The following is a 57,671-nucleotide window of genomic DNA, read 5'->3' on the forward strand; positions in this document are numbered from 1 at the left end:
GATGGAAATCAATATCGCTGAAGAAGTTTGTGATCTTATTTCTTATCGGGGTATTCAATACTTCCGCGCCTACTGTATCCAATGTGATTCTGTCATGATCCCTGTCGATGTCTTAGGCCAATTCGCTCAGGAATAATCTATCCTTCCACTCCTCTCTCATTTCTCTTTTCAATGCGACCTTTTAGGTCATTTTTCTTTTCTATAAGATTCGTTTGAGTTATTCAACTCATTTGAATTCACTGCCCGTTTTGATGCAATTTCCTAATAGATAAAAAAGCTCCTTTCCCCTCGGAAAAGAAGCTCTTTGCCGCATTACAGAAACATGGCGGAATTAAAAGAACATGTGTTCGACAAAAATTCGCAGACCGATCAAGATCAGAATCACGCCGCCCAAAACACGGGCCTTTTCTTTGACCATTGAGCCAAAGCGTTTTCCAGCCGCAGCCCCGATCAGACTTAACCCGAATGTAATCCCGCAAATCAATAGACAGGCTGTAAAAATATTGACGTGAATCACCGCAAAGCTGATACCCACGGCCAGCGCGTCAATACTTGTCGCAACCGCCTGCATCAAAATCGTAGGCAAGGTCAGCGTCTTGCCTGAACATTCCACACATTCCGGTTCATGACTTTCCTGCCAGGCTTCTTTGATCATATTCAGACCAATCACCCCCAATAAGATCAAAGCGATCCAGTGATCAATCGAAGCGATCGCATCGCTGAACATCCGGCCGCAGAAATATCCGATCAGCGGCATGAGTCCCTGAAATAATCCAAAAGCTCCGGAAGTCATCAGCGCTTCCTTGCGATGAAAGTTCTCATAACATAAACCATCGGTGATTGACACCGCAAAAGCATCCATAGCCAACCCCACCGCCAGCATGATCAGCGTTGCCGCATCCATAACATTTGCATCCATCAGTATTCCCTCTTTCTTCCTAAAAAAAGACCCAAGCATAAGCTCGTTAAAGCCTATGCTTGAGTCTTGTTCATTAAGCCAAACCAGGCGGCAAAGCGCCATTGTGTTGATTTGACACGCGGATTCTTTCCACGCAAACTACTCCCTCAAGAAGTATGTTCAATATACCAAAGTTTGGATGAAGATGCAAGTCTTTCCGGCACTTTTTCCGCCAACTTCGACAAGCTGGCGGCATTGTCCCCTTCTTATTTGAAATTGCCAATCCACAGCGGGCTGCCAATGGCCTTCAGATGATCCTGAAATTCATGGGTTCCGTTGAGAACATCGCGCTGATTGACCAGTTCAATCTGATTTTCAATAATCCAGTTTTTAAAGGTTTCACTGGTACACGCCTGCAGCTCTTTGCATCGATGGATGTTGCACGTCGATTCTTCCATGATATGATCGTCACAATAACCAGGATGCCAACCGTACAGAAAGACCTCTTCCGCTTCCGTCCATTGCAGCGACATCATTTTTTCCAGTGGATTGTAATCCTTGAAATCTTCCAGCTTATAACTGGAATTGGTCGCTAAACCGGAAGAATAGTAGCGCAGGTCCTTGTATTGAGGGTCACAAACCATGGGATGACGATGATCCGGAGCACTGGAAAAGATATTGTATGCGATGCCGTATTTTTCCACAATGGCTTTAAATGCCTTTTCCAGAGGCAGATCGCTGTTTTTAACATTGGCAACATCTGGATATTTCCCTAAAATGCTGTAACAAAGCTTCATCTGGGCGTCAAATTCTTTGAACGCCTCTTCATAGGTTGCTTCCTGCATCCGTTCCGGATGCCGATGTCCCCATTTAAACCGGCCTTTTTCATCAACTAAAGAAGGAACTTCTTCAGGCGGCAAAACCGGACTTTCCCACAGGTGGCGATGCCAACCGATGGACAGCCATGGCTTGTCCTTTAACCAATGCAATGCCGCTATCGTATCAGGGGAATCAAACATGACGTCGGCCGAAGAAGCAACGCCGCAGTCAAAGGCACGGTAAGCTCCCATATCATAAGCGGGGGTATAACCTAAATCGTCAACTCTGAAAACCAATCTTTTTCTCATTTCCATTATCCTCATCTTTCTGTGAACATTATACAGAATGGCAAGCCGCCTTCGATTGCAGAAAAAGTTTTTATAACAAAGAAAAAGCTGACATTTAACGCTCAAAAAACAGCGGTTTCATGACAAAAACGTAAAAACAGTCTGCGGATCAGACTGTTTCTATTCTTCATAAGGTAATAAACTTCACTGCAAGCATTTCATTGTCTCTTTATCTGCCGCCTTTGCCCTGGCAGCGGCACAAGCCTGATATAAAAGCGGCTGAATGTCCGGATACGTCAGTTCAGCAGGGAGCTGCGCAAACCAATCCGTCTGAGCGATCTCAAACTCAGGCAGCGGACCTGAAATCCCGCCGATTCCCCAATAAAGCATGCCGCTGTCGCTTTTTTCCTGTTGATGGACAGTATAAATACACAGAGGTTCTAAATGGGCCTCGGTGATGCCGGTTTCTTCCCACAGCTCACGTTCGGCAGCCTGCATGGGTGTTTCCCCCAGTTCAAGGTGCCCGCCCGGTATTTCCCAAGTAGTTCTGAGATGATGCCGCACTAACAGCACCTGATCCGCATTAAACAGAACGATCACAACATATTTTAACGTGACCGCAGCCCCGCAGGGATGAAAGCTGACCTCAACCTTTTCCATATCCGACTCCTTTTTCAGCATCTTAATCGATTTTCTGAGCTGATCCTCCGGAAATTTTTATTTTTCTTCGCTTTTTTTATCTCCAATCGGACAGAATGAAAGCTGCAGCTACATCATCGGCGCAAACAGATTCAGTACCGCCCGGATTAAGCGCACAACCGCCGGCGTCTTGCGGCAGTCCTCCAGCGTGATCTCGCAGCAATCTTTCAGCGTATCGAGATAATCCTGCTTCATCTCTTTGATAATCGAACTCTTATAGGTCAGTACGCCGCATTCAAAATGCAGGTAATAGCTGCGGTAATCCATATTGGTCGTCCCGCACAAGCCGATCTCATCATCACTGACAAACGATTTGGAATGAATAAAACCTGGCGTGTATTCATAAATTTTAACCCCGGCTTTTAACAACGGTTCGTAATTGGCACGGGTGACCATAAAGACCAGTTTTTTATCCGGAACATGCGGCACGGTGATGCGCACATCGACGCCAGCCTTAGCCGCCGTTTCCAAAGCCCGCTGCATTTCATAACCGATGATCAGATAGGGAGTATGGATGTAAACATAATGTCGTGCCTGATTGATGATGTTGAAGTGAATGGTTGCCCCAACTTCTTCCTCATCCGTCGGACTGTCGGAAAACGGCTGGATATAACCGTCGCTGACCGGCTGTTCCTCCGGCTTATAGACGGGCCAGTAATCGTCGTAATTGCTCGGCGGCATCGCCTTGTAAACAAAATTCCAGAACTGCAGAAACATGACGGTCAAGCTCCAGACCGCATCGCCTTTGAGCATCACAGCGGTGTCTTTCCAATGCCCGTATTTCTCATAGGCATTGATATACTCATCTGCCAGGTTGATGCCTCCGACAAACCCGACCTTGCCGTCGATCACACAGATTTTGCGGTGATCACGGTTGTTCATCTGAATCACCAGCTGTGCTTTTAACGGATTAAAGACCGCACAGCGGATGCCCAGCTTTTCCAGGATTTTACGGTAATTCGCCGGCAGCGTATAGACACAGCCTGCATCGTCATACATGACCCGCACATCAACGCCCTGCTTCACCTTTTCAATCAGGATTTCCAGAATTGAATCCCACATGATGCCGTTGTCAATGATAAAGTATTCCAGAAAGATATACCGCTCGGCTTTTTTTAATTCTTCCAGCATGTGCCAGAATTTGATTTCACCGGTCGGACAATAGGTCGCTTCCGTATTCTTATATACCGGATAATAAGCGTTGTTGACAACATAGCGGAACTGTTTGGCAGCCTGTTCATCCTGACCTTCGATCTCCGCCAGAATTTTCTCATTGCGCGGCAGAACCGGATGCGTTCGGGCCGCTTCGATCATCGCTTCCCGCCGCAGAGCTTTCGGCATTTTCCGTCCGCCGAACATCAGATAAAATAATCCGCCGAACAGCGGAAAAACCAAAACCAGAATAATCCAGGCCAGCTTATAGGATGGATTTTCCTGACGGTTGACAATGTAAATGATCAAAAAGAAATTGAGAAAACGAAGCAGATTGCTGACGAGCTTAAACCCCGACAGACTGACCATTACACCAATGATCAGACCTAATTGAAGCAAGATTAAAACCGCCACAATGAAAAGACGGTTCGCCATGATATTCAGCAGTTTTTTCATTAACGTTCCTTCTTTCCCAGCCGCAGATCAGCCCACTGCTCGACGACCCGCACACCGGACAGATCAAGAAAGGACTGAACTTCCTCTATCCGTTTTGCCATCAACTCAAAATGTTCAGGTGCATGTGCATCCATCCCATAAACTGCGGTGCAGCCATACGCTCCGGCAATTTCCCAAAACCGCGCCCAAGGATAAGCGTAGCGCCAGCCTTCACGATACGCCAGCCGGCCATGCTGCATTCCCTTCAGATTGATTTCCAGCGGCACCTGAGTCCGGCTTGCCGCTTCACAGATGATCCGCGCCGCTTCATCGCAGGCTGACGACCAATGATCGCGGCTCAGCATAAAATATTCGGGATGAGCGACATAGTCAGCCAGCCCTTCCTTCAGCGCCATGGCAATTCGTTGGGCATAAAGCAGAACGCTTTCATCCTCAGCCGCATCACAGAAATCAACACCCCCAGGCGTTAGATAATGATTGCCGATGATCAGATAATCTGTTTCCTCACGGCGCTGCTGTAATTCTTGGCGCAGCGATGGAAAATATTCAAATTCAAAGCCTGAAAGAATCATAATCTGATCCTGATATTTTTGCTTCAGGCTGGCGATGGATTCCAGATAGCCTGCTTTCTCCTCAATATTCATCCGATCGCGCTGATCAATTAAGCTCTCAAAGGGACAGTGATCGCTGAATCCCAGGACTTTCAAGCCTGCCTTGATGGCCGCCTGAACATAGGCCTCATCCGTTCCGATGGCATGATGGCATCGGGCAGTATGCGTATGAAGATTAAAATCCGGCATGCTTTCACCCCTCAATACGTCATATTATAACGAAATCTGAACTTATTTGCACGAAAGACTTTCTTAAGATGTCATCTGGAAAAATCCGGTCATGCTTTGCAGCTGGGATTCTAATCATTCCCAGAATCAGATGGATGACGCGCGGTAAAAAAAGAACCGGCTTTACCGCCGGTCACAGTTGATATTCGAAAATACACTTCTGAACGTCGCCATACTGATAAAGATAATGATCTTTCGGTACGTCGACAATGGCCTTCAAGGTCCCGTTCAGTTCTTCCAAAGTCCGACGCGAGGGCCAATTATCCGGATTGCAGGTAATGATCAGTTTATCCATTCCGTATTTCTGCTTGGCCAGCTGAAACAACAGCCGGCAGGCTTTCAGGGCATAATGATGCCCGCGGTACATCGGATATACCGTATATCCAATCTGCCCGGCATAATATAATTCCTCGTTCATGCCCATCCGCAGATCGCAGCGCCCCACAGCGGTATGCTTTCCATGTTCGCGGATTTCAAAAACAACCGACGGCACATCATTGCGTCCGGCCCCCTTTTTGACCTCCATGACCTTAACCAGATCAATTTCCTGATCGGTCAGCACCTCTCTGCGAAACAGCCAATCCATAACCTTCATCGTTATCCGGCAGCCGCTTCGTCCAGCAGCGCCTGAATCTGCGCCCGCGTCAGAGCACCTTCCAGTTTCTTCTGCGCCCCCAGATAAAAGGTTGGGACATAATAATAATCGTATTGATCAGCCAGTTCGGGATTTTCACCTTCATCAATCTTGGTGATCCGAAGGTTCTGATAACGCGGATCGGCAAGCAAAGCGTCAAGATCCTTCAAGGCCTGACGGCAGTAGGGGCAATTCTTCAATATAAACATTGTGATTTCCTGCATGGTTTCACCTTCTTATTATCAGTTTACCAGAATCAGGAAAAAGTGACAATGCCTTTGCCTGGAAGAAGCCTCGACAAGTTTTGGTCTTTTCCGCGATTTCTTTCAATTCTTTTACGAATTGGTGAAGATTGAAAGGGCCCGGCACAGAATATGATAAAATAAGATCAATCATTAAAATCAACGGAATTAAACTAAAGAAAGGAGGCTTTCAAAAAATGAAAAAAACAGGGGTGCTGATTTTATGCCTGCTGATCAGCGGCTGCAGCAAGCGCGTTGAAAATCCTGGACCGCCGCAGATCACCATTTTAGAAGAAGCCGTCATCGAGGTCAATCAGCCGGACTTTTCGGAAGATGTCCTGCGGGCGTATTTTAAAGCCGTGGACAGCCAGGGCAACGAGCTGCCGGATGAAAATGTCGTCTTTCTCAACAATGCCAACAATTCCCTGCTGGGAACATCCTATATTAAAATCAAGGCGGTGGATAAAAATGGGTATTATGACATTAAGACCTTGAAAGTCACAACCGTCGATCAAACATCGCCGACTTACGTACTGCCGGTTCAGCCGCCGGTTTTTCTGGTCGGGGAAACACCTGAACTGACCGTTAAGACGGCTGGGATCCAGCTGCATGATAATTTCAACCGTGAGTCAACGCTGGCTAAAAACTTCCGCTGGCTGATCAATGATGTCGATTACACCACACCGGGTACGTATTCCCTGCCGGCAAGGTTTCAGGATTCCTCCGGCAACGCCGTAGAGTTCACCCTGGAAATCAAGGTCAGCGATGATCCGCTGGAAAAGGTCCGGGCAGGCATGGAACTGATTCTGGAACTGTGTCAGGGTTCCTCAAATTATTTCATACTGGATGCCGCAGATGAAGATCAGCAAATTGAAATTTTAAACTATGCACAGATCATGGATGCTTTCTTTACCGCGCAGGGCCGGCAGAGTATGGAAGCCTCGGCCTTTGGCCAGCGAATTGTCACAAACGGTGATCAGGTCAGCTGGGTCGGCGATCCAACGGTCACCGACTGGCAATACACCAAAACGGAATTTACCTTAACTAATCAGGATGAGGATCAGCTGGTATTTGATGCCGCCTCTTCTTGGCTGGTGGATGGAAATCCAATCGAGGAAACCTCTGAATTCATCTTAAAAAAAGAACAGGGCGTATGGAAGATAGACAGCTTTGTCAATCCTTTGGATGGTCCGGCAGACAGAACAAAGAGGATGCCTTCGCCATCTCCGTCAGTATCCGGGCAAACGACTCCTTCCCCTGCTCCAACGGCTTCGGCCACACCGAAAAACGGATAGAGCTTTGTGCATTGATCCAGCTCATCCAGCGCTTTTATTCTTCCATCCGCTTCGCAGCAGCTTTCTGTCTTCCTCTTCCTGCAGCCAATTGTCAAACGTCCTGCAGGGATGAATGAAACTATGGATGTTAAAAACAGCCCGCAAGAGGATCACCGGTTTGATCTTCTTCAGCGCTGTTTTTTTATTGTTCTGAGCTGGATCGCAGAGGGATATCAGATTTCCCTCAATTCGGCAGACGGCGAAAAGAATAATTTAAATCTCGATTATTCCGCAGGCATATCCAAAATACGTTTTATCTTGACTCCATGTTTCCTGCAATGACGTCGTATGTTTTGAATAGCCTGAGAATAAATATTGTTCAGCCTGTTCGCTGTCGCTGCACGAACTGATGATCGTAAACTTTTCGGCAAAATATTTTATGTTGGAATTCTCTTTCAAAAGCTTCATCATCGGCGGATATAACAGCCAGCTGTAACAAAGAAAAGCCTTGAAATCGAGAGAGGAATAATACTGATGAAAGAAAGTTAAGGCTTCTGAAAAACTGGCCTCCACCGATCTCTTGCACAAATCCGTCCCTTGCTGAACATGACAGTTTATTACAGGTGTTCCGGCAGGCAGTTTAATCTTCTGCGCTTGGGAAAACTGCATATAAGCTTCGCCCAGTGTTTCTTCATCTAAATAAATCATTTCAAAGGACTGAAACTGCAGTGATCCGATCTTAAAAATATTGACGTTCATAAGATGCCGGAACCAGATCACATCGGCTTCTGAAATGCCCGCTTTCTTCGTCTTCTCAAAATATAAATTTGCCCGCAGCGAAACATCTCTGAAAGTATTCAATATAATAGGATCCGGAATCTTGTCAGCTCGATATTCTTCAACCTTTTGCTGCAGCAGATATATAACCACAGAAAGTCTTGTCAAGGGATCCCATTTGCAGAGTGGAAATTCCGGAAGTTCTCCCGCGTAAGCGAATTTGGCTTTTTCCTGAATTGAATTTTCGTTGGCTCGAATTTGTTTATAAACTGCCGCTTCGATATCAGCATTACAATGCAGCTGCTGCAGAATGTGTTCTAATGTCATTAAGGCTTCCTCCACCGGATTTAGAATTTCACGAGTTGTTTTGTCCCGAAGTATTCTCCTACAATCTAAGTCTATTTTTCATTCATTACCGCTCAGCAAAGTCACAAATCTCAATAAAATATCCAGCACTTTTATATTCAAAAAAAGTTATAAAACATAGATTTTCACAGCAAAATCTCTGAATGCAAACCGCTGATCTGCAGCTTAGTATAGCATATTCAGCAGGCCAACAAGGTAAAAAACAGGGCTTTAATCCATAAGGTTCTTATTTGTTTGCAGAAATACCCGCCAATTTAACAAAAAGATCGGAAGTCCGCTGCCTCATCTGCAGCGTTCTTCCGATCTCCTTGTTTTTCATTTCATACAAAGCAATTTAGTCCGCCATCAGGTTATTGCCGGACAACAGCGGGGCCGCCAGAATCAGACAGACAAAGCCGACGATGCCATTGACCAATAACCCCACCAGCTGGGCAAGAAGTCCCGGCAGTCCCAATCCAAACATCAATCCGACAACCGTAATCCCATAAGGAATGACGAGGATCAGGCTCAGGAACATTTTGATCATCTGTTCCATAAAGGGCGTAGAGCGGCTCTTCATTAAGCGCAGACAAACCAGGGAAACGCTGAGAAACAGCCAGCCAAAACCGATCATCATGAAGGCCGCGGAGATCATTTCTTCCCAACCAGCCCCCAGCACCAGCGGACAGAGGACCAATGAGGCAAAGACTACCGCTGCCATATGCAGCATCGACGGCACCATCAGCGCTGCCAGTTTTTTTATTGGCCGATCAGGAATCAAATAGAGATAGAACACCCGCAGATCCTGAGCGATCCGATCTGTCGTCGCACTGGTAAACAGGACGATTAAAATAAAGAACTGATAAAATCCAAAACCCTGACCGTTCATCCAGACAATTCCTAGATAGATCAGAATCATAATTCCTTCCTGCAGCGACAACAAGCGTCGAGTCTTGCGCAGAATCAGAATGTTTTTGGAAACCAGCGCCTGAGCTCCGCTGCCAAAATGAGCTTTGCCCACAGAGACAACCTTCTCATTGATATTGCCTTGAGAGCGATGCGCCCGCGCATTCTGACGCAGTTCGCTGATCCACTCAGCGTCCATAATCGCCTGTTCATAAAAATCACCCTTCACATTCAGAATCAGGAATGTCAATCCGCCGCAGACCACAAACGTAGCCGCAAAGCCGATCAGACACGCCGTCAGATCCTGGCTGACTAAACCGACCAGCGCCATCTTGCACCAGCCGAAGACCGGCACCCAGTTAAACAGCGGATCGGCAACAAAACGGGTGATCGTGCTTTCGATCCCGCCGCCGTCAAAGCCGAAGTTGCGCACTGCAATTAAAGCAATGAAGCTTAACAGAACGGCCAGGAAGCCATATTTAATCCATCGTGCTCGCGGATTGACCATTTCAAGAAAATAAAACCAGGTAAAAAGAGCAAAGGCAAAATAGAACATCAGCAAACTGCTGAGAATCAGCGAAAGGATCAAAGGCACTGTCAGAATGACCGTTGAACTCATCATCATTAAAATATAAACAACGGCGATCAGCGCATAGATCAGACTGCCTTCCACGGTTTCGATCAAAAGATAAGCCAAGGTCTGCCGACGGGTAAACGGGCCGGCAAAGATAAACTGAGCATCATCCCGGGTTACGATCGCGGTACGTTTCTGCAGAATCATAATCGTCATTAAAAACAGCACATAACCGCAGAACAGCATCATCCAGCCCTGCACTGACTGAACATTCATCATCGCTGACATCACTTCCCGATTCGCCACCGCCGAATAGATGGAAAAACCGAAAAAACCGATGATCAGCAAGGTGATGATCGCTGAAGACGGCTTGGAAAACAGCCGCCGGATCTGCGCTTTGAGCTTGACAAAAAACAGATAGCTCAGCGCACTCATCCCTGTTCTCCCTGCGTGCAGTCAAAGAAGATTTCTTTCAGCGATTGCTCGCCCAATTCCTCGCGGCGAACCTGCCGAACAATTTTGCCCTGATGCAGAATATAGGCCTCGTCCCACAAGGACTCGAACATATCAATGATATGGGTTGAAATCAAAATACTCTTACCTTGATCACGCAGCTCTTTCAGCAGCTGCAGCACGGTTTCAATCGCAGCCGGATCCAGCCCAATCATCGGCTCGTCAATCAGAATGGAATCGGGATCTGCCAGCAGCGCCAGCACCATCGACAACTTCTGCGACATGCCCTTCGACAGTTCACGCGCCGTTTTCTTCGTCTTGTCTGCCAATTCCAAACGGTTTAACAACGCCTGCGCCCGTTCTTCCCCCTGCGGAGCTTTATAGGCTCGGCTGATGAAACGGATGTGTTCCTCCATTGTCAGCTGATCATACAGAACCGGCGTTTCCGGAATATAACCGAACCGCCGCTTGGCCTCAATCGACTGATTCGCAAAGCCATCAATCAGAATCTTGCCGTCAAATTTAAGCAGGCCGGCAATGCTTTTAATCGTCGTTGATTTTCCGGCTCCGTTAGGCCCCAGAAGAATCGTAATCCGGCCGTTGGCCGCTGTCAGCGATAAATCATCCACCGCTTTGAACGAACCATATTTTTTTGTGACATGATAGACTTCAATCATTGAAATCTCCCTCCCATTTTATGTTTCTTATTTTATCATATTTTTCTTATTTTATTTATTACAAATCCCTGACATTTTCATATAACCTCCCTTTCGTATGAGCTTACAGCCGGACGCTGGGGACAGGTCAAGTCTTTTATTCAGGATAGGGCTGATTTTTGAGTGGGACACTTCTTCTTTATCCGAGATCTTTAAGCTGTTTCCAGCTGATCAGCTTCAGTACAACTCCCGCGCTGAACTGCAGAGCGATCAAAACCCACAATCCAACTGGCATGGCTTTCTGTGCATAGGCGATCATCATCAGATAGAGCGCAGTCAGAATAAGCAGCAGGTGGGCAAACGTTGTGCACAGAATAATTTGTTTCCTCAGCTGCGGTTGGATTTTTTCCTGCAGCTGTAACTGCCGCTGCAGCAGCTGCATCCGAATTGCATAACCGGAGGCGCTCATCATCGTCATCACAAAGAAAACCAGTCCAATCACATAGATCAGGGCGATGCCCTTGCCCTTTAACCCTGAAATCAATAGTCCGATTAACAACAGACCTAAAATCACGCTGATGTTTTTGAACTGGCGTTTTATCGGGGCATAGGAGGCCAGTTTCGTAGCCGCATCCGTATGAACCGGCGGCTGCTTTTCAGTTGTCCAGAACAACGCGATAGGACTTTGACAGAAGGCCAGATGCCAGCCGGCTTCCTCCATCCATTGCAGGTATTCCTGCTGCTCGGCCTGATCCGCAGGCAGATAATCGAACTCATACTGGCGAAACTGCGGTTCGCCCTGCACCAACACCCAGCACAAACCACTCAGCGCTATTTTTTCAAACAGCCAGCCTTCCTGAGCCAGCTTCTCCAGCCGTAGTTTCTCCTGTTCTTCCTCAAACGCTAATCCCTGTGCTATGATCCATTTCTTTTTCATTCGTTATATTCCTTTCTCCTGCATAATTCTGCGGGCAACTTCAACAATGGTTTCCCGCCGCTTCAGCTCATGCCGCAGCAGTGTGCGGCCTTTCTCAGTTAAGGCATAACGCTTTTTGCCTTCTTCCAGCAGTGTCTGCGATATCAGTTCATTGGTGCACATCTTTTTGAGCAGCGTATACAATGTCCCCGGTCCGATGATTCCCTGAATTCCGGTCATCTGTTCAATGTTCTTCATGATGGCATAGCCATGCAGCGGCTCAATCAAGGCTAACAGAATGTAAAATGCAGCATCGGTCAGCTGTTCTGTTTCAAACGTATCTTGTTTCGGCATACTTTTTCCTCTCAGTCTATAATGGATATATCCATTTAAGATATATCCATTATAGATATATCATTCTGTTCTGTCAATTCCTTTTCCAAACATTTTCTATTCTTTTGCTTTTGCCGTATCCATTCTGACTTCCTAGAAGAGTGGAACAAGAAGACTTCCAGCCTTTGAAACAGACACCTAAGGAAAAGATAAAGAAAAAGCCCGCCGATAAGCAGACTTTCTCATCTTGGGCTGAAATCAATCCAGCCTGTCCCTACGCTTCTTTTCTGGCAGACAGAAACAGGCGTGTTCAATCTTGATTCCCGGCAATCCAGCCGTCAAATGTCGCATCCTTAATCTTACTAGGGCGTCTCACATCGCCGATTTTCCACGTATGCGCAGTCAGACCGTAAAAGCTGTCAGCATCCTGACTTAACGGTGTGACCCCGGTACAGATAATCACAACCGCAGCCGGAATGGTCTGAACGATCCCCTCCTGTTCGATCACGGCGCTGTCCGCTTTTATCTCAAGGCAGCGGGTATTCAGCCGGATTCTTAAATTTTCACAGTGTTTCAGATGTTCATCCAGAGCTAAACCGACAAGCTGATTTTCACTGCGGTGAAGCTGTTCTCCCGGCTCAACCAAGGTCACGGAACATCCGGCTTCACAGTAGGATAATGCCAGTTCACAGCCGACAGCACCGCCGCCCAGAATCAGAACTGATGTTCCTTTCGGCACTTCATGGCAATCCATCTGTGCATATGTCCATCCCCGCTCAATGCCGGGAATCGCCGGAATCCTCGGTTTTCCGCCCAGAGCCAAAATCAGATGATCGGGTTTCATCGCCGCGATGCTTTCTCGGGTTGCCTTCGTGTTCAGCATGACAGTTACCGTCGACTTTTCAATCTGGCTGATCAGATAATCGCGGTACCGCCTTAGATCCGCTTTATGCTGAGCCTGACCCAGGATCGTCAGGGCCCCGCCCAGACGGGATTTTTGTTCCAGTAAGGTAACGTGATGGCCGCGCTTAGCCGCGGTCAGCGCGGCTTTCATCCCTGCCGGACCCCCGCCGATGACGACGACACGCTGAGCCGTTTTAACCGGCCGATCCTCAGACGGCATCCAGCTGTCATTGCGATAATGAGGATTGACAGAGCAGCCATGATCACGCCGATCCGTTGTCCAGTGCATGCAGCTGCCGCAACGCAGACACGGCACAATCTCATCGTCCCGACCCTGCTGCGCTTTGTGGATCCAATCTTCATCGGCCAGAAGCGCCCGGCCCAAAACGACGAGATCCGCATCCCCTTCTTCAAGCACGGAAGCAGCTTCCTGCGGCGTCATGATCGCGCCGACAAGCGCCACGGGAATCGAAAGAGTCTGCTTCACCGAACGGGCCAGCTGACGGTTGACCGCGTGCGGCTCCAGTGCCGAGGTGGCCATATGAATGTTGCCCCGCTTGTCCATATCCAGTCCCGCCGAGATATTCACCATATCCAGATACGGCTCAGCCTGTTTCAGAAACGTCAAAACTTCATCCAGCTCCATGCCGCCCGGTATCCATTCCTTCGCGCTGATCCGCAGATCCACCGGATAGTCCGGCCCCACAGCTTCACGCACGGCTTTCACAATGGCTAACGGAAACCTCATCCGGTTTTCCAGACTGCCGCCAAATTCATCCTGCCGATGATTCAGAGCCGGCGAGAGAAATTGTGCCGGCAGCCAGCCATGCGCAAAATGAAGCATGACCAGATCGAACCCCAGTTCCTTGGCATCCTTGCAGGTTTTCGCAAAAGCGGCAGCGGTCTGATCCATTTCTGCTTTCGTCATGGCTTTGACGCGGTTACCATACGCGTTGACCCCGTCGCTGGATCCCCACAGCACATCCTGCGTCCGGGCTGCGCGGCCTACGCCGCCCATATGCATGACTTCCAATGAAACGGCAGAGCCTCCCTGACGCATAAAGTTCAGCCATTCCCGGGTCTTCTGAACTTGTTCTTTGGAAAAGAGATAACCTGGATCAAACCAGGCGTTGGGCAGATCCACTCCACCGCAGCCCGCAATCAAGATCCCCGCTCCGCAGCGGACACGTTTGACAGTTAAGGCTTCATTCATCGGCGCGGAAATAATTCGGTTGGGAAGCATCAGCGAATTGACTTTTAACGGCTGAAACAGACTAGCAGTATTCATCCTTCCTCACTCCTTTTTTAAAGTATATAAGCAGGAAGTATGCCACTTCGATTCAATTTTGCCGCTGACTTATTTTTTTTGATAGAAAGCAGGAAAATTCACTGAAGATCGGCTGGATTCTCATTGCTGAACGTGCTTAAAGAGGAAACTTTGAATGATTTCGCACAGCGACGGACTTCTTATTTTTATCAGTGTCGAGATTTTTTCGACACTGAATCCCGACTACGATTGAATATCGCTCTCTTGAGCGGCCATAAGAAAACCTGATCTTTCGATCAGGCGTGGGGTTCCGAACGCATCAGTTTATCAAAGATGAAATAAGCCGCAAAATAGAAGGCTGCCAGCATAAAGGAAAACAAGATGGTGAATTTATTAATGTTCGTTAACAACGTCGTCATCAATGTTTTCGGCTGCAGGACATCCCACGTATTCAGCCGCAGAAACCGGCCGATGTACACGCCGTAACCGCATAACAGGCTGATTCCGCTCATCCAGCAGAAATTAAACAGTTTATTTTTCCGCCATTTTACGCTCTGATGGATCAGAGAAGTCGAAAATAACCCGTCGACCAGCGCCAGAAAAATTCCGCCGACGATGTAGATCAATCTCACCCATCCGGACAGACTCTGCAGATAAACGCCGTTGCCGCCAATCAGCTGCGAGCCTTCCAAGTGAATCAGATCCGTAACCATATAACAGGCATTCGGCAGAAACAACAGCCAGCCTAACGCCAGCGCTAAGGAAATCGGACCCCAGTGTCTGCGCCAGCTAGTTAATAAGTAAGCCGGCGCTGCCAGGACAACCGGCATCACCGCCAAGCCCAGGTTCCAGAACAGCCATCGTAAATTAAGTTGAATCCCCGCTTCCCGCAGACCAAGGCCTGCCAGAATATAAATGAGGTGTACGGCCAGGATCAATCCCAAAAGCATCATATTGCGTTTCTGTCTGCGTTTCATTTTGATCACACTCCTGACATTGAACGTATTATACCCAATTTCTATGTGCTTTTCTTTAAGTTTTTCTTACAGCTTGCTGAAAGGTTGTTCACACAAGCGCTTCCGGCAATCAAATCGATGATATCAAGCTGTATTATAAGAAAAAGAAAAGGATCACGCAGATCCTATTTCAGTTTTTCAAACATTTTCTTGTAGATGCCTTTCAGCTCTTTTTTCTGGCTGTCTGTCATATTGCCCTGACTTGGACTGTAAGATTCAACCGTGCTCAGATGATCGCCGACGATCTTTCCGTTTTTCACAACGAAGACCTGCGGCACAAACAGCGCCGGTTTGCCATCATCACCCGTTTGCAGGAAATCCTTTACCGTATCAATAAACTCATTATAGCTTTCCTCGGTATTGCCGTCGTCGGTTCCCATATCGACATAATAGATTGTAAGTCCCAATTCTTTGGCAACCTCATTCATCACCGGAACCGCCTGCGTGCACCAGGCACAGCTCGTATATCCATAATAAAGAATTCCGCTTCCGCCTTCTTTATAGATCCGGTTTGCTTCTTTCAACGTAACCCGTTTGAACTGATGGTCCGCAACATTGAAGCCCTGATATCCGCTCATATCGACATCCACTACTTTGAGATCTTCCAAATAATGCGCTGGTGTATTATCCTTCTGACTGCAGGCGCTCAGTGCCAACAGACAACAGCCTAACAGAACTAAACCCTTCAGAATGTGATTTTTCATAATCTGCCTCCTTGCATAACAGTATTAGTATAAATCAAAAACCGGTATTTGGCTAGAATTCAATCCATGAATCTTCTTCCAGCCCCTGGGGTGTCAGCCGCACAATTCGCTGAGCCGCCTCGGCTATAAAGCGGCGGTCATGGCTGACTGCGATAAGACAGCCGGGAAAACCGGCCAGCTGGGCGCGGATCAAGCCTGCAGACAAAGGCGATAAATTTCGTGTCGGCTCATCCAAAAGCAGCACGTCGTTATGATCGACGACCAGCTTTACCAACAGAATTTTAGCCTTCTGCCCACTGGAAAAAGCTTCCATGGACTGACGCATCTCCTCCGGGGTAAATTTCAGCGAACCCAAATGATTCTGAATCCGCGTGCGAAAAGCCTGATCCTGACCTTCACTTAGATAGTCAACGGGATTCAGCGATAACGGCAGCCGTTCTTCATAATTCTGCGGCATATATCCCACCCGCAAATCCTTCCGGTCTTTCAACTGTTCCCAGATTAACCGCAGCAGTGTGGTTTTTCCGCAGCCGTTGGGACCGATGATCGCGATCTTCTGCGGACCGACTATTTGTAAATGGACATCGTGGGCGCACAGATGTGCTCCCGCCCATAACTGCGGCAAATGAAAATCCAGGATTTGTTTGCGGGAATTTGCGATTCTGACTTCGGGATCAAAAAACAATTCAATTTGTTCTTCCCCTTCAAACTTATGGGTCAGCGGCTTCTCCTCCAACCGCTCTCCTAACGCTTTGACCGAATGCATTTTCCGCTTGAGCATCTTGGCGGCATGAGGCTGTTGGCGGGACACGGAATTGAGGGCATGATCAACGCTTTGATATAAGCGCCGATAACGTTCCATCTGTTGGGCGTGCTCCTGATGTTCTTTCACAGACAGCTGGTTCTGCCGATTTGCCAAAGCCTCACGCTGCAAAACATAATCCCGGTAGCCTAAATGCACAAATGTATGCCGGGCCTGAGTCTTGCGGACGATCTGTTCCAGATGCAGAATCCCGTTAGCGCAATGCTCAAGCAATGTTTCATCATGGGAAACAAATAAAATCGCTGCCCTGCTTTCCAGAATAAACTGTTCCAAGACATCCAGAGTTTCCAAATCGAGATCGTTGGTCGGCTCATCCATCAGAATCAGATCCGGTTCTTTGAGCCGCAGCTTGGCCAGCTGCAGCTTCACTTTTTCCCCACCGCTCAGCTGTTCCATTTTTCTCTCCAACAAAGCCGCGTCAGCGCCCACTTTTCCCAGTTCCAAATACAGTTCACCGATTTTTTCATAATCCGGAATTTCTGAAGGTGTTTCACGCATACAAAAATCCAGACCTGAGCTTTCATACCACCGAACGTCCAATGCCTGCGGCAGATAGCCGATCACGGCTTGGCGGCAGTCAATATGACCTTCCATTACGGTATATTCTGAAATCAAGTCTGGATTCCATATTGCTTTAAACAACGTGCTTTTGCCGTTTCCCTCTTCGCCGATCACCGCAATTTTATCGCCTGCAGTACAGGTAAAGCTTAAATGATCGATTAAAATTCTATCTTTGAGGGTCTTAATTGTAAGTTGATTTACAGTTAACATCCGCACCACCTCCTTAGGAAGCGGTTGCCGGCTTAAAAAGAGAACGACAAAAAACAAGATTTCAGAAATTCAATTTTCTTCGTCTTATTTTCTGTACATCCTCTCACCTCGCATCATCTTGAACTATGATATCAAGCTCATTGGTTTTCGTCAATCTTTGTTACAACAATTTCGTCAAAAAGGCTTTCGATTTTCTCACGCGTTGCCATACCTTTGGAAAATGCCGTCGCAATTCCGCAGCAGTTCGCATACTTAAACGTCGTAATGAGATCGCGGGAACGCAGATAGTTCATAACAAATCCGGCGATCATGCTGTCAGCCGCGCCGACGGAATTGACCACTTCGGCATCAATTGAATTGGCATGATAGACGCCGTCCTGATTGATCAGCAGCGAACCATCTTTGCCCATCATTAAGATCACATTCTCCGCCCCCAGTTCTGCACAGCGGCGGCCCGCATGAATCAGCTGGCTTTGATCGGCAATTACTTCGTCAAACATCGTTTCAAGATCTTCAATATTCGGCCGAACCAGAAACGGCTTGTATTTCAGAAGGCGAAGCAGCAGTTCATGATTGACATCGAGAACAAATTTCACTTCATTCTCAATGCACAGCTGAATCATTTTTTCAGTCAGATCAACGAGATTATCCGGGCAGTTGCCGGACAGCACAAAAATATCGCTGCGGTTCAGACGTTCCACCCGTCTTAACATCATCCGCATATCTTCTTCGGTAATGCTCGGCCCTTTGGCATTCAGCTCGGTTTCCAGCAATTCGCCCTTTACTTTCACATTAATCCGGGTATGTCCCTCAATGAAAGTAAACACGGGTTCGATATACTCATATTTCTGAAGCAGACTGATAAAGAAATCTTTGGTGAAACCGCCGACAAATCCCAAAGCCCGAGAAGGAATCATCAAATTATTGAGTACGATCGAAACATTAATGCCCTTTCCCCCTGCTTCATAGTATTCCAGCGAACTGCGGTTCGTCTTGCCTAATTCTACCTTGTCAAACTCCATATAGTAGTCCAGTGATGGATTCAGCGTACATGTATAAATCATAAAAAAGCCCCTTTCTCTTAAGTTTATTTTAGCACAATCTGAATTGGGAAATTGCAGATTTCCATCAGAAATCCCACGAAAATTTGAATTTATGCGGGAGTTTGGATTTTGACATAAGAAAAGAGTTCCGCCAGGGAATGCGAAACTCTTGACTGTCACAATCCAGCCGCAGGGATTCGGCAGATTGTGTGAGAACAGCCGCTCAGGGATTAGCGCCTGTTCTAAATTATTTTTTAAATTAAGAAGAGGAAAAATATTTAAAGCGTTTCTAAATTCTGCGATCCTCCTTTCTGATTCTCAGTATAGAAAATAGATGTGGTGACAAAATGGCGTTTTTGTGAAGAAATGATGAATTTATCAATTCACTTTCTTTTCCATTTATGAAAATCTTGTCGTGAGTTAGGTTGTTTTCATCAACAGCATGTTTCTACATTCCCTTGATCAAGATCCGCTGCATAACGGAGACCTTAGTTTCCTCCTTCATCAGCAAATCGGACACTGAATTAAAACCGATTTATAACGCAGTCCAGCAGAAAAAAACCTGTTCGAGGGGAGAGAACAGGATTCTTCCAAAGACAGGAGGGGAAGCCTGTCCTTGATCATTATTTTATTGAGTTAAGAAGAGAGAAAAATATTTATGTAAAGGGAATTTCTACTTTATGCTTCGTGGTAAATCCGTTCTTAGATGCCTCCTTTCATGTATGTTTGTATTATAAGGAAACATTATGGGAAGAGTATCGCAAGGACGTGAAGGTTCCGTGAACTTCCTAAAGAGTTTCTTAAGGGATCAGCGCCCCAACCAAAGCCGGATTTTTTCCAGGCAGCGATCCAGGATGATATCATTCCAGATTCCGGCGCCGCCATGATCAGCATTTCTGACTTTAATCCAATCTACCTCATGGTTTTCTTTCAGCAGCGCTTCGACCAGCTCAATACTCTGCGCCATCGGCACACTGCGGTCTTTATCCCCATGAACAATTAGAAACGGCGGCAGCGGAGCTTTGCCGATATAGGTTGTAACGGAGGCCTGCTGAGCCAGCTGCGGATTCTCCTTAACGACCACCCCGCCTAATAGCTGACCGGTAATCGATTGTGCCCCGGCATGATCCTTCGCCGACAGCTGATCCGCCATGCTGAGCAAATTAATAGGCCCGTAAAATTCAATGACGCCCTTCACCGCCGGTAAAAACGCATTGTTGTTTTCCAGCTTCCACGCCCCCGCAGCTTCACTGACCGCGGTTAACGCAGCCAAATGTCCGCCGGAGGAACCGCCCCACAAAATCAATTGATCCGGATCACCATGAACTTCCGAAGCATGGACACGGACATACTGGATCGCCCGCTTGACATCGAGCAGCTGCGCCGGGAATGGCTCGCATTCACTGCCCCGATATTCAATCATCGCCACAATAAATCCATGCTCCGCCACCTTGCCCAGGCTGCAGATATTGGATTCTACATTCTGCCACCGCCAGCCTGAACCTTGGATGAAGAAAAGAATTGGAAAACTTTCAGATTCAATCATTTCCTCAGCGACAAAGGATGGCTGCAAAAAACGGATATGCAGTCCTCGATCAGCTGTTCGGGCATATTCCCGCAGCGGCAAGGCGTGCACGCTTCGCTGACGCGGATCAATTTCAATTTCCGTTCCATGAGGCGCTGTTAAGTCACTGGCTGGGAATTCTTCATAAGTGTAAGATTTAACTTCCATGGTTGTAAACTTGACGGATCTTATTTCGTTTGGTTTCTGATCCGTCGTTTCTCCTTTGCTTTATTATATCGCGATCTTCCCGCAAGCGAAAAGAAAACCCGCCAGGGGAAGGCGGGTTCTCTTCGGCAATCAAGGAGGGGAGCCTTGGTCGCCTGATAATTATTAAGGTTGAGAGGGGAAAAACATCTTGTCCTCAAGGGATTTTCTGTTTGGTCTTATCCTTTGGACAATTGTATTATAAGAAAACATTATGGGAAAAATATGTCATTGAAATGTGAACTTCAACAAATTTTAAAAAATCATCCGAAATCCGAAAATAACTGCCTTCAATGAATCAGCGAACTCCCTTCTTTGGCATATCTCGCCTCCCTGCCGCAATGGACATCTGCATTGAACAGCCAGAAAAAAAACCGCAAGAGGGAAAGTTGCGGTTTCTCATGGGAGAAAGGAATCGGGGGATTTCCTTTCGTACTTATTATGAACAGAGAAGATCAATTTTAAATTAATAAAGAAAGGAAAATTTTAGAAATGAAGAAATGTTTTACGATCTTCTCTGTTTACATGATTAGTATATCCAAATTCTGTGTGCTGTTCATGGAAGCATCGTGAACTTTTTGTGAAATATCATGAGTCAGAAGTTTTGTGCAAATTACGAACAGATACAGGATCAGAGTTTATCAATTCCATAACGAATTAAATAAATCTCCTGCAGCTAATTCGGATGGATCTACATGCATTCCTAAAAATAAACAACTCCTGTGGGGGGAGCAGAAGTTGTTTTGTAGGACACATTTTTTAGAAGAGGGAAATTTTAAATTATGATTCAGGGTTTTTGGAAAGTTCTTTTGCTGCAGCTGTACTGCTGGGAAATGGTACACCTCCTTTCTTGATGATGCTATTATAGGAAATCGTCTTGAACGTCCCGTGCCTTTTTCGTGAAAAGTCCGTGAGGAATCATTAAGGAAAGCGAACGGAAATCCGACCTTTTCGTAAGAATTTGCGATCGCAAAAAAAACTGCACCGGGGAAAGTGCAGCTTCTTTCACCCTTGAAATCAGGGGAGGGATTTCACAGGGTTAAGGTTATTATTTTTAAGAGAAGAGGGAAAACTTATTTTATTTCTATTTTGAGAAGAGGAAAATATAATTACTTCAATGCTGAGCTTGGATGCCTCCTTTCTTGTTGCTTGTATTATAGGAAAAAATTATGGGATTAGAATGGTTTTTCCGTGATCGTTCCGTGATGATTTATTACAACTTTTTAACAAATTTCTGTGGAAATTCTAAAGCTGGCTGTTTCCCTTTTTTGATTCTTTTGACCTCTTCATTAAATAATCTCGATTTATTGTAATCAAGTCGTGTATGTTTCAGTATTTAATTACATCCACCCAGATCATACCATGATCAAGTTTGAATTCTTTTAAGATCAACTGTCTTAAATTTTCAGCCAACAGAGCATGATCTTCCCTCTCAAGATTATTCAAGCGATTGTTTATGATCCGGTCTACCTTTTCTATTAAATCAGAGACCTGCTGAAGCTGCTGCGTATTTTCTTCCTGATCATAAAATTTGTAATAAGCTTGTGCCGCTATTCTTGCTTCATCATTTTTGCAAATTGAACTAATTGGCTGATAGAAGCCAATGCCAAATCCATAAATCTTAAATCCATCTGCCGTAGTCAATATATAACTGGTTCCTTCCTCAATTTTTATAAGTTCCATGATTTCTTTATAACTCATGGTTTGCAGTTCTTCCCATGTCAAATCCAACGATATATCAATGGCAGGCTGATTTTCATCAATTCTGAATGCGTCTATGGAAATTTGCCGAACACTAAATAATGTGTCTTCAGTCAACTCTGCGAATAACTGTTTTATAAAACTTAAACTTGCCTCTCGATCATTTTTATAAAGAAAAGCCTGAAGCTGTTCATCGGAAAGTTCATTAAAATAGTTGTTGATTTCCTCATTGAATATTGAATGCAATTGACTGCATTGCTCAAAAGTAATTCGGTCGTTATCTCCATCCAGAATATAGGCAATCGTAATTATACGATTTTGATTAATATTGGAATCCCAAATCTTAGATGAAATTGTAGAAACTTGAGGTAAAACAATCTGCTGAATCATATTAGGATAAGCCATAAGGCTGTCTAAAGCAAATCCTTCAGCTCGGATTACTTCAACTTGTTTTTTCATTTTTTCTCGGAATTGATTCAAGGTTAAGTTTTTATTTTCAGAAATAAACATTTCTTCAAATTCCGATTGTTTTTGATAGCCTTTCAGCGTATCCGCATTTACATAGATCATTTGATTTTCAGCTCTTGCATTAGCCAGAGGTGCAGCCAAAAAATTGCGGATTTCCTTTTCTTTTATCACACAGCCTGTCATCATCACCAGCGCAGCTGCAATCAAGACTTTTTCCCAGTTCAGTTTAAAATAATTCTGATTCATGATTAATGTTAAACGTTCCTGAATTTGCTTCGGCCTTAATCCAAAACCAGTGGACAATAGTGGGAGCTGTCCTTTGCCACGGGCCTGTTTGATCAACAAACTGCCGTACTGATGTCTTTCTTCCAACGAACAGTTTTTGATTACAGCTTCATCGCAGGCTTGTTCACAATATTGATTCAAATGTATTTCCAGCAAATAAACGACGGGATTAAACCAATAGATAACCCGAGTGATCAGACATAACAACCGCACCCAGCAATCGTTTTGACGAATGTGGATTAATTCATGCGTGAGAATTAGTGACAGTTCCTCAGACTCCCATTTTTGATCGGGTAATATGATTGTTGGACGGATCAGCCCCATAGCGCATGGCGTTGCCGTATGCCGGCAGATCACTAAGCGGAGCTTTCTTTTGAGCTTCAGCTTGATCTGAAGCTGCCGCAGTAATTCCATCGATGACGCCTCTGCTGGTTTTGACCAGCGCTGGATCATCTTCAGGCTCTGGTGATTGCCTATCAGATAGATCGCCAATGCGGTCGCAGCTCCGCCTAACCACAGCAAAGTGATGATCTGATTTCCATTCACATTCAAACGTAGTGAACTGAAGCTAAAGGAACTGGCGGCGACAGAAGAGACTGGCGCATCAGACGATTCTATCCAGATTTCCGCCAAAGGCAGCGTCTTTATTGGCTCCGTAACCACCGGAGAAACAGGCAGTTGAATTTGAACGGGAACCAACAAACCCAGAAGCAAAATAATACAAATCCAATAAGCCGTGCGAGAGGATTGCCGAGAGGAACGACGAAGTGCGAACAAAATTATCAGAGTTAACAAGGAATGCGGCAGACAATGCCGAAATAACAGTTCTGTCAGCCTCATCCATCGGTCTTCCGTTTCGTGTCCAGCCAAGCCTGCATTTGATCTAATTCCTCATCTTTTAACACTTCGCCATCATAAAAAGCATTCATTAGGCTGATCCAGCTGCGCTGAGAATAGCGCTGACGGAAATCCTGACTTTCAAATTGAAGATATTCATCTTCTGTGATCAATGGATAATACGTTCTTTCCTTACCCTTTTTCTCAGTAGACAAATAACCGCGCTCAACCAGTCGGGATAGTAAAGAAGACAGTGTCGGAACCTTCCATTCCTTTGTTTGTCTAAGCTCTTCCATCAGCATGGAGCTTGTCAGCGGCGGTTCTTTTTCCCAAACAACTTTCATGATCTCAAATTCTGCTTCGGGGAGTTTGCGCAGTAATTTCATTATATCCCTTCTTTCTATCCATATTTTACATTTGTCTAAAATAGATGAAATTCAGATGTCAAGATTGTATATAGGATCATCTTGAAAACAGAAAAAAACTGCACCGGGGAAAGTGCAGCTTCTTTCACCCTTGAAATCAGGGGAGGGATTTCACAGGGTTAAGGTTATTATTTTTAAGAGAAGAGGGAAAACTTATTTTATTTCTATTTTGAGAAGAGGAAAATATAATTACTTCAATACTGAGCTTGGATGCCTCCTTTCTTGTTACTTGTATTATAGGAAAAAATTATGGGATAAGAATGGTTTTTCCGTGATCGTTCCGTGATGATTCATTACAACTTTTTAACAAATTTCTGTGGAAATTCTAAAGAACGCCTAGATTCAGAAAAACATCAAAAACAAATCGTTAAAAACAAGAAAAACGCTCCCCTTTTTCAGGAAAGCGTCATTCTGTGTCATCTTGAAGATAGAATAATTATTGCGGCTGCTTGCCGATGTAAGCCAGGATACCGCCGTCAACATACAGGATATGACCGTTGACGAAATCCGAAGCATCTGAAGCCAGGAAGACGGCAGGCCCCATCAGATCTTCCGGCTTGCCCCAACGTGCAGCCGGTGTTTTCGAGATGATGAAGCTGTTGAATGGATGGCCGTCAACGCGCAGCGGAGCTGTCTGCGGTGTTTCAATGTAGCCCGGGCCGATGCCGTTGCACTGGATGTTGTATTCGCCGTATTCCGAAGCGATGTTCTTCGTCAGCATTTTTAAGCCGCCCTTCGCTGCAGCATATGCGGAAACCGTTTCGCGGCCCAGCTCGCTCATCATTGAACAGATGTTAATGATCTTGCCATGACCTTTCTTGATCATTCCCGGAATGACTGCTTTTGATACGATGAACGGACCGTTTAAGTCAATGTCGATGACCTTGCGGAAATCCGCAGCCGCCATTTCCAGCATTGGAACACGCTTGATAATACCGGCATTGTTGACCAGAATGTCAATGACGCCGACTTCTGCTTCAATCTTCTTAACCAGCTCATTGACAGCCGCTTCATCGGTAACGTCGCAGACATAGCCATGAGCGGCGATGCCTTCTTCCTGATAAGCAGCCAAGCCCTTGTCTACTAATTCCTGATTGATATCGTTAAAGACGATCGTTGCGCCGGCAGCTGCAAAGCCGCGGGCGATATTGAAGCCGATGCCGTAAGAAGCGCCGGTGATCAGAGCAACCTTGCCCTGCAGAGAAAAACTGTTCATAAAATTTTCCATATTTTTATTCCTCCTGTTTTTTCGTTGACTTATTTTTTTGATCTTCTGAATCAGCGCAGCTGCGTTGTTTCGATGTTGTCCATATCATCAAAAGCCTTGTTTTCGCCGCCCATGGCCCAGATGAACGCATAGTTGCTTGTACCGCAGCCGCTGTGGATGCTCCAGGACGGAGAAATGACTGCCTGTTCGTTCTGCATGACGATATGCCGGGTTTCCTTGCCTTCGCCCATCATGTGGAAGACGACATTTTCCTGCGGAATATCGAAATAGAAATAAACTTCCATCCGGCGCTCATGCGTATGTGCCGGCATTGTGTTCCAGACACTGCCTTCTTCCAGACGAGTCAGACCCATCGACAGCTGGCAGGTTTCCAGCACATCCGGATGAATAAACTGATTAATCGTTCTGGCATTGGAAGTTTTCAGATCGCCCATCGGACGTTTGTTTGCATCCTGGATTGAAATGAAGGTTGTTTTGCATGGCTTATGCGCCGGGGCGCTGACCATATAGAATTTGGCCGGATGAGCGGCATCATCACTGGCAAAAGTGACCTCTTTTGTTCCCATCGTGATATACAGGCAGTCCTCATGCCCCATTTTGTATGTGACGCCGTCGGCTGTGATTGTACCTGGTTCACCGATGTTGAAGATTCCGATTTCCCGGCGTTCCAGGAAATAATGTGTGCCGAAGTTTTTCCAGCAGTCAATGCCCTTATCAATCGAAACTGTTTCATTGACCGGCATGCAGCCCAAGGTTACCATCCGATCGACATGCGAATAAACCGCTGTGACTTCATCGGCTGCAAACAGATCCGTAATCAGAAACTCATCCCGAATTTCATCCGTGGTATAACGCTTGAAGTCCCGCTGGTTAGCAGAATAACGAATATCCATTGTTACGTCCTCCTTTTTCTTTCTGTCCCTATCATAACGCATTTCCTTCAACTTGTATACAAGTTTCTTCTATTTTTTCTCATCTTTTTCATATCTGGCTAAAACATCCCTGAAAATCATCTTGATTTCATCCCGGACTTCAGCTGGTTCCAGAATTTCCAAATACTTCGCATACTGCATTGCCAGATAGATAATCCCTTCCCGGCTGCCTTTCACCCGTGTGATAAAGTGTTCCTCATCTTTTATGACAATGCTGATTTCCTTGCCAAACTGATCAACAATATCGTCTAAGATGCGCTTATGGCACAGCAGCATGAAATCCAGAACTTCCCCGCCGAACATGTGGATTTTAGTTTTGGCATATTCATACGGATCATCGATCTGTTCCAACCGCATTTCATATCGTTCGCCTTTTAGAATATTCCGGATTTTATCCACACGGTAGTGACTGAAATTCTGATATTTTTCATGACGTGCTACCAAATAAGTTTTCTCATTCTCATAAACCAGATAAACCGGCTGTACGACATACGGATGATCACGGCGGGGTACTAACTGCAGTTTCTCATTATACTGAACATAATCAAAGGTAACCGTACGTTTTTCCTCAATCGCTTCCAATAAAATCTGCAGACTTAAAAAGAAATCTTGATTGTCTTTTTTACGCAGATTATCAACATAAATTCTTTGATGATATTTCTGCCCAACATATTTGCTCTGCGTCATCAGAAGTTTTTTAATCAAAGCATTGGAATGATAGCGCGGAATAAAATTTGATGCATGAACGGCAGAACACAAAAGCATGATTTCTGATTCTTCAAAATCGCGTTCATTCAGATAATATCCCTGACCGTTTTCCTGATACGTACTGATATCATAACCAAAATCAATCAACATTTGAATGTTGGCATACAATGTCCGTCGATCAATCGTGCATTGATCCTGCCGTGACATTTTCTCCAAAATCGCTGAGGCACTTAAGGGATGCTGCGCGTCGCTTTCTGTCTTTAATATTTGTAAAAGACTCAGGATGCTTACTTTTTTATCTGCCATGTTGTTCACCTCTGATTCCATTATAAAGGTGTCAGTTTTTTTGTACATCCTAATCGCTATAATTAACTCAAAACAAGGAGGGATTTCCATGATTCAGTTCATTTTTGCCGCTATTGTCAGGATGAAATCCGGACAATCGGTCTTAAGCTTGGATAACAGACAAATAAAATCAACGAGGTCAGATAGAAATGTCTTTGGAATCAAAGCGAACTAGAATGAAATCCGGATTTCTCTTTATTTGTACTGTTATCCGAAGCTTATTTCACAACCACTCATCATTCAGAAAAAAAGCTGAACTTTCCTCTCAACCTTTGTCCCCAACTCCTCTTGTGCGAACTGGGATAGCAACGCTTCCTTTCCCCGTCAAACCCGGCGATTTAGTGTGGTGTTTGATGCCCTTGAGTGAAAAGGAGCTGAAAACAGTTCCGGAAGGGCATCGAATTAGGCCTTACTGGATCGCACAAGTCAAAAACAATCACGTCATGGGTTTTTATTGTTCTTCCAAACCGATCAAACAATGTGCAGAAAACTCCATTTTTGTGATTTCTGGTGAGGTTACAGGTCTTTGCCGCTCTTATGTAGATTTGCGTCAGCTTCATCCGATTCCGTTTGATTATCTGCTGGAATCAATCTGCTTTATTCCTGAACCAATTCAAAATCAAGCCAACAAATGGATGTTTTTGCAGCATCGTAAAGATTCAAAAAGACAAGATCAGATTTTTCCTGTCACACTGATGCCCTATCCTGGTGATATCCTAAAAAATAAGGGCGTTGTCTTGCGTTGTGATGAGCAATTTTATACTGCTATTAAAATGGCCGCGAATCAAAACCTAACGGGCGGCATTAAAACAAGAAATCAGTATCTTTCCTTAATTCATCAACCCATTCATAGTTATTTCACGGCCAGTTTTAAGGCTGACGAACTTGTCGGTTTGGCTGATTCCAGCACTGTATTCCGATTGGAAAAAAATCATTCGAAGCAGAAAAAACAAGCCAAGGATAAAGAAAAAATGTACCAAATGCAGCCTTCCCGCTTTCGCTGCGGTGAAATATTAAAGGACTTGTATGATCAGGAATATGTTTTTCTCTTTGCCGCCAATTCCCACCATTATGGTTACCCCTTAGATGATTTCATTCCGATCCAGCTGACTTGCCTCAGCAAAAAGCTTTCATCTTCGTTCATGCATTTGCCCTTAGAAGATCTAATGACAGATCTGCAGTCTTTAAGCGAGCATTTGGAAAAAACGCCGTTTATAGCGATTCTGAAGCATCTTCAGAAAAAGCTTTATTCCCAACCTGAGCCATGTCGTTGCCTGCTTCATGGCTAAACTTGATCTCTCCATGAAGTATACCCTGATCCTACATATTGATTCAAAAAGACGAGGCTGGTAAATTTTTTGTCCAGGCTGTTTGTTATACTATGCTCATAAATAAGGAGGCATATCTATGAATTACATTACGATTGTTGGAGTCCATCATTTTTTTGGTACTGAACTCTTTAAGGTGGGTCAGACGCTTTACGGTATAAAAGAGCCGGATAACGTATTTGACAGCGAAGCGATCAAGGTTGTAACGGAAAGTGATATTCCCTGCGGCTACATTGCCAACAGCATTCATACTGTGGCAAAAGGCTGCCATTCAGCAGGACGGATTTATGATACCTTCGATGATCGTTGTTCGATGAAGGTTCTGTTTATCGTGAAAGACGTGGTGATTGCCGAGCTTCTGCCCCAAGAATAAGGCTTTCCTCGGCCAGTCTGTCACGATTCAACGTTCCTTGCACAACGCCGATCCTTCCTGCCCAGTGTTTTAAAACAAACGAAAAAGGCAGAGATCCATTGAAGAATTCTGCCTGTTCGATGAAAGAAAGGTTGTCTAATTTTCTTCTTTCAGCGTTTCAATAATACTTTCCCTGCGGATTTTATGCGTAGCATAATTCATCATCGCCATCACCATCAGGATTAAAATTAAGCTTCCGCCTAAAATCATCATCCAAGGCATATCGAAGGAAAACAGGAAACTGCCTGACATCAGATTGTAATGCAGCAAATGAATCAGAACGACACTGATCGGAATGCCGATCACGGCCGCAGCCAAACCGTAGAAGATACTTTCCAGACGGATCATTCGATTGAATTGTTTTTCCGCCATGCCCACCGACCGCAGCATTGCAAATTCTTTCCGCCGCAGTTCCATATTTGTGGAAATCGTATTGATCACATTGACCAGACAGACTAAACAAATCAAGGTGATAAAACCGTAAACAAAGATGGAAACAACGATCAGCAAGGTTTTTTCATCCTTCTGATTCTGAACCGGACTGTAATAGCTGAAGCTGTGCGTCAAATTCTGTTTTCCAATTTTGTCGATCTGCTTCACCATCGCCTCCTGCCGGCCTTTCTTAGCCCGCAGGTACAGCTTGTCATTGTAGGTTCGCGAACCCTCGGCCTCCGTGAGGATGACTTCTAAATCCGAAGCCGGAATCAGAATGGAAAGCTGCCCGCTGTATTGGATATCCTGGGAATACAAATCCATCTGTGCTGCCAAAGCTAACGGCTTCACGGTCAGGACTTCCCCAGCGTCGCCGATATGCAGGGTGAGTTCATCCGGCAGAGTATTAAAATAAGGAATATCGAAATAACGGCGCTGACCGTTTTCGCTGATTTCTGAGCGGTAACGATTTAATACAATGCCATGCAGCATCTCCTTGGAAGAAGAATGCATCGCTGCGGCTTCAACATGATTTTCAGCCAGAATCTGAGCGTAGGTTTGATCATCCAGTGCAAACAAGATCACAGGATAAGGATCATTGATTGTATCCCAGGCTGAAACCAGCGGCAAGTTTGCAGTGTCCATTACAGCATAGGTGATCGTAATCCGCTGGGCGCTGGCCACTGAATCCAGCTGACGAATCTCTTCAAAGCTGTCTTTCTGCTCAATCAGTGACCGCGATGAATAATCAGTGACCCAGGCATCGGAGAGTTCGTCCTGATAGGTCAAGCCGACGGCCTGAATCATCATCGTTAAGATAGACGATACCGACGTAAACAAGATCAGACTGACCGCCAGCGACAAAATCGTCGACCAAGCCTTACGGCCGCTGCGCTGGATATTTTTTAAAGCCAGTTCACCTTCCAGACCGATAACTTTTCGTACGCCTCGGCCTAACCAAAGATGATGGCGCTTAAGCTTGATGTCCTGGGACTGCCGAATTGCCTGAATCGGCGTCATTCGGGCTGCTCTTAAAGCTGGCAGCCAGCAGGACAATAAAATCATGACTACGGAACAAACGACGGTTAATCCCACAGCAGACAAGGAAATCACCGGTTCCAGCGGAACGTCCGCTGAGATAAAATTCATTGACTGCAGCATCGGATTGACAATTTTTAACGTCACAGCCATTCCGCACCAGCCCGCAAAAAGTCCAATTGGAACTGCGATCAGGGCAATCATGAGACCTTCCTGAACGACGCACCAGAATTTCTGCCGGGCTGTCGCACCGATGCTGGCCAATAACCCAAACTGCCGGCTGCGTTCTGCCAATGAGATCGCAAAGGCGTTGTAAATCAGAAAGATCGATCCGGTAAGAATAATAATCAAGGTTAAAACAGCAGCTGAGGCGACCATGAAAAAGTAGGTATTATCCCAGAAGGGACCACTGAACCGCAGCACATTTTCATTCACAGCGAAATTCGGATACAGCTTGGATTCCAGCTGCGGAAAATTCTTCTGCGGTGCCTGACTGGCGTTTTTAAACTTCAGATAAAAAACGGGATTTTCTAATGCTGTAGTCTCCGCTTGCTTTGTGAAGGCCGTATAGCCCGGCGCCCATCGGTATTCCAGCTCAGACCGTTTCATCACGCCGACGACTGTATAGCTGCGTTCCGTTGTTTTCACGATCATTTCCGATTGTTCGGGATCAAAGGGATTACTTTGATTTAGCGGATGATCCGGGTCTTCACTCAGGATTCGTTCCCCCAGCTGCAGTGTCACAGTCTGACCCAGCTGAAATTCAACGCCGCCGTTATAGCCGACATGTTCCGAAATTAAAAGTTCGTTTTCATTTTCCGGCAGCCGTCCGGTGATCAGCTGAATTCCCAAGTTTGCAAAGCCTTCGTCATCCAAGGCTCTCACAAACCAATAAGGCTTGAATTCATTCTGCCCTCCGGCTAATTCTGCATAACCCAAATCATCAGCCGAAAACAGCTCAGCCACCCGATTATCCGTCTTAATCAGCTCGATTTCCTGCGGACTCAACTCACTGTATGCCAACTCCCAATCGCCGGTTTCAAAGATTGCCTTGCGCTTAAGATAATCGAGAAAGGAAGTCGAAAACACGCTGACCGCCGTGATCATGGCGACAGAAATAATAATTCCCATGCAGGTGAACAGCGTTCGGCGGCGATTCACCCGCAGTGTTTGGCGAGTATATCGACGTAAAATATTCATTTTCGCAGCACCTCATCGGAAACGATCTGCCCATCTTCAATCGTGATGATCCGATCTGCCTGCAGCGCAATATTTTCATCATGCGTGATCACAATGCAGGTTTGATTGCGTTGTTTATTGGAAAAGCGCAGCAGCGTCATAATTTCCTGAGTATTACGGCTGTCCAGATTTCCGGTCGGTTCATCCGCCAGCAGAATCGCGGGATGATGAATCAACGCACGGCCGATAGATACGCGCTGCTGCTGACCGCCGGATAACTGATTCGGCAGCAAATGCCGCTGCTTCGTCAATCCCAGCTGCTTGAGCAATTCATCGACGGTTTCCTTATCGACTTTCCGGCCATCCAGAAGCAAGGGCAGCGTAATGTTTTCCTCCACTGTCAAAACGGGAATCAGATTATAAAACTGATAAATAAGCCCCACCTGACGGCGGCGAAAAACCGCAAGCTTTTCTTCCTTCAGCGCTGTGATTTCCGTTCCGTCGACGATAATCTGACCTTGGTTCGGGCGGTCAACACCGCCTAAAAGATGCATCAGCGTGGACTTCCCGGAGCCGGAAGGCCCGACAATCGCTACGAACTCCCCCTTGTTGACGGTAAAGCTGACATGATCCAGAGCTTTGACCTGCAGCGCGCCGCTGCCGTAGATCCGGCTGCAGTCACGGACATTTAAAATTTCCATCGTTGTTTTCCTCCTGTTGTGTTTACAGTATAACCTCACGGCATGACTGCCTTATGAAATCATGAGTGACAGGTTCGTCATTTTTTCAGACAATCTGATGCACAAAACGAATGACAAACCGCGATCCCCTTCCCGGCTGACTGAACACCTGCAGCGTCCCCGATTGTGCTGTAATGATTTGATAGGACATCGCCAAGCCGATGCCCACGCTGTCCGGCTTCGCGTTTCTGCCGCGGTAAAACCGTTCAAATAAATGCGGCAGGTCGGCAGGATCAATGCCTTCGCCATTATCCTCAATCACAATTTCATCAACGAGGGCGTTGTGCATGCACATGATCCGCACCTGACCTTGCTGGGCATGTTCAGCACAGTTGCGCAGGATATTCCCCAAGGCTTCAGCCGTCCAGTTTTCATCCAATGTCAGCGTGAAATCCGCAGGACAATCCAGTACCGTTTCTACGCCATAGCGCACCATCTCCGCCTCTGCCTGAGAAAGTGACCTATTGATTAAAGAACGCACCGTCGTCGGCTGCGGCATAAACTGAACGGCCCGAGCTTCCAGCTTGGCCATTTTTAACAAAGACTGAATCAGCCAGCGCATCCGCGTCAGCTGAGCGGCGATCAAACGCAGAAATTCCTGCCGCTGCGCCTGTTCCATCTGCGGCTGCTGCATCAGATCGACCATCATCATCATCGAGGTCAGCGGTGTTTTCAGCTGATGGGAAATATCGCTCAATGAATCGGATAACAGCTGCTGCTGAACCTGCAGCTGTTCCGCACTTTCTCTCAGCTGCACCGTAACCTTATAAATTTCACTGTGCAGGATGCTGAGTTCGCCTTCTTCATAATCCTGAGGATTCATCTGATATCGGCCTTCCCGCACCTTGCGCATCTGATCATTCAGCTGCCGCAGCCGATGATATCGCCAGGCAGTAAACAGCCCAAACGCACACAGCAGCATCAGCGCTTCGCTGACGCACAGCACAAGCATTTCAGTGGAAGCCGCTCCGGCGATCAGAAAAAAGGGCAGGCACAACCCCAGACAGCCTGCATAAAACAGAACGATTTCTTTATTTCGCATCATTTATTCCCCCATTTTATAGCCTAATCCGCGGATGGTTCGAATCAGCTGCGGATGCGTCGGATCTTCCTCCAATTTTTCCCGAAGCCGTTTGATATAAACTGTCAGCGTATTGTCATTGACATATTCCCCGCCTAAATCCCAGATCGCTTCAAACAGCTGATCCCGCGTCATCACCTGATTGCGGTGGGTGGCTAGGATCAGCAGCAGCCGATATTCCATTCCGGTAAGGAAAATTTCCTGATTGTTTTTAAATACTCTGGCAGCGATGGTATTGATACTCAGATTTTGATAATTGATCGTGGTTTCCGCCTGTTTTTTTCCAGACCGGCGCAGAACTGAGTTCATGCGGGAAATCAGCTCGCGGACCCGAAAGGGTTTCGTAATGTAGTCGTCTGCTCCTAAATCCAGTCCCATGACAATGTTCACCTCATCGTCGCAGGCAGTCAGAAAAATAACCGGAATTTCTTTTAAGCGGGAATCTTCACGCATCCGCTTGCAGATCTCATACCCGCTGCCATCCGGCAGTGTTACATCCAACAAGACAAGATCAAAGTTTTCCTGTTCGATCAGCTCCAAACCCTGAGCTTTGGTCATTGCTGTCATGACCTGATAGCCTTCCTGACTCAGCGTGTATTGCAGAGCGGTTAAAATCGCATTGTCATCTTCTACGCAGCATATTTTATTCATCTTTATCACCTGGTTTTATTATAACCGATCTCTGCAGTCTGCACATGACGAGTTCGTCACATTGAAACTGACAAATTCATGACAATGACGGGAAGACGATTGTTGTAGACTCAAAATTCAACTATAATTAAAATAACAACGAAGCTGACAAAGCGCGGATTTATGAAAGAAGGGAAACCCATGTCAAAATGGAAGAAAGGTTTAAGCAGCTGGCCATGTTCCGTCCTTTTGATCACCGCCGTGCTGAGTCTGCTGATCTTTTTGCCTCTCACCCGAAATCTCCGTCAGATTCTGATGGCTTCTTCCTCCATCAAGCCGATACATTTCTGGCAGATGGAAATTCAGAATAGCCAAAAGAAAAAACCGAAATTCTTTTTCAGCCATATACCTTTGAGGATCAGACCTTATTTCAGGCCATCAGCGAACGCAGCTGTCTGCTTGTCTCCATTAACGATCAGGCATTTCAGGTCATCCTGCCCAATCAGTCTTTGACTTTGCACGAAAACGATCAGCTGCATTTTCTCTGGTTGGTTGATCCGGAACTGATTTCTCATTTCAAGTTAAAGGTCGCTGCGGATCAAACCTGGATCTACTGTGACGGACAGCTGCAGGAGGTGAAATAAACGATGAATAAGAAACGACTGATTTTCAATATTTCTCTGATTTTGCTTTTGGTCGCTGTACTGTTTCTGTATTTTAGTTTCAGGATTCCAGCCCGGCATTTCAGCAGCGCTGTCCTTAACCAATGGGAAACACGGTTTGCCAGAGGTGGTCAATTTGGCGATGAGCTTACCGCGGCGATTGAAAAAGCGGTGAAGCAGCAGGATCTGCCGCAAGCCTGGCAGTTGAGTCAATACTATGCCTTTGTTTATACCAAACCGGAGATAGAAAAAGATAAGCTGTGCTGGACAGAAATGGATAATGCCGCTACTGCTCAAAAAAAGCGATATTGCGGTCGATTAACGCCATAAGCTTCCATGCTCCTTCAGCCTTATGATGTTTGTTTCAAAACAGGCTGTAGTCTGATCCAGCAGCTAAGTGAATATCAATGAATCCAAGGAGGACTATGATTTGATTACTTTTCAATCCGCGCAAGAAGATGAAATTGAACTGATTTACCAGCTTTATCGACGCTGTGCCAATACAAGCCGAGGCAGTTGGGATGACGAATATCCTACTTTGGAGTTTGTGAAACAGGATTATGCGCAGCAGGGTTTAATGACGCTGAAAAATGAACGCAATGAAATCATTGCTGCCGGAGCGATTACCTCAGCGGAAGAACTGAAGGATCTGACGCGCAGTACGGAGCTGCATCAACTGTTGGAATTAAGCCGGCTTGGCGTTGATCCGAAGTATCAGGGGCAGGGGTATGGCAGACTTTTGCTGCACAATTTAATGGAAGAAGTACGTCGGCGCCATGCCGATGGGATTCAGTTGTTAGCTGCCAGTGCGAATATCCCAGCTTTATCTTTATACCGCCACGCCGGCTTTGAAGAAAGAGGCAGCTTTTTGATGTATGGGATCGATTTTATCCTGCTGGAGAAACGATTTTGAATTTCTGCCAGAATTGACTTTCAATATCAAAAAATTCAAATTGATAAAAGAACGCAAAAAGGAAGCAAACCCATGATCGGATCACCCAGAGGATCCAACGGTTGCTTCCTTTATTTATTTCATTATATTATTCAATGGATTCTACTTTCGGTAGCCATCTTTCATTAGAAAAAGCTGAACTTTTCTGATTTTGAGTTCAGTATCAAGTTCAGCTTCGATCCGTTCTTACTTCTTTAAATTGACTGTTGCTTTGACAATGTTTAACAAAATTTCAACCACTTTGTGCATCTCCTGAATGCTGCAGACCTCATAACGGCCATGACAGTTCGCGCCGCCAGTTCCTAAATTCGGACACGGCAGTCCCATAAACGTCAATCGCGCTCCATCAGTTCCGCCGCGAACCTTTTCCACCCAAGGCTGAAGTCCTGCTTCAGTGATCGCCTGTTTTGCCAGATCCACAATCCATTCCTGATCTTTCAAAATTTCCTTCATGTTGCGATAGGATTCCTTAATCTCAACTTGAACCAGCGGCTGTCCGTACTTCTGATTCATATATTCCCCAGCCGCTTTCATCATCGCCATCTGTGCCTCAAACTGAGCACTGTCATGATTGCGGATGATGTATTCCATAACGGCCTGTTCAACATTGCCCTGCATATTGTTCAGATGGTTAAAGCCTTCTGTTCCTTCGGTATACTCTGGACGGTTAAAGACCGGCAGCATCGCATGGAATTCCATTGCGACATTCAGCGCGTTGATCATTTTATGCTTTGCGCTGCCCGGGTGAATGGAAAAGCCCTGAACTGTAATTTTAGCACTGGCGGCATTGAAGGTTTCATCGCTGATCGCTTCCATCTCCCCGCCGTCAACGGTAAATGCAAAATCCGCATGGAAATTTTCTACATCGAACAAATCGGCGCCCCGTCCGATTTCTTCATCCGGAGTGAAGCCAATCCGAATTTCACCATGCTTGATCTCCGGATGGCTCAATAAAGTTTCCGCCATCGTCAGAATATCCGCAATCCCCGCTTTGTCATCAGCGCCCAATAAAGTATTCCCATCTGTGACAATCAGATCCTGTCCAACATACCGCTGCATGTTCGGAAAATCACTGACCTTTAATGTAATCTGATCGTTGAGCTGAATATCCTTTCCGTCATAGTTGGAAACAATCCGCGGGTTGACGCCTTCTCCGCAGAAATCCGGCGCTGTATCCATATGGGCGATAAAGCCGACCGTCGGCACTTCAAAATCAAGATTGGATGGAATCCTGCCGTATAAATAACCGCGGTCTTCGCGGACTTCCTGAATGCCCATCTGTTCCATCTCGGCTTTCAGCACCTTTAAAAGATCCAGCTGACAGGCAGAGCTGGGAACCGTCGGACTTTCCGGATCGGATACCGTGTTGATTTTCGCATAGCGAATTAAACGTTCTTCTGGGGTCATATTTTATTCCTCTTTTCTTCCCATTGCAGGCTTTCAATCATCATATCAAAGAATTCAGCGTCAAACGACGAATCACCCGGGCTGCAGGCATAAAATCCGGCCTGGACGACGCCCTCGTTCAGCGGCAGCGCAAATTCCCGCAGCCATTTGAACTTCAGACCGTTAAACGAAAATTCGATGCGGAACTCATTCTGCCATCGATGCAGCCGCAGCGTCAACGTATGGATGCCGCTGGAAATCGGCATCCCGGCCCAATCCGAAAATCCGCCGTAAGTGACAGTCGAACAGACGGATGACGTCTGTTCATCGCGATATTCAATTCCCGCCTTGCACCAGTTGGAAAGGTCACCCATGACAAAGAGGCCCAGCTGATCATAAATCTCATGCAGCTGCGCGCGAATTGTAACCGTTAATGTAAAATCCTGACGGATTGGCAGCAAGATCGCATGGCCGCTGAATTTCTCCAGCTGCCGTGATCGGTTAAACCAAAAATCAGTTGCCGGTTCCGTACTCAGGATAATTCGATTTTTACCCGTCGTCCATAACGCCGGGCGGTTGATCCAAGTCATCAACGAAGTATCCAGCCGCTTTTTCATAGTTAGCCTTCCTCACCTGCTTTTATTATATCAAATTCCCCGAAGAATAGAATTTTGAAAGTGAAAATAAGATGAAAAGAAAACAAAATTCAGGCATGACAATTGACTTTTTTATTTAAATGGTTAATATTTAATGCATTAATTATTAAACAATTAAGGATTGGAGACTAGCCATGATCTATGAAGCGGATGAGAATGAACTGATGAATCTTGTACGGAGTGTGAACAATCACATGAACCATGTGCTGAATCAATTTTACTCGCCTTACGGACTCACACGGCCTCAGGCGATTGTTCTTTCTGAGATTGAACGCCATGGTCCGGTTACGGTCAGTCTGCTTGCACAGCGGCTGGGCATGACCACAAGCAATCTCTGCCTGATTGCTCAGCGGCTGGAAAAGAGCGGTTTTTTAAAGCGCAACCGGGATCCGGAGGATCAGCGCAGCGTCATCTTAATCAACACGATGAAAAGCCACGAGCTGATCCACCAGGTTCAGGAAAGTGTCAATGAAATGATCCGGCAGCGGCTGGAATACACCGATCCCGAAAATCTGGATAAGATAATGGAGGGACTGCGGTTATTAAACGCTGTCATGATGAAACAGAATCAGGGGGACAAAGCATGCGATTAGGAATAGATATTGGATCCACAACGATCAAATATGTCGTCCTGGACGATGAAGGACGTTGTATTGATCAGGATTACCAGCGCCACAGCTGTCAGATTACGGAAAAGCTGATCGAGGTGCTGCAGAAGGTATCCGCCAAATACAATCAGCCGGCTATGGCGCTGGCGGTTTCCGGCTCCGCTGCAATGGGCTTGCAGGAAAAATGCAGTCTGCCGTTTGTGCAGGAGGTGTATGCAACGCGGATTGCCGCAACCAAGACCCTCAGCGAAGTCGACTGCATCATCGAACTGGGTGGGGAGGATGCGAAAATCCTGTTTCTCAGCGGGGGTTTAGAAGTCCGGATGAATGGTACCTGCGCCGGCGGCACAGGCGCATTTATCGATCAGATGGCGACGCTGTTGAATCTGAGCGCGGAAGAAATGAACGAGGCGGCCAAACAGGCGGAAAAAATCTATACGATCGCTTCCCGCTGCGGTGTCTTTGCCAAGTCCGATATCCAGCCGCTGATCAATCAGGGCGCAGATAAGGAAGATCTGGCAGCCAGTATTTATCAGGCGGTCGTCAATCAGACGATTCAGGGTCTGGCGCAGGGACGGAAAATCGAAGGTTCCGTTGTGTATTTAGGCGGTCCGCTGACCTTTAACAGCGAACTACGTTCTGCTTTTGACAAGACGCTGAAGCTCACCGGCATCTGCCCGGAAAACAGTCTTTACTACGTCGCGATCGGAACCGCAATGTTAGCAGAACAGCCGGTTTCCTTCGCCGAAGCGATCCAGCAGCTGCAGACGATGGACAGTTCCAGCTTTGTCCGCTCCCTGCCGCCGTTGTTTGCCAGCGAAGAGGAATACCAGCAGTTTTACAACCGGCATCAGCGCAATCAGGTCAGGGTTCATGAACCCAAGGAAATCATTGGCCGCTGTGCTTTAGGCATTGACGCCGGCAGCACAACCGTCAAGATGGTGCTGATCAACCAGCAGGAGGAAATTCTGTATTCGATGTATCAGCCGAACCAGGGCAATGCGCTGCAGCTGGTGCGGGAAGCGTTGATCGAACTGTTTCAGAAAAATCCGCAGATGGAAATTGTCTCCAGCTGCGTTACCGGTTATGGAGAAGATCTGATCCGCAGTGCCTTTGGCGTTGACTTGGGAATTGTTGAAACGATGGCGCATTTCACTGCCAGCCGCAAATATATGCCGGATGTTGATTTCATCATTGACATTGGCGGTCAGGACATCAAATGCTTTAAGATTCACAATGGGACGATTGACAACATTTTCTTAAATGAAGCCTGCTCGAGCGGCTGCGGCAGTTTCCTGCAGACCTTTGCCAACGCGCTGGGCTATGATATTGAGGATTTCTCTCGGCTCGGCCTGTTCGCCAAGCATCCGGTCGATCTGGGCAGCCGCTGTACGGTATTTATGAATTCTTCGGTCAAACAAGCGCAGAAAGACGGCGCTACGATCGATGAAATCTCAGCCGGACTGTCGATCAGCGTTGTTAAAAATGCCTTATACAAAGTCATCCGCACTGCCGATGCGCGGTCTTTGGGCAAGCATATCATCACGCAAGGCGGCACCTTCTACAATGACGCGGTGTTAAGAGCCTTTGAGCAGGAGCTGGATACCGAAGTGATCCGTCCCAACATCGCCGGCCTGATGGGCGCTTACGGCTGTGCGCTGCATGCCCTGCGGCATTGTCCGAACAGCTCTTCCTTATTGACGCTGAAACAGCTGGAAGAATTCCACAATGAGATCCGCTATGTTCAATGCGGTCTGTGCAACAACCATTGCCGGCTGACTGTCAACCAGTTCTCTGATGGCCGCCGCTACATTGGCGGCAACCGCTGCGAACGGCCAGTGACCAAGAAAAGCACCGCCCAGGATTTAAATATCTATGCCGTAAAACGCGAGCTATTGGGCCAATATCAGCCGATCCCGGGTTCACGCGGCAAAATCGGCCTGCCTTTGGCGCTGAACATGATGGAACTGCTTCCGTTCTGGTACACCTTCTTCACTGAATTGGGCTTTGAGGTCGTGACCTCCGGGTTTGCTTCGCTGGAAAAATATCAGAAGGCGCAGAATTCGATTCCTTCCGATACGATCTGCTTCCCAGCCAAGCTTGTCCATGCCGCAATTCAAACCTTGCTTGACCAGCAGATTCCAGCCATTTTCTATCCGTGCATGACCTACAACATGCGGGAGAAAAACGCCGACAACAATTATAACTGTCCGGTTGTCGCCTACTATCCAGAGGTCATTGCCGCCAACATGCAGCAGGTAACGGAATGCGATTTCATCTACGATTATGTCGGCATTCACCGCAAAAATGATTTCCCGATCAAGATTCATAAGATTTTAAACCAGCATTTCCGGCTTGGTCTGCGCGAGGTGATCAAGGCCAGCAAGAAAGCGTATGAGGCTTACGACCAGCACCTAGAAACCATTCGTCAGAAAGGTCAGGAAATCATCACCCAGGCTCAGCTGGACGACCGTGAAATTATCGTTTTAGCCGGCCGGCCCTACCATGCGGATCCTTTAGTTTCCCATGATATTGACAAGCTGATCACCAGCTATGGCGCGGCAGTGATCAGTGAAGATGTCATCAACGAGGAAGTCGGCAAGAAGGAATTGGGAGTCTGGAATCAATGGACTTATCATTCCCGGCTGTATGCGGCGGCGCGGTATGTCGCAAAGCAAAAGAAGATGAATCTGGTGCAGTTGGTTTCCTTCGGCTGTGGCGTCGATGCGATTACGACCGATGAAGTGCGGGAAATTCTTGAAGCTCAAGGCAAGATTTACACCCAGATCAAGATTGATGAAATCACCAACCTGGGCGCGGTCAAAATCCGTCTGCGTTCCCTGTTCGCCGCTTTGAAACAGGAGGAAGAAAATCATGACTGACAATAAAGTTCTGTTTACTAAAGACATGCAGAAAGACTACACGATTCTGATTCCGATGATGGCGCCGATTCACTTTCAGCTGCTGCGCAATGTTCTCGTTCACAGCCGGTATAACGTGGAGCTGCTGGAAAACACCGGAGCTTCCGTCGTTGAACAGGGTCTGAAATACGTTCACAACGACACGTGTTATCCGGCACTGTTAGTCATCGGGCAGATGATCGACGCCTTGAAAAGTGGAAAATATGATGTTCACAAAACCGCTCTGATCATCACGCAGACCGGCGGCGGATGTCGGGCAAGCAACTATATTTATCTGCTGCGCAAAGCTTTGAAAAAAGCGGATCTGGGCTTTGTCCCGGTCATTTCATTAAACCTGTCCGGCCTGGATTCCCAACCCGGCTTCAAGCTGAGTCTGTCGATGCTGCAAAAAATGCTGGGCGCTTTGGTCTATGGCGATCTGTTGATGGATTTAAGCAACCAGGTACGGCCGTATGAAGTAAATCATGGCACTGCCGATCAGCTTTGTCAGCATTGGATTGATGATCTGAGCAAGCAGTTTGACCGGCGGCAGGGCTTGTCGATCGGTGATATGAAGCGCAACATGCGGGATATCGTCATGTCCTATGCCGCGATTGAGCGGGAAAAGAAAGAGCTGGTTAAGGTCGGCATTGTCGGGGAAATTTATATTAAGTATTCACCGCTGGGCAACAACAACCTGGAAAAATTCCTCGCTGAGCAGGAATGTGAAGTTAAGCTTCCGGGCATGATGGGCTTCATGCTGTACTGTATTTACAATGGTGTTGAAGACGTCAAGCTCTATGGCGGCGGATGGGCTAAAAAGCAGCTCATGGGCTTTGTTTATTCCTTAGTGCTGAAGCTGGAGAAGATGACAATTGATGCGATCCGCACCTATTCTGATTTCGAAGTACCCGGATCCTTCCCGGAAATGAAGGAAGGCGCCGAAAAGATTATCGGTTTGGGCGCCAAGATGGGTGAGGGCTGGCTGCTGACCGGCGAAATGGTGGAGCTGAGCAAGTCCGGCTTTAAAAATATTATCTGCACGCAGCCGTTTGGCTGCCTGCCTAACCACATCGTCGGCAAAGGCATGATCCGCAAGATCCGTGAACAGGATCCCGAATGCAATATCGTGGCGATTGACTATGATCCGAGTGCGACTCAGGTCAATCAAGAAAACCGCATCAAACTGATGCTTTCCATCGCCCGGGAAAACATGAAAAAAGCCGCCGGTGAATCGGCAGCTTAAAAGAACTGATTCGTGTTCAAGAACACGGTTTAGAGACCAGAAGCAAGCCAAGCTTCTGGTTTTTTTTGGTACTTTTCGTTTTTTCAGAAAGCTTTCCCCGTTTTACACCCCGGAGATTTCTCTTCCTTTAAAATTCTTTTTCCATGTTGACAAGCGCCGCAAATCGCAAATTTCCCGAGTCCGGCGTTTTAACGCTGAATTTCAGCGCTGATATAAATCGGCCAAAATTGCGACACAAGTATCGATTCCCAGCTCACCGCTGTCCAGAGCCAGATGGAAATTTTCCGCCATCCCCCAGGTTTGTCCTGTGTAAAATTCATAGTAAACCGCCCGGCGTTTATCCTTATCCCGAATCCGCTTGTCAATCGCCACCTCGGTTTCACCATAGACCTCGACAATCCGTTTAGCTCGCTTGTCCTTTTGCGCGTGGATAAAAGCAGTCAGGCAGTCCGCATGGCCTTTTAGAATCACATCCGCGCACCGGCCGACGATAACGCACGATTCCTTTTCCGCCAGATCCAGGATGATCTGACGCTGCAGCTGCCACAGCTGATCCTGGATCGAAGTGCCCATAAACTGACTTTCCGACAAGGCAAAGGCCCAATGACTGCTGTACGGCGAAGCTTCCTGCTGCTTTGCGACCATTTCCGGCGTAAATCCGCTCGCCTCCGCTAATTTTTCAATCAGCTCCTGATCATAACACGGAATCCCCAGCTGGGCTGCCAGCTGTTTCCCTACGGTCCGTCCCCCGCTGCCGAACTGACGGCTGATCGTTACAATTCTGTTGTTTGTCATTTGCAATTTCCTCCTTTTTCGGTTTTAAAGCATTTAAGGTCACGGCGATCACGCCGGCTGAGATCATAAAAGTCAGAGCATCCGAAACCGGCATGGAATACAAGATACCATCCAAGCCAAAGAAAACAGGCAGAAGCAGTGCCAGACCAACGCCGAAGATCAGCTCTCGGATTAATGACAGCAAAGTAGAAATCAACGCTTTTCCCAAGGCCTGAAGATAGATAAACGTTGCTTTGTTCACACAGGCCAACACCATCATGCACAGATAAATCCTAAACGATTTCAAAGCAAACTCCGTATAATAAACACTTTCACTGGCCGCACCGAAGATAGAAATCAGTGTTTTAGGGAAAATTTCGACCAGCACAAGTGCTAAGGCTCCCAACACGACCTGTCCTGCCAAAAGCCGAAGCAGAATCGTCCGGGCCCTGTCCTGTCTTCCCGCACCTCTATTATACCCCACAATTGGAATACAGCCAGCTGCCATTCCAACAGAAATTGAAATTACAATCTGAAAAAACTTCATGACAATCCCTACGACGGCCATTGGAATTTGTGCATACTGCGGCTGACCGAAGATCGGATCCAAGGCTCCATAGCGCTGAATCATATTGTTAATCGCAGCCATAGCCGCAACAAGTGATATCTGCGACAGAAAACTGCAGATGCCTAACGGCAGAAACTGCCGCATTAATCGTCCGCTCAGATGAAAACTTGAACGATTCAGCCTGATCGCTTTCATCCTGCCTAAATAAAGGATCGCCAGCACCGCAGTGATCACCTGACCAATCACCGTCGCAATCGCGGCTCCCCGCATTCCCCAATGAAAGCCGAAGATAAACAGCGGATCCAGAATCAAGTTGACCAGCGCTCCGGCTAATGTAGATATCATTGCGTATTTCGGACTTCCGTCGCTGCGGATTATCGGATTCATAGCCTGACCAAACATGTAAAACGGTACGCCCCAGCAAATCCAGAAAAAATATTCTTGAGCGTAGGCAAAGGTTTCTGCATTGACCCGGCCGCCGAACATCGTCAGGATCGGCGCCTGGAATCCAAAGTAAACGACGGTCAGAAGCAAGCTGACGATCACACTCAGCACGACCGCATTGCCAACAGTGCGGTGAGCGTCTTCCGTTTTCCCGCGTCCCAGGCTGAGGCTGACAAAGGCACAACCGCCATCCCCTATCATCACGGCCAGTGCCAGCGCAACGACGGTCAGCGGAAAGACGACGGTGTTGGCAGCATTGCCGTAAGAGCCCAGATAGCTGGCATTGGCGATGAAAATCTGATCAACAATGTTGTAAAGCGCTGCGACTAACAAAGAGATCACACAGGGAACAGCATATCGGGTCATCAGTTTCCCTATGCTTTCAGTTTCCATAAAGGCGTTAGAACGATTTTCCATTTCATTTCCTCCTTCGACATAAAAAAACGGGCAGCCTTTTGCTGGATTTTAGCGTTCCATGGCTACACGTTTCTTTCAGTCTTCTATTCATAAAACAAAAAAACAACGAGCTGGCAACTGGACTTACGCCTTTCGCGACTCGTTGTGGTGTTATTTTAGCACTTCAAAATAGAAATTTCAAAGTTTTTTTGTCATATAAGCTCTTTTTATTTCTATCGTTTCGCTTCTGCCATCACGCTTTCTGCGCTTTAATTTTCTGGTTCAATTCTTTTAAAAAGCGAATCAGGAAAGGAAAGCAGACAATAAACGTCAGTACATCCGCCAGCGGCTGAGTCAGCTGTACGCCGCGCAGCTGCCAAAACTGCGGAAGAATCCAGATCAAAGGCAGAAAGAATACTCCCTGACGGCAGGCGGAAAGGAACGTGGCTTCAGCCGGCTTGCCGATCGACTGAAACGTCATGTTGGAAATCACACCAAGCGGCTGAATAAACAACGCTAAACACTGAGCCCGCATCGCATAGGTTCCGATTTCCAGCACCTGTGTATCCGCCTTGGTAAACAGCTGAATCACCTGCGGGGCAAAGAGAAAGCCCGCGACGGCCAATAAGCCCATCATCACAAAGCTGACCACAGCCGTAAAGGTAAACGACTGCTTTACCCGCTGATAACAGCCGGCGCCGTAATTAAAGCCCACCACTGGCTGATAACCTTGGCCAAAACCGATCAGAACTGACAGGATCAGCATAAACACTTTACCAACAACGGACATAGCGGCCACCGCAGCATCGCCATATACCGCTGCATTGACATTCAGCATGACTGTTGCAATGCTGGCCAATCCCTGCCGAAAAAACGACGGCAGGCCAGTTTTCAGAATCGCTGTTAAGTCCTGAAGCTTCCAAGAAATATTCCGGAAGCTGAGATGAAGCAGACTCTTGCGCATCAGGAAACAGGATAATAAAATCAAAAAACTGACAATCTGGCTGAGGATCGTCGCAATTGCCGCTCCGGCAATCCCCAGATCAAAGCCGAAGATGAAAAGCGGGTCGAGTACGATATTGAGCAGACCGCCGGTTGTAATGCCAATCATCGCTAACGTCGCCTTGCCCTCTGAACGCAAAACATTATTCAGCACAAAGGAGGACGACATCACAGCCGCACCCAATAAAATATACTGAGCATAGTCGCGGGCATACGGCAGAATTGTCGGCGTCGCCCCCAGTATGGCCATCAAAGGATTAATAAAAAGCAAACCGAATACCGTCAATGCCAAACCGAAGGCAATGGCCGCAAAAAAGCCGGTACTGGCGATCTTCTCAGCTTCATCGTGTTTGCGGGCGCCTAACAGCCGGGAAATTAAACTGCCTGAACCGATGCCCAAGGTAAATCCGACAGCCTGAATCAGAGCCATCAGCGAAAAAACAATCCCCACCGCTCCGGTCGCACTGGTTCCCAGCTGCGAAACGAAAAATGTATCCGCCATGTTGTAGATGGATGTAATCAGCATACTGATAATCGTCGGTACGGCCAGCGTTGTAATCAGCCGAGGAATCGGCTGGGTCGTCATCTTCTCGACCTGAGTCAGCGTCGCTTCCCCACTCATGCGGATTCCCGTCCTTCCGAGGTACTTTCACCGCGCAGATTCTCTGTCATGCGCTGGATATATTGGATAAACTGGGCTTTCTCCTCCGCAGTAAACCCCTGCAGCGCGATCTTTTCCACTTCATCATGGATATCGCTCATTTTTTTATGCTGCTGAATACCGAAATCCGTAATTTGAACTTGAATGCTGCGGCGGTCCTTATCGCTGCGGATCCGCTCGATCATCCCGGCTTGTTCCATTAAATCTAAAATTTTAGATACAGTCGCCGGTTCGATATCGCAAGCTCTCGCCAGTTCTACCTGTGTCCGGGAACTGCGAGTTAAAAGATGCAGAATCTTCGGCTGTCCCATCGAAATGCCTTCCTCTGCCATCCGCGGCCGGATTTGTGAGGTCTGCGCCCGATAAGCCCGTGAAAATAAAATACAAAAAGGTTTATTCACAACAAAGCCCCTTTCATTAGTCACCTAATAGTTAGCTTCCTAATTATAGAATGAACTGCGAACCTTGTCAAATTTCAAAGAGCTGAAAATGAAATTCCATGACTTCTAAAGCAAAGATGATAAACAAAAAGACCGAAGCTCATAATCTGAACTTCGATCCTGATCTCAAATTCTCTTACAAACATTCCATCAGCCGCCGCGTCAGCTGCTGCTTGATCTCCTTATCCGCAAACGCCGCCCGGACACTGTTGAGATTGAGATGAATCAGATCCTCGCGGGTTAATCCCAAATAACGCACTGCCTTGTCATATTCCTGATCCAATGTCGTATCACTGATCGTCATGTTATCTGTGTTTAATGTCACGATTGCCCCGCGCTCCATCAGCGGTTTCAAGGCATGATCGCTGTACGAAAGCTGGTTGCGGCATTGGACGTTGCTCGTCAGACACATCTCCAACGGAATTTTCTTTTCGATCACTTCCTGCAGCACAGCACTGTCTTCCAGGCAATGTCCGCCATGGCCAATCCGGCTGGCGCCCAAATCCAAGGCTGACTTAACCGAAGCCGCCGGACCGCTTTCTCCCGCATGGATCGTGTAAGGAATTCCATATTCCTTCGCTTTTTTAAAGCAATCGGAATAGCCTTCCATCGGTGTGATGCCCTCAGCCCCTGCCAAGTCCACGGCAACAACCCCTTTGCCTTTGAACTCATTAGCTGTCTGGACCGTTTCCAGATTCGCTTCGTGATTCAGCGACGGTTCACCCAGCGTCATCAAACACAAGATCAGACCGACCTTGATCTGCGGATGTTCGCACATCGCGATCCGCATTCCTTTGATAACCGCTTTAACAGCCTGATGCTGCGTCAGGCCTTTCTGCGTATGAAACTGCGGCGCAAACCGCAATTCCGCATATTCCACACCCTGCAAAGCCAATGTTTTCACTAACTCCCGCGTACAGAGCACCAAGGCTTCTTCATCCTGCAGAATCGCAATCGGCAGCTCAAAACGCGCCAAGAATTCATTCAGGCTGTTGTTGTCGCGGCTGACGACGATCTGACTGCGGAATTGTTCCAGGGTACAGGCAGAATCAATCAACTGACGATCTTGTGCCAAAGCATACGCCAGCTTTAACGGCAATGAGCCGTCTAAATGAACGTGCAGATCAATTTTCGGAAATGAATATTCCATCATAAAACCTCCATTCTCTGTATTTTAATTGTCATCATTCCATCCATCCTAAAGCTTTTTCCTTATTTCATTCTGTTCAATTCTTCCCTGTTCACAACAGCGGATCCAACGAAACTAAAATTCAAATGAATAAGGAGAAAAGCCCGGCTTTATTGAAATAAAGGTTACGCTGTTCCGTCTGCTTTGTCAATCAAAACTCTCATTCCGTTCATGAATCCGATTGGTTTCAAACAGTGCGCGGATCTGCTTTGGATCCTGGCTTTGCCCCAACACCCACATCAGTTTCGTTACCGCGGCTTCACTGGTCATATCCTTGCCTTCCAGCACGCCATAACGCAGTGCTTTCTGTCCGACTTCATAAACGCTGAAATCGCTCTGTTCATACAAGCACTGACTGCAGACAACAACCGTGATGCCCGCCTGTGTCATCTGCTGGAGCTTCGCCGTTAAGTCCCTGCGGATAAATGATAAGCCGCCGATACCGAAGGCTTCGATCACCACGCCGGCACATTGCATCTGGATCAGCGCATCAAATAACCGCGGATTCATACCGGGGATCAATTTTATCAGAACAACCTCCTTGCACAGTTGGCTGCGCAGCTGAAAGGGTCCGTCCACCTTAGGCAGCAGCCCTTCCCGGATGTTTAACCCACGGCTGTCAATCCAGCCGACCGGTTTCACATTGACACTTTCAAAAGCCTGAAAATTAGTTGTCCTAACCTTAACCGCCCGTGTTCCCAATAAGATTTGACGGTTAAAGGCTACAAAAACGCCGGAGTGTCCGCTCGCCGCCATCGCCAGTGCGGTTCGGATATTTTCTAACCCGTCGCTTAACGGATCCGTCAGCGGTAACTGCGAACCGGTCAGCACAACGGGAAGCGGTACATTTTCCAACATGAAGCTCAAAGCCGAAGCCGTATATGCCATCGTATCTGTACCATGGGTTAAGATCACGCCTTCCGCCCAGCCTTCGGCAATCAGCTCCGCTACTTTTTCGGCAATCCGCTGCCATTCCTCCGGCTGAATATTGGAACTGTCCAGCGTAAATAAATCCCAGGTTTTGATTTCATATTGATCAATCAAATTTCCTAACAGTTGGCGCAGTCCGCCAGCGTCCAGCTGCGGTGTCAAGCCTTCATCCTGTTGAGCACAGGCAATCGTTCCGCCTGTTGTCAGCCATGCGATTCTCTTCATTGGTTCCTCCCCTGCCGTCTGTTTGGACGGGATGTTTTTTATTTTCAAGCTTTTTGAATTTTGCGTATCTTTCCAGCTTTATTGTTACTTAACCTTATTTTAACGTGGATCTGTTCCTTTATCAACTTCATCCCGCGGATTCGTTTTTTCTTCCCCGTTAAACAAAAATACTGAAAAACAGATCTGAATTTTTTTCAATCCGTTATCATAGAGAAAAAGCAGAAAACCGACACGTCGGCGGTTTCCATTGCAGATAAAAAATAAGGAGAGAAAGGAGCTTCCATATGAATCGGAAACAAGCAGGACTTCTGGGAGGAATTGACTTGATGGTCTGCCTGCTTATTCAAATCGTATAGTTGTGAAGCTTTCACAAACAAATGAACATTCTGTGGCTGATCGGTCTGACTCTGATTGTTTTCCGATTTCCGTCAGGCATTCCTCAGCTGCAAAAAATGAAGCCGAATTCAGTTTCTGTTTGTGATACAATAACAGGGGTGATACTATGGATTACAAAAATAAAGTGATTTATCAAATCTGGCCGCGTTCTTTTCAGGATTCCAACCATGACGGCATCGGTGATCTTCGCGGAATCCTGCAGCGCCTGGATCATCTGCAGGATTTAGGGATTGATATGATCTGGCTGTCGCCGGTCTATTGTTCTCCCAATACGGATTACGGCTATGACATCAGTGATTATTACAGCATTCATCCGGATTTCGGAACGATGGATGATTTTGATGCTTTATTGGCAGAATGCAAAAAACGCGGGATGGGGATCATCATGGATCTGGTGGCAAATCATACCAGTGATCAGCATCCCTGGTTTCAGGCATGCCTGAACGATGTCAACAGCCCTTATCGGGATTGTTACTACTTCCGCGAAGGCATTGGCAGCAAAGAACCGAATAACTGGATCAGTATGTTTGGCGGCAGTGCCTGGACGAAAGATCCGCTGAAACCGCAAAGCTGGTATCTGACGACTTTTACGCCCCATCAATGTGATCTCAACTGGGAGAATCCTCGTGTTCGCGAGGAAGTGGCCAACGTCATGCGCTTCTGGCTGGAAAAAGGCGTCAGCGGCTTCCGCATGGACGTCATCAACACGATTGCCAAGCAGCCAGGACTGCCCAGCTGGCACCCGGAGAAAAAAGGCTATCAGTTTGCGAAAGATTTGATGACCAATCTGCCGAAATCCCACGAATATATTCAGGAATTGATCGGCAAGCTCAGTCAGGATTTTGATTTCATTACGATCGGCGAAGGGATGATGGCCGATAACGATGCCTGCGCTCTATATGCCGGGGAAGACCGCGGCGAGCTCAACATGATGATCATGTTTGATCTGCATCTGCAGGACTGCGGGCCCTTAGGCAAATATGATTTCCGCAAGCTTTACCACTGGACCATTCCCGGCTTCAAGTCGATCATTTTCCGCTGGCAAAGCGACAGTCAGAAACGGAACTACTGGGTTGCCAATTATATGAACAATCACGATCAGCCCCGTTCGATATCCCGTTTCGGCAACGACAGCCGCTACCGCATCGAAAGCGCCAAGGCGTTTGCCTTAATGAATTTGACATTAAGAGGAACGCCGCTGATCTATCAGGGTGAGGAAATCGGCATGACCAACTGCCGTCTGGAAAAGGATGAGTGGCGTGACTATGAGGCAATCAACATTTACAGCACGCTGCAGACGATGATGCATCTGCCGAAATTCATCGCCAAGAAAGTGGTGCAGCGGATGACCCGCGATCATGCCCGAACTCCGGTGCAGTGGGACGAGAGCGATTATGCGGGCTTCAGCGATCATCAGCCCTGGATCAAAGTGAATCCCAACTATAAACAGATCAATCTGAAACAGGATCTTGGCTTAGAAACAAGCATTTGCCGCTGGTATAAACAGGTCATTGCCCTGCGCAAAGCCTATACCGCACTGAATACCGGCATTATGAAGCCTGTTTTAAAAAAATCACAAACAGATCCTCGGCTATGTCCGTAAGGATGACAAGGCAGAATTTCTTGTCTTGATCAATCTCAGCGGTTCGCTTGCCCGGTTTAATCTGAAAACCGAAGGCTCAATCTTGATGGATTCTTATCCTGATCCTCAGCCGCAGCTGCTGCGGCCTTATGAATCCAGAGTGATTCAAATTCGTTAGGCAGTCAGATTAAGTCAGCCATGTCAAGCAAAAAGGCGGAACTTCCGCCTTTTTATCATGGGTTTATCCTTGTATCATAACAGCTTGATCTGGCATTACTTCTTGCGGTGATTTTCAGGAAAGGAGAACTCCTCATCAGGTAATAAAGGCAGTCCTCCAAATTCCGGACGGGTAATATCATCCAGTTCACGAATGCTTTTATTATGCCGCTCCGGATCTTTCTTCCATAAATTCAAATAGATGCAGTCGATGAGAAATAACTGTGAGCAGCGATTGGTGATGGACTTGAAGTTCGTATAAATTATGAATTCCGGACAGCATAACGAATAATCAGACATGCGTTTTAAGGTATTGTCCTGAATTCCGGTGATGGTAATCAGCGTCACGCCCTGCTGCTTGGCAAACCGCGCCAGTTTGTTGGTCACCGTTGATTCTCCGGAAGAAGAAACAAAGAACGCTACATCGTTTTTCTTCATTTTCTTTAATAAAGAGATCACAACGAAATTATCTTCCGAGTTATAAGCTTCAATCCCAATCTCAAGCAGCCGATTTGTAAATAATTTAGCCAGTATATTGGATGACTGCGCTCCAAAACAGAATACTTTTTCAGCTAGATATAAGCGGTCGACAATGATATCAATCGTCTGTACAGGATTATAATCCATGACTTCTTTCAATGTCGCATCATAGCTTCGATACAGTTTTTCATTGGTTTCCACTGTATCTTCCTCCGGACTGACAGAGGAAATATCCATATCATTTAAGCTGCTTTTGATCAGATCATCATATAGATCCTTATAACTTTTATAGCCCAGTTTCTGTGAAAAACGAATAATTGTCGACTGTCCGACTTCGGCCCTTTCCGCCAGTTCATAAGAAGTTAAATCTTTTACACTCTGAAAATTATCGACAAGATAAGCTGCGATCCGATTTTCCGAATGAGTTAACGAAGGCAAGGCTCTTTTTAAATTAACAATAAACATAATTTTTCCTTATTTTGTAAATGAATTGAATTCATCTTACCATTGATACCCTAAATTTGTCAATTCCGCCTTGATTCAAACGAGGGTGCAAAGCGGCTTTTTTCTGATTCCCCTATTGCCTTTCCCAAGCCGTCCATTTTTCTCTCTAAACGCCTCGATCAAGATGCTTTTTATTGAATCACCGAGGCTTAAAAACATAGAATTTAAACGATGAACAGAAAGTCACAGCGGACAAGTTTTCCTGCTTATCCGCCGTTCTTTTTCACTTTTTCTCTGGAAAACGGAGTTCCTCAGCCTTGCTGAATATATTCATCCAGCGGATTGGTCCTCGCTAAATCATAATATTTTGCCAGAATTAAATCGTAGATCAGTTGATCTTTGGCATCTGAATCAGGATTTAGTCCGCAGACCGCTTTGATGGTTTCCTCGATTCCCAGTGTGCGGATTTTTTCATGCAGCTGATCAGTCCGCGGATCCCCTTCATTATGAAAGTAAAACCCATAAGCTGCATTCTGACATATATGGACAGGCAGTATTCCGTATTCAAGCGCATTCAATGCTGCGCCAATAAACCGATCAGTCCGGCGCAGTTTGCGAATCGGATCATTGCCGACACGGATAACCGTATCCTTCATCGTCCGATCGCGATACCATGCCCACAGTCCCAGTTTTGTTTCCCGATCCTGCACTTTAGGCAAGCCATAACGCCGCGCCAGCCCCTGATAGGCCTCCTCTGCCGCATAATAAGCCATTCGGCTGATCTGATCATCATTAGCCGCATCGCAGACATTTTCATAACCATAGTATTGACCAAGATACGCCAACGAACAATGGGACGTGTTGACATTCCATATCTTACAGTGCATAAACCGCAGCGTGTCATCTTCTTCGACGAAAAAACTTGGCAGAACAATTTGATCCGCTTTCCTGATCTGAGCGGTGTTGACCTGCAAGCAGGAAAAGGCATCATTTTGAACACTGCAGAGGTCACGCACTTTTTGTTGAGGGGTTGGAAACGAACTCACACGATAGATAATGGATTCAGCCAGAACGTAATAACGGTCATATTCCTTTTTTTCCTCAGCGGACAGATGTTGTTCAAAAGCTTTTGAAAAATAGTCATACAACCCAATGTAATTCGCGCCGACGACCAGGGCTGTTTGTTTGTGGATATCCTGCTTTATCCGCAAAGCAATCGCGTCTTTGATATCTTGGACGATTGATTCAAAAGCATCGTCAAACGTAGCGGTAAATATTAAATCCGCTTCAGCCAGGGCCTGCAGATATAACGGCCGATCCCGATGAATATGAAAAGCCTGATAACCGCTCACAACACATTCATCAAACCCACTGCCGTCGGCATTTTCAGAAAACGAAAGGTATTGTTTCTGCCGATTCAGCTGATCAATCAGTTCAGCATTGATATCCCCAAATGTGATCAAGTACCCATCCTTATAACAAAACTCACCGTGAAGGCCGCGGCCGCTGCGCCCGGCTCCAATAATTACGACATTTCCTTTTTTCTTCATCTCCGTTTACCTCTGCTTAAAAGATTCCGACGGCTGCACCTAAAATGCAGACTGCGAAAATACCGAATATAATCTTCATGATGCTTGTTTTCTTTCTGATCAGATTTAGACAGAGAATTGCAAGCGACAATTCCAGAATTCCCGGAATAATGCCGTTAAAAATGTCCAGAACATTCAGCTCCGCGCCGCTGAGATTCAAGACCAGATTGATCGGAATGCTGACCTGCTGAGCAACCATGCCGCCGATCATCACCAGGCCGATCGTCGCCGCAGTTTTGGTCAGCAGCTGAATCAATCCGGATTCATAAACCTTGCTGATAAAACCGGTTCCCAGTTTATAACCGATAAATGTCAAATAGTAACGCAGGGCAAAGCCGGGGATATTAAAGAGCAGCGCGAACAGAATTGGGCCTAAAGCGTTGCCCGCAAGGCAATACGGCAAGGCGATTCCTGTCACGATAACACGCCAGGTAACCCAGAAAATCGAATCGCCGATTCCGGAAAGCGGTCCTTGGATACTGGCCTTTACGGCGTCGATTGAAGAAACGTCAAAGTCCTCCTTTTCCGCGGCTTCCTTTTCCATAGCGGCAAAGATTGAATAACATAACGGCGCTACCTGCGGTGTGATGTTGAAAAAGCCTTTCGATTCCCGATCAAGTACCTTGAGCTTTCGCTGCTTCTGCGCAGGATCTTTGTCACTGTCAGGATAAAGCCAGCTGATATAAGGATAGAGCACCCATGCGACAGAAGTTCCCAGCATCCGGCTGTAACACCAGGCGATCGCATAGTTATTGCTTCTCCAAAACATACTGTTGAGCAGTTTCACTTCATCGTTAGACAGTCCTTCTTTTAATTTACTCATCGAAAGAAATCCTCCTCTTCTGTTTCAGGTGTTTCTGTAAGCACTAAGGCTTCAGCGGCCAATTTGCGCTGATCAAAATAGCTGAATACGTCCCGCAAAGCGATAAAGACCGCAATTATTGCCAAAAACAGGATATCCAGATTCAAATATTTCATCAGGAAGAAACCAAAGAGGAAATACAAGGCTGTTTTCTTATCCCATAGCTGCGAAGTCAAAACCGCAAGACCGACGACAGGAAGCATGGCACCCGCAGCATTCACGCCGGTCAGCACAAATTCCGGCAGACTGCCCATGATGGCGGAAACCAAATCGCCGCCAAATAAAACCGCAAGGAAGACAAACACAGCACCGATAGAAAGCTCAATAAACGACAGACAGTGGCTGACGATCGTCCATCCCCGATAATCATCTTTCATTAAAAATTTGTCAATCATCGGGGTGAAGATTTCGCCGATCGCCGGCTCCATGGCAATTGCCAAGGCACACAGGGTAACCGATCGGCGTCGCTACCGCAATCGCTTCATTCACCGATAAATTATTTAATATGGCAAAGGAAACCGCAATCGCGGCCGAAGCTCCGGGATCGGCCGAAGTTGCGCTGCCAACAAAAACAACGCCCATAAAAATCAATTCCAGCTGCGCGCCGATAATGCAGCCCAGCTCAAAATTTCCAAGAATCAAACCGACAAGCGGCCCCAGGAAAATTGGTCGGTCCAGCATCATGTTCGGGGCATGATAGCCGGTCAAGTGGCAGGCCCACATCGCAAAGGCGACTAAAAAGGCTTTTAATAACATGTCATTCCCTCCTCTTTAATGAATAACGATTGTTTTTTTAGGTTGATTGGCTAAGACCTGGCAGTAACAATTCAGATCCTTGGCCATAATCTTCTGAATCACTTCCAGCTCCTGCGGATCCACTGACAGATTTGAGGTCAGCATTTTCTTATTGACGCCGTTAGGATTCGCCTGGAATCCATAATTGGCCAGATTGACATCATGAATCGCAGGTACACTTTCAATCAATTTCAGAACATTGTACGGATTGGCGCAGATCACTAAAATCTTCATCGCCTCGCAGCGCGGATCATTCAGGATCTTCGCGGCTTTCTCGACTGTGAGAATCAGCATTTTTGCTTCCTTAGGCGCACTCATTTTTAGCAGCTGGCATTGGATTTCATTCTCCGCAACTTCATCATCCGCTAAGATGATTCTGGCAATTCCTAAAAATCCGATCCAGGTCGTTGTCACCTGTCCATGAAGCAAACGTTCATCTAATCTTAGATAAATCATTATGATCTCCTTTTCAAAGCATCAGCTTAAGCTAACCTATTTATTTTTAAAGTCTGAATCCATCATTCTTTCTATCCTCCGCCGCTTATCTCAGCCGCCGTTATCAGACAGCACCCCGAGATCAGCCTTCCGCTTTCTTGTTAGGCTTCAAAAAAATCAAAGTCCTCGTTGGCGGGCAAATCCTGAAGGGCATCATTCATCAATACGATCTCCTGTTTGGCCTTTTCAACAACCTCACGAAGATAAGCCGGATTGATCATCGCTTCATCGGCAACGCTTAATTCCAGCAGCAGGGCTAAGTTAAAACCCGTAATCAGGTAGAAATTGTGCTGCAGGCAATGCTGCGCAACTTTCTGATTGACACTGCCTCCCTTGAGATCTGTTAGAATAATCAACGTTTCTTCCGGCTTTTTATTCTGCAGCAGAGTTTCAATATAATGATCTGGATGCATCTCTTCGGTGAAGCAGCTGACCGCAGTTAATTCGCAGTTTCCCGCCAGAAACTGAACGGTTTCCTTCGCTCCCTGAGCCAGACCGGCATGCGTCATAATTACAATTTTTTTCATGCCTTACTCCCGATAGGTGATTGTCATTAAATCCAAATTCCCGCAGATTTCGATTTTTCCAAAACGGCAGGGAACAAACACAGTTTCTCCGGCTTTAATCTCACAGTCATTTATTCTCCCGCTGCCGTTGGCACAGACATAAAACATAAACGCTTCCGTTTCAAAGAAACCTTGCTCTGCAACCTGGATCCGACCGGCGGTGTAAACGTTTTTTTCGTCATAGAACCGTGTGATTTCACAGCCCTCCGCTTTGGTCTTCTCGGGCCAGAAGGCATTCAGCGTGTCATCGGGAATCCGGATGTTGTCAAAAACCTGCTGAATATGAAGCTCTCTTTCTTTGCCGGTTTTCGGATCGATCCGATCAAAATCGTATAAGCGGTATGTAATATCGGCATTGGTCGAAAAAGCGACCGCAATGGCTCCCTGACAGAAAGCATGCAGCGAACCCGCTGGAACATGGATATACTGACCTGGCTGCATTTCAATATACCGAAACAGACGATCCCAGTTCTTTTCTTTTGTCCATTGCTCAAATTCAGCCTGTGTCTGGGCATGATGACCGATGACCATGCGGTTTTTCTCCGGTCCTTCCAAGATCACCCAGCCTTCCGGCCGGCCGCGGCTGCCCTCTGTTTTCAAAGCATAGGCATCATCAGGATGCAGCTGGATTGATAAGTAGCTGTCAGAATGTGCCATACAGACTTCGACAGGCATGATCTCACTTTGAATGCCGAACAGCTCTCGGTTTTGTTTATAAAAGTCCGATAAGTGCAGGCCAGTGCCGGTTACGACATTATCCAAATGGCCTGGCATCGCACAGACGTTATAGACTTCCGCAATATTCTCAAGCTCTGTTTCATAGTGATATTTCGTTCTTAAGGCCTGAGTGCCCCAAATCCGCTGTTCAAATACCGGCTCAATC

At 46.6% G+C, this 57,671-nt stretch carries 53 protein-coding genes (1 of these 53 only partly in view); 10 read left to right on the forward strand and 43 right to left on the reverse strand.

Annotation, left to right across the window (positions count from 1 at the left end; genetic code table 11):
* Positions 1-331 precede the first annotated feature (331 nt).
* The 7 genes from BN162_RS06120 to BN162_RS06150 all read right to left on the reverse strand — a co-directional run bounded on the left by BN162_RS06120 (position 332) and on the right by BN162_RS06150 (position 6,008).
* Positions 332-919 carry a manganese efflux pump MntP gene (locus BN162_RS06120; protein ID WP_020224204.1) on the reverse strand — a complete coding sequence of 196 codons (588 nt, stop codon included), beginning with the start codon at positions 917-919 and terminating at the stop codon, positions 332-334.
* Between the two features lie 245 nt (positions 920-1,164).
* On the reverse strand, positions 1,165-2,025 hold the full coding sequence (locus tag BN162_RS06125; protein ID WP_020224205.1) for a ChbG/HpnK family deacetylase: 861 nt from the start codon (positions 2,023-2,025) through the stop codon (positions 1,165-1,167).
* Between the two features lie 183 nt (positions 2,026-2,208).
* Positions 2,209-2,664 (reverse strand): NUDIX hydrolase, encoded by a 456-nt coding sequence (locus tag BN162_RS06130; protein ID WP_187120160.1) that lies wholly within the window; start codon positions 2,662-2,664, stop codon positions 2,209-2,211.
* Between the two features lie 108 nt (positions 2,665-2,772).
* Complete coding sequence (gene cls / locus BN162_RS06135) at positions 2,773-4,311, reverse strand: cardiolipin synthase (RefSeq protein ID WP_020224207.1); 1,539 nt, start codon at positions 4,309-4,311, stop codon at positions 2,773-2,775.
* Positions 4,311-5,111: a histidinol-phosphatase gene (locus BN162_RS06140; RefSeq protein ID WP_020224208.1), complete on the reverse strand. Its 801-nt coding sequence runs from the start codon at positions 5,109-5,111 to the stop codon at positions 4,311-4,313. Before BN162_RS06140 ends, cls begins: the two co-directional genes overlap by 1 nt.
* A gap of 172 nt (positions 5,112-5,283) precedes the next feature.
* Entirely contained in the window at positions 5,284-5,736 is a 453-nt protein-coding gene (locus BN162_RS06145) for a GNAT family N-acetyltransferase (protein ID WP_020224209.1), read from the reverse strand.
* Between the two features lie 11 nt (positions 5,737-5,747).
* The gene (locus BN162_RS06150; RefSeq protein ID WP_020224210.1) at positions 5,748-6,008 is read right to left on the reverse strand and encodes a thioredoxin family protein; all 261 of its coding nucleotides are present in this window, start codon (positions 6,006-6,008) and stop codon (positions 5,748-5,750) included.
* Positions 6,009-6,223: 215 nt separating this feature from the next.
* Here BN162_RS06150 and BN162_RS06155 point away from each other — a divergent pair, with 215 nt between their 5' ends.
* Positions 6,224-7,321, forward strand: coding sequence for a hypothetical protein (locus BN162_RS06155; RefSeq protein WP_020224211.1), 1,098 nt, complete (start codon positions 6,224-6,226; stop codon positions 7,319-7,321).
* Positions 7,322-7,573: 252 nt separating this feature from the next.
* On the opposite strand, the gene BN162_RS06160 is transcribed toward BN162_RS06155, so the two are convergent.
* From BN162_RS06160 to BN162_RS06235, 16 genes are all read right to left on the reverse strand, one after another.
* A complete protein-coding gene (locus tag BN162_RS06160) occupies positions 7,574-8,404 on the reverse strand; it encodes an acyltransferase domain-containing protein (RefSeq protein ID WP_020224212.1) in 831 nt (276 codons plus the stop codon).
* A 373-nt stretch (positions 8,405-8,777) separates the two neighbouring features.
* Positions 8,778-10,337: a putative ABC exporter domain-containing protein gene (locus BN162_RS06165; RefSeq protein ID WP_020224213.1), complete on the reverse strand. Its 1,560-nt coding sequence runs from the start codon at positions 10,335-10,337 to the stop codon at positions 8,778-8,780.
* The gene (locus BN162_RS06170; protein WP_020224214.1) at positions 10,334-11,032 is read right to left on the reverse strand and encodes an ABC transporter ATP-binding protein; all 699 of its coding nucleotides are present in this window, start codon (positions 11,030-11,032) and stop codon (positions 10,334-10,336) included. The genes BN162_RS06165 and BN162_RS06170 overlap by 4 nt, the downstream gene beginning before the upstream one ends.
* 178 nt (positions 11,033-11,210) lie before the next feature.
* Complete coding sequence (locus BN162_RS06175; RefSeq protein WP_020224215.1) at positions 11,211-11,948, reverse strand: DUF2812 domain-containing protein; 738 nt, start codon at positions 11,946-11,948, stop codon at positions 11,211-11,213.
* Between the two features lie 3 nt (positions 11,949-11,951).
* Positions 11,952-12,281, reverse strand: coding sequence for a PadR family transcriptional regulator (locus tag BN162_RS06180; protein ID WP_020224216.1), 330 nt, complete (start codon positions 12,279-12,281; stop codon positions 11,952-11,954).
* A gap of 289 nt (positions 12,282-12,570) precedes the next feature.
* On the reverse strand, positions 12,571-14,451 hold the full coding sequence (locus BN162_RS06185; protein ID WP_020224217.1) for an FAD-dependent oxidoreductase: 1,881 nt from the start codon (positions 14,449-14,451) through the stop codon (positions 12,571-12,573).
* 275 nt (positions 14,452-14,726) lie between these two features.
* A complete protein-coding gene (locus BN162_RS06190; RefSeq protein WP_020224218.1) occupies positions 14,727-15,407 on the reverse strand; it encodes a DUF1361 domain-containing protein in 681 nt (226 codons plus the stop codon).
* Between the two features lie 164 nt (positions 15,408-15,571).
* On the reverse strand, positions 15,572-16,150 hold the full coding sequence (locus BN162_RS06195; RefSeq protein WP_020224219.1) for a TlpA family protein disulfide reductase: 579 nt from the start codon (positions 16,148-16,150) through the stop codon (positions 15,572-15,574).
* Positions 16,151-16,202: 52 nt separating this feature from the next.
* Entirely contained in the window at positions 16,203-17,744 is a 1,542-nt protein-coding gene (locus tag BN162_RS06200) for an ATP-binding cassette domain-containing protein (RefSeq protein WP_020224220.1), read from the reverse strand.
* A gap of 137 nt (positions 17,745-17,881) precedes the next feature.
* Complete coding sequence (locus BN162_RS06205) at positions 17,882-18,808, reverse strand: 1-phosphofructokinase (RefSeq protein ID WP_020224221.1); 927 nt, start codon at positions 18,806-18,808, stop codon at positions 17,882-17,884.
* Between the two features lie 787 nt (positions 18,809-19,595).
* A complete protein-coding gene (locus BN162_RS06210) occupies positions 19,596-20,519 on the reverse strand; it encodes an alpha/beta hydrolase (protein ID WP_020224222.1) in 924 nt (307 codons plus the stop codon).
* 1,365 nt (positions 20,520-21,884) lie between these two features.
* Positions 21,885-23,849 carry a M56 family metallopeptidase gene (locus BN162_RS06215; protein WP_020224223.1) on the reverse strand — a complete coding sequence of 655 codons (1,965 nt, stop codon included), beginning with the start codon at positions 23,847-23,849 and terminating at the stop codon, positions 21,885-21,887.
* Positions 23,846-24,232, reverse strand: coding sequence for a BlaI/MecI/CopY family transcriptional regulator (locus BN162_RS06220; protein ID WP_020224224.1), 387 nt, complete (start codon positions 24,230-24,232; stop codon positions 23,846-23,848). Before BN162_RS06220 ends, BN162_RS06215 begins: the two co-directional genes overlap by 4 nt.
* A 475-nt stretch (positions 24,233-24,707) precedes the next feature.
* Positions 24,708-25,499 carry a gluconate 5-dehydrogenase gene (locus tag BN162_RS06225; RefSeq protein WP_020224225.1) on the reverse strand — a complete coding sequence of 264 codons (792 nt, stop codon included), beginning with the start codon at positions 25,497-25,499 and terminating at the stop codon, positions 24,708-24,710.
* 50 nt (positions 25,500-25,549) lie between these two features.
* Complete coding sequence (gene kduI / locus BN162_RS06230; protein ID WP_020224226.1) at positions 25,550-26,392, reverse strand: 5-dehydro-4-deoxy-D-glucuronate isomerase; 843 nt, start codon at positions 26,390-26,392, stop codon at positions 25,550-25,552.
* 69 nt (positions 26,393-26,461) lie between these two features.
* On the reverse strand, positions 26,462-27,445 hold the full coding sequence (locus tag BN162_RS06235; protein ID WP_020224227.1) for a helix-turn-helix transcriptional regulator: 984 nt from the start codon (positions 27,443-27,445) through the stop codon (positions 26,462-26,464).
* Between the two features lie 188 nt (positions 27,446-27,633).
* Here BN162_RS06235 and BN162_RS06240 point away from each other — a divergent pair, with 188 nt between their 5' ends.
* The gene (locus tag BN162_RS06240; protein WP_147612148.1) at positions 27,634-28,773 is read left to right on the forward strand and encodes a hypothetical protein; all 1,140 of its coding nucleotides are present in this window, start codon (positions 27,634-27,636) and stop codon (positions 28,771-28,773) included.
* 118 nt (positions 28,774-28,891) lie between these two features.
* Positions 28,892-29,185 carry a hypothetical protein gene (locus tag BN162_RS06245; RefSeq protein WP_020224230.1) on the forward strand — a complete coding sequence of 98 codons (294 nt, stop codon included), beginning with the start codon at positions 28,892-28,894 and terminating at the stop codon, positions 29,183-29,185.
* A gap of 135 nt (positions 29,186-29,320) precedes the next feature.
* Here the strand turns inward: BN162_RS06245 and BN162_RS06250 are convergent, their stop codons facing one another.
* The 4 genes from BN162_RS06250 to BN162_RS06265 form a co-directional block, all read right to left on the reverse strand.
* Positions 29,321-31,894 (reverse strand): ABC transporter permease, encoded by a 2,574-nt coding sequence (locus BN162_RS06250; RefSeq protein WP_020224231.1) that lies wholly within the window; start codon positions 31,892-31,894, stop codon positions 29,321-29,323.
* On the reverse strand, positions 31,891-32,574 hold the full coding sequence (locus tag BN162_RS06255; RefSeq protein WP_020224232.1) for an ABC transporter ATP-binding protein: 684 nt from the start codon (positions 32,572-32,574) through the stop codon (positions 31,891-31,893). The genes BN162_RS06250 and BN162_RS06255 overlap by 4 nt, the downstream gene beginning before the upstream one ends.
* Positions 32,575-32,659: 85 nt before the next feature.
* A complete protein-coding gene (locus BN162_RS06260; RefSeq protein WP_167539995.1) occupies positions 32,660-33,655 on the reverse strand; it encodes a sensor histidine kinase in 996 nt (331 codons plus the stop codon).
* A 3-nt stretch (positions 33,656-33,658) separates the two neighbouring features.
* Positions 33,659-34,345, reverse strand: coding sequence for a response regulator transcription factor (locus tag BN162_RS06265; protein WP_020224234.1), 687 nt, complete (start codon positions 34,343-34,345; stop codon positions 33,659-33,661).
* Positions 34,346-34,525: 180 nt separating this feature from the next.
* On the opposite strand from BN162_RS06265, the gene BN162_RS18730 reads away from it, so the two are divergent.
* The 3 genes from BN162_RS18730 (at position 34,526) to BN162_RS06280 (ending at position 35,899) form a co-directional block, all read left to right on the forward strand.
* Positions 34,526-34,837, forward strand: coding sequence for a hypothetical protein (locus BN162_RS18730; RefSeq protein ID WP_147612149.1), 312 nt, complete (start codon positions 34,526-34,528; stop codon positions 34,835-34,837).
* A gap of 134 nt (positions 34,838-34,971) precedes the next feature.
* Positions 34,972-35,316: a hypothetical protein gene (locus tag BN162_RS06275; protein WP_020224237.1), complete on the forward strand. Its 345-nt coding sequence runs from the start codon at positions 34,972-34,974 to the stop codon at positions 35,314-35,316.
* Positions 35,317-35,416: 100 nt separating this feature from the next.
* Positions 35,417-35,899: a GNAT family N-acetyltransferase gene (locus BN162_RS06280; RefSeq protein WP_020224238.1), complete on the forward strand. Its 483-nt coding sequence runs from the start codon at positions 35,417-35,419 to the stop codon at positions 35,897-35,899.
* A 225-nt stretch (positions 35,900-36,124) separates the two neighbouring features.
* Here BN162_RS06280 and pepT read toward each other — a convergent pair whose 3' ends face one another.
* A complete protein-coding gene (gene pepT / locus BN162_RS06285; RefSeq protein ID WP_020224239.1) occupies positions 36,125-37,345 on the reverse strand; it encodes a peptidase T in 1,221 nt (406 codons plus the stop codon).
* The gene (locus BN162_RS17780) at positions 37,342-37,941 is read right to left on the reverse strand and encodes a DUF1349 domain-containing protein (RefSeq protein WP_020224240.1); all 600 of its coding nucleotides are present in this window, start codon (positions 37,939-37,941) and stop codon (positions 37,342-37,344) included. The genes pepT and BN162_RS17780 overlap by 4 nt, the downstream gene beginning before the upstream one ends.
* A 173-nt stretch (positions 37,942-38,114) precedes the next feature.
* Between BN162_RS17780 and BN162_RS06295 the strand changes: the two genes are divergently transcribed.
* From BN162_RS06295 to BN162_RS19140, 3 genes are read left to right on the forward strand one after another with little or no spacing between them, the layout of a single operon-like run.
* Complete coding sequence (locus BN162_RS06295; RefSeq protein WP_020224241.1) at positions 38,115-38,573, forward strand: MarR family winged helix-turn-helix transcriptional regulator; 459 nt, start codon at positions 38,115-38,117, stop codon at positions 38,571-38,573.
* A complete protein-coding gene (locus tag BN162_RS06300) occupies positions 38,564-41,470 on the forward strand; it encodes an acyl-CoA dehydratase activase (RefSeq protein WP_020224242.1) in 2,907 nt (968 codons plus the stop codon). Before BN162_RS06295 ends, BN162_RS06300 begins: the two co-directional genes overlap by 10 nt.
* Positions 41,463-42,734 (forward strand): 2-hydroxyacyl-CoA dehydratase, encoded by a 1,272-nt coding sequence (locus BN162_RS19140; RefSeq protein WP_020224243.1) that lies wholly within the window; start codon positions 41,463-41,465, stop codon positions 42,732-42,734. The genes BN162_RS06300 and BN162_RS19140 overlap by 8 nt, the downstream gene beginning before the upstream one ends.
* Before the next feature lie 201 nt (positions 42,735-42,935).
* Here the strand turns inward: BN162_RS19140 and BN162_RS06310 are convergent, their stop codons facing one another.
* The 6 genes from BN162_RS06310 to BN162_RS06335 all read right to left on the reverse strand — a co-directional run bounded on the left by BN162_RS06310 (position 42,936) and on the right by BN162_RS06335 (position 49,363).
* Positions 42,936-43,529: a cytidylate kinase-like family protein gene (locus BN162_RS06310; protein WP_020224244.1), complete on the reverse strand. Its 594-nt coding sequence runs from the start codon at positions 43,527-43,529 to the stop codon at positions 42,936-42,938.
* On the reverse strand, positions 43,429-44,937 hold the full coding sequence (locus BN162_RS06315) for an MATE family efflux transporter (protein ID WP_020224245.1): 1,509 nt from the start codon (positions 44,935-44,937) through the stop codon (positions 43,429-43,431). The genes BN162_RS06310 and BN162_RS06315 overlap by 101 nt, the downstream gene beginning before the upstream one ends.
* A gap of 232 nt (positions 44,938-45,169) precedes the next feature.
* Positions 45,170-46,540: an MATE family efflux transporter gene (locus BN162_RS06320; RefSeq protein WP_020224246.1), complete on the reverse strand. Its 1,371-nt coding sequence runs from the start codon at positions 46,538-46,540 to the stop codon at positions 45,170-45,172.
* Positions 46,537-46,980, reverse strand: a complete 444-nt coding sequence (locus tag BN162_RS06325; protein ID WP_020224247.1) for a MarR family winged helix-turn-helix transcriptional regulator — start codon at positions 46,978-46,980, stop codon at positions 46,537-46,539. Before BN162_RS06325 ends, BN162_RS06320 begins: the two co-directional genes overlap by 4 nt.
* A gap of 175 nt (positions 46,981-47,155) precedes the next feature.
* Complete coding sequence (add, locus tag BN162_RS06330) at positions 47,156-48,169, reverse strand: adenosine deaminase (protein ID WP_020224248.1); 1,014 nt, start codon at positions 48,167-48,169, stop codon at positions 47,156-47,158.
* Between the two features lie 186 nt (positions 48,170-48,355).
* The gene (locus BN162_RS06335) at positions 48,356-49,363 is read right to left on the reverse strand and encodes an asparaginase (protein WP_020224249.1); all 1,008 of its coding nucleotides are present in this window, start codon (positions 49,361-49,363) and stop codon (positions 48,356-48,358) included.
* A gap of 502 nt (positions 49,364-49,865) precedes the next feature.
* Here BN162_RS06335 and BN162_RS06340 point away from each other — a divergent pair.
* Complete coding sequence (locus BN162_RS06340; RefSeq protein ID WP_051032509.1) at positions 49,866-51,362, forward strand: alpha-glucosidase; 1,497 nt, start codon at positions 49,866-49,868, stop codon at positions 51,360-51,362.
* A 252-nt stretch (positions 51,363-51,614) separates the two neighbouring features.
* On the opposite strand, the gene BN162_RS06345 is transcribed toward BN162_RS06340, so the two are convergent.
* The 8 genes from BN162_RS06345 to BN162_RS06380 all read right to left on the reverse strand — a co-directional run.
* Positions 51,615-52,502: a MurR/RpiR family transcriptional regulator gene (locus BN162_RS06345; protein WP_020224251.1), complete on the reverse strand. Its 888-nt coding sequence runs from the start codon at positions 52,500-52,502 to the stop codon at positions 51,615-51,617.
* Between the two features lie 290 nt (positions 52,503-52,792).
* On the reverse strand, positions 52,793-54,031 hold the full coding sequence (locus BN162_RS06350) for a mannitol dehydrogenase family protein (protein ID WP_020224252.1): 1,239 nt from the start codon (positions 54,029-54,031) through the stop codon (positions 52,793-52,795).
* A 16-nt stretch (positions 54,032-54,047) separates the two neighbouring features.
* Complete coding sequence (locus BN162_RS06355) at positions 54,048-54,893, reverse strand: PTS system mannose/fructose/sorbose family transporter subunit IID (protein WP_020224253.1); 846 nt, start codon at positions 54,891-54,893, stop codon at positions 54,048-54,050.
* Positions 54,890-55,360, reverse strand: a complete 471-nt coding sequence (locus tag BN162_RS19145; protein ID WP_081587835.1) for a PTS sugar transporter subunit IIC — start codon at positions 55,358-55,360, stop codon at positions 54,890-54,892. Before BN162_RS19145 ends, BN162_RS06355 begins: the two co-directional genes overlap by 4 nt.
* Positions 55,320-55,688 carry a PTS sugar transporter subunit IIC gene (locus BN162_RS19150; protein ID WP_020224255.1) on the reverse strand — a complete coding sequence of 123 codons (369 nt, stop codon included), beginning with the start codon at positions 55,686-55,688 and terminating at the stop codon, positions 55,320-55,322. Before BN162_RS19150 ends, BN162_RS19145 begins: the two co-directional genes overlap by 41 nt.
* A gap of 15 nt (positions 55,689-55,703) precedes the next feature.
* Positions 55,704-56,183, reverse strand: a complete 480-nt coding sequence (locus tag BN162_RS06370) for a PTS sugar transporter subunit IIB (RefSeq protein ID WP_020224256.1) — start codon at positions 56,181-56,183, stop codon at positions 55,704-55,706.
* 140 nt (positions 56,184-56,323) lie between these two features.
* Positions 56,324-56,749, reverse strand: a complete 426-nt coding sequence (locus BN162_RS06375) for a PTS sugar transporter subunit IIA (protein ID WP_020224257.1) — start codon at positions 56,747-56,749, stop codon at positions 56,324-56,326.
* Positions 56,750-56,752: 3 nt separating this feature from the next.
* Positions 56,753-57,671, reverse strand: the 3' portion of a protein-coding gene (locus BN162_RS06380) for a class I mannose-6-phosphate isomerase (protein WP_020224258.1). It continues 20 nt past the right edge of the window; the window shows 919 of its 939 coding nt (coding positions 21-939); its start codon lies off the right edge, out of view; its stop codon occupies positions 56,753-56,755.

This window comes from Holdemania massiliensis AP2 (assembly GCF_000327285.1).
GTDB classification, from domain to species: domain Bacteria; phylum Bacillota_I; class Bacilli_A; order Erysipelotrichales; family Erysipelotrichaceae; genus Holdemania; species Holdemania massiliensis.

Coding starts and splice junctions, on each gene's coding strand:
- BN162_RS06120 (WP_020224204.1), bottom strand. CDS start 919: ATGGATGCAAATGTTATGGATGCGGCAACGCTGATCATGCTGGCGGTG.
- BN162_RS06125 (WP_020224205.1), bottom strand. CDS start 2,025: ATGAGAAAAAGATTGGTTTTCAGAGTTGACGATTTAGGTTATACCCCC.
- BN162_RS06130 (WP_187120160.1), bottom strand. CDS start 2,664: ATGGAAAAGGTTGAGGTCAGCTTTCATCCCTGCGGGGCTGCGGTCACG.
- cls (WP_020224207.1), bottom strand. CDS start 4,311: ATGAAAAAACTGCTGAATATCATGGCGAACCGTCTTTTCATTGTGGCG.
- BN162_RS06140 (WP_020224208.1), bottom strand. CDS start 5,111: ATGCCGGATTTTAATCTTCATACGCATACTGCCCGATGCCATCATGCC.
- BN162_RS06145 (WP_020224209.1), bottom strand. CDS start 5,736: ATGGATTGGCTGTTTCGCAGAGAGGTGCTGACCGATCAGGAAATTGAT.
- BN162_RS06150 (WP_020224210.1), bottom strand. CDS start 6,008: ATGCAGGAAATCACAATGTTTATATTGAAGAATTGCCCCTACTGCCGT.
- BN162_RS06155 (WP_020224211.1), top strand. CDS start 6,224: ATGAAAAAAACAGGGGTGCTGATTTTATGCCTGCTGATCAGCGGCTGC.
- BN162_RS06160 (WP_020224212.1), bottom strand. CDS start 8,404: ATGACATTAGAACACATTCTGCAGCAGCTGCATTGTAATGCTGATATC.
- BN162_RS06165 (WP_020224213.1), bottom strand. CDS start 10,337: ATGAGTGCGCTGAGCTATCTGTTTTTTGTCAAGCTCAAAGCGCAGATC.
- BN162_RS06170 (WP_020224214.1), bottom strand. CDS start 11,032: ATGATTGAAGTCTATCATGTCACAAAAAAATATGGTTCGTTCAAAGCG.
- BN162_RS06175 (WP_020224215.1), bottom strand. CDS start 11,948: ATGAAAAAGAAATGGATCATAGCACAGGGATTAGCGTTTGAGGAAGAA.
- BN162_RS06180 (WP_020224216.1), bottom strand. CDS start 12,281: ATGCCGAAACAAGATACGTTTGAAACAGAACAGCTGACCGATGCTGCA.
- BN162_RS06185 (WP_020224217.1), bottom strand. CDS start 14,451: ATGAATACTGCTAGTCTGTTTCAGCCGTTAAAAGTCAATTCGCTGATG.
- BN162_RS06190 (WP_020224218.1), bottom strand. CDS start 15,407: ATGAAACGCAGACAGAAACGCAATATGATGCTTTTGGGATTGATCCTG.
- BN162_RS06195 (WP_020224219.1), bottom strand. CDS start 16,150: ATGAAAAATCACATTCTGAAGGGTTTAGTTCTGTTAGGCTGTTGTCTG.
- BN162_RS06200 (WP_020224220.1), bottom strand. CDS start 17,744: ATGTTAACTGTAAATCAACTTACAATTAAGACCCTCAAAGATAGAATT.
- BN162_RS06205 (WP_020224221.1), bottom strand. CDS start 18,808: ATGATTTATACATGTACGCTGAATCCATCACTGGACTACTATATGGAG.
- BN162_RS06210 (WP_020224222.1), bottom strand. CDS start 20,519: ATGGAAGTTAAATCTTACACTTATGAAGAATTCCCAGCCAGTGACTTA.
- BN162_RS06215 (WP_020224223.1), bottom strand. CDS start 23,849: ATGAGGCTGACAGAACTGTTATTTCGGCATTGTCTGCCGCATTCCTTG.
- BN162_RS06220 (WP_020224224.1), bottom strand. CDS start 24,232: ATGAAATTACTGCGCAAACTCCCCGAAGCAGAATTTGAGATCATGAAA.
- BN162_RS06225 (WP_020224225.1), bottom strand. CDS start 25,499: ATGGAAAATTTTATGAACAGTTTTTCTCTGCAGGGCAAGGTTGCTCTG.
- kduI (WP_020224226.1), bottom strand. CDS start 26,392: ATGGATATTCGTTATTCTGCTAACCAGCGGGACTTCAAGCGTTATACC.
- BN162_RS06235 (WP_020224227.1), bottom strand. CDS start 27,445: ATGGCAGATAAAAAAGTAAGCATCCTGAGTCTTTTACAAATATTAAAG.
- BN162_RS06240 (WP_147612148.1), top strand. CDS start 27,634: ATGTCTTTGGAATCAAAGCGAACTAGAATGAAATCCGGATTTCTCTTT.
- BN162_RS06245 (WP_020224230.1), top strand. CDS start 28,892: ATGAATTACATTACGATTGTTGGAGTCCATCATTTTTTTGGTACTGAA.
- BN162_RS06250 (WP_020224231.1), bottom strand. CDS start 31,894: ATGAATATTTTACGTCGATATACTCGCCAAACACTGCGGGTGAATCGC.
- BN162_RS06255 (WP_020224232.1), bottom strand. CDS start 32,574: ATGGAAATTTTAAATGTCCGTGACTGCAGCCGGATCTACGGCAGCGGC.
- BN162_RS06260 (WP_167539995.1), bottom strand. CDS start 33,655: ATGCGAAATAAAGAAATCGTTCTGTTTTATGCAGGCTGTCTGGGGTTG.
- BN162_RS06265 (WP_020224234.1), bottom strand. CDS start 34,345: ATGAATAAAATATGCTGCGTAGAAGATGACAATGCGATTTTAACCGCT.
- BN162_RS18730 (WP_147612149.1), top strand. CDS start 34,526: ATGTCAAAATGGAAGAAAGGTTTAAGCAGCTGGCCATGTTCCGTCCTT.
- BN162_RS06275 (WP_020224237.1), top strand. CDS start 34,972: ATGAATAAGAAACGACTGATTTTCAATATTTCTCTGATTTTGCTTTTG.
- pepT (WP_020224239.1), bottom strand. CDS start 37,345: ATGACCCCAGAAGAACGTTTAATTCGCTATGCGAAAATCAACACGGTA.
- BN162_RS17780 (WP_020224240.1), bottom strand. CDS start 37,941: ATGAAAAAGCGGCTGGATACTTCGTTGATGACTTGGATCAACCGCCCG.
- BN162_RS06295 (WP_020224241.1), top strand. CDS start 38,115: ATGATCTATGAAGCGGATGAGAATGAACTGATGAATCTTGTACGGAGT.
- BN162_RS06300 (WP_020224242.1), top strand. CDS start 38,564: ATGCGATTAGGAATAGATATTGGATCCACAACGATCAAATATGTCGTC.
- BN162_RS19140 (WP_020224243.1), top strand. CDS start 41,463: ATGACTGACAATAAAGTTCTGTTTACTAAAGACATGCAGAAAGACTAC.
- BN162_RS06310 (WP_020224244.1), bottom strand. CDS start 43,529: ATGACAAACAACAGAATTGTAACGATCAGCCGTCAGTTCGGCAGCGGG.
- BN162_RS06315 (WP_020224245.1), bottom strand. CDS start 44,937: ATGGAAAATCGTTCTAACGCCTTTATGGAAACTGAAAGCATAGGGAAA.
- BN162_RS06320 (WP_020224246.1), bottom strand. CDS start 46,540: ATGAGTGGGGAAGCGACGCTGACTCAGGTCGAGAAGATGACGACCCAG.
- add (WP_020224248.1), bottom strand. CDS start 48,169: ATGGAATATTCATTTCCGAAAATTGATCTGCACGTTCATTTAGACGGC.
- BN162_RS06335 (WP_020224249.1), bottom strand. CDS start 49,363: ATGAAGAGAATCGCATGGCTGACAACAGGCGGAACGATTGCCTGTGCT.
- BN162_RS06340 (WP_051032509.1), top strand. CDS start 49,866: ATGGATTACAAAAATAAAGTGATTTATCAAATCTGGCCGCGTTCTTTT.
- BN162_RS06345 (WP_020224251.1), bottom strand. CDS start 52,502: ATGTTTATTGTTAATTTAAAAAGAGCCTTGCCTTCGTTAACTCATTCG.
- BN162_RS06350 (WP_020224252.1), bottom strand. CDS start 54,031: ATGAAGAAAAAAGGAAATGTCGTAATTATTGGAGCCGGGCGCAGCGGC.
- BN162_RS06355 (WP_020224253.1), bottom strand. CDS start 54,893: ATGAGTAAATTAAAAGAAGGACTGTCTAACGATGAAGTGAAACTGCTC.
- BN162_RS19145 (WP_081587835.1), bottom strand. CDS start 55,360: ATGGAGCCGGCGATCGGCGAAATCTTCACCCCGATGATTGACAAATTT.
- BN162_RS19150 (WP_020224255.1), bottom strand. CDS start 55,688: ATGTTATTAAAAGCCTTTTTAGTCGCCTTTGCGATGTGGGCCTGCCAC.
- BN162_RS06370 (WP_020224256.1), bottom strand. CDS start 56,183: ATGATTTATCTAAGATTAGATGAACGTTTGCTTCATGGACAGGTGACA.
- BN162_RS06375 (WP_020224257.1), bottom strand. CDS start 56,749: ATGAAAAAAATTGTAATTATGACGCATGCCGGTCTGGCTCAGGGAGCG.